This window comes from Paenibacillus sp. S-12 (genome assembly GCF_030363895.1).
In the GTDB taxonomy this organism is placed as follows: domain Bacteria; phylum Bacillota; class Bacilli; order Paenibacillales; family Paenibacillaceae; genus Paenibacillus_B; species Paenibacillus_B alvei.
In genome coordinates this window covers 230,687-288,357 of the sequence record NZ_JASIUF010000011.1, presented here as the reverse complement: position 1 = coordinate 288,357, position 57,671 = coordinate 230,687, and the positions used below count along the sequence as shown (strand labels likewise).

48 protein-coding genes and 1 pseudogene (2 of these 49 running past the window's edge) are annotated in these 57,671 nt (G+C 45.9%); 35 read left to right on the top strand and 14 right to left on the bottom strand.

Annotated elements, in window-relative coordinates; all coding sequences use genetic code 11:
* Both NO352_RS11265 and NO352_RS11260 read right to left on the bottom strand, forming a co-directional pair.
* Positions 1-1,476 carry the 5' portion of a non-ribosomal peptide synthetase gene (locus NO352_RS11265; RefSeq protein ID WP_289355684.1) on the bottom strand. Its footprint begins 3,969 nt before the window's first position, so the window shows 1,476 of its 5,445 coding nt (coding positions 1-1,476); its start codon is at positions 1,474-1,476; the stop codon falls past the left edge of the window.
* A complete protein-coding gene (locus NO352_RS11260) occupies positions 1,473-11,321 on the bottom strand; it encodes a non-ribosomal peptide synthetase/type I polyketide synthase (RefSeq protein WP_289355683.1) in 9,849 nt (3,282 codons plus the stop codon). Before NO352_RS11260 ends, NO352_RS11265 begins: the two co-directional genes overlap by 4 nt.
* Positions 11,322-11,642: 321 nt before the next feature.
* Here NO352_RS11260 and NO352_RS11255 point away from each other — a divergent pair, with 321 nt between their 5' ends.
* From NO352_RS11255 to NO352_RS11230, 6 genes are all read left to right on the top strand, one after another.
* Positions 11,643-12,326 carry a response regulator transcription factor gene (locus tag NO352_RS11255; protein WP_289355682.1) on the top strand — a complete coding sequence of 228 codons (684 nt, stop codon included), beginning with the start codon at positions 11,643-11,645 and terminating at the stop codon, positions 12,324-12,326.
* The gene (locus NO352_RS11250) at positions 12,327-13,328 is read left to right on the top strand and encodes a sensor histidine kinase (RefSeq protein WP_289355681.1); all 1,002 of its coding nucleotides are present in this window, start codon (positions 12,327-12,329) and stop codon (positions 13,326-13,328) included. It begins immediately after the preceding gene.
* A gap of 94 nt (positions 13,329-13,422) precedes the next feature.
* The gene (locus NO352_RS11245; RefSeq protein WP_005550785.1) at positions 13,423-14,106 is read left to right on the top strand and encodes an ABC transporter ATP-binding protein; all 684 of its coding nucleotides are present in this window, start codon (positions 13,423-13,425) and stop codon (positions 14,104-14,106) included.
* A complete protein-coding gene (locus tag NO352_RS11240; RefSeq protein WP_289355680.1) occupies positions 14,103-16,694 on the top strand; it encodes an ABC transporter permease in 2,592 nt (863 codons plus the stop codon). The genes NO352_RS11245 and NO352_RS11240 overlap by 4 nt, the downstream gene beginning before the upstream one ends.
* A 318-nt stretch (positions 16,695-17,012) precedes the next feature.
* On the top strand, positions 17,013-17,828 hold the full coding sequence (locus NO352_RS11235) for a lipase family protein (protein WP_289355679.1): 816 nt from the start codon (positions 17,013-17,015) through the stop codon (positions 17,826-17,828).
* A 37-nt stretch (positions 17,829-17,865) separates the two neighbouring features.
* The gene (locus NO352_RS11230; protein WP_005550781.1) at positions 17,866-18,717 is read left to right on the top strand and encodes a lipase family protein; all 852 of its coding nucleotides are present in this window, start codon (positions 17,866-17,868) and stop codon (positions 18,715-18,717) included.
* 116 nt (positions 18,718-18,833) lie between these two features.
* Here the strand turns inward: NO352_RS11230 and NO352_RS11225 are convergent, their stop codons facing one another.
* The 4 genes from NO352_RS11225 to NO352_RS11210 form a co-directional block, all read right to left on the bottom strand.
* A complete protein-coding gene (locus NO352_RS11225; RefSeq protein WP_289355678.1) occupies positions 18,834-19,451 on the bottom strand; it encodes a hypothetical protein in 618 nt (205 codons plus the stop codon).
* Between the two features lie 167 nt (positions 19,452-19,618).
* Positions 19,619-20,626 (bottom strand): alpha/beta hydrolase family protein, encoded by a 1,008-nt coding sequence (locus NO352_RS11220; protein WP_289355677.1) that lies wholly within the window; start codon positions 20,624-20,626, stop codon positions 19,619-19,621.
* 26 nt (positions 20,627-20,652) lie between these two features.
* Positions 20,653-21,285: a GNAT family N-acetyltransferase gene (locus tag NO352_RS11215; protein ID WP_289355676.1), complete on the bottom strand. Its 633-nt coding sequence runs from the start codon at positions 21,283-21,285 to the stop codon at positions 20,653-20,655.
* Complete coding sequence (locus tag NO352_RS11210) at positions 21,260-22,081, bottom strand: MerR family transcriptional regulator (RefSeq protein ID WP_353961251.1); 822 nt, start codon at positions 22,079-22,081, stop codon at positions 21,260-21,262. The genes NO352_RS11215 and NO352_RS11210 overlap by 26 nt, the downstream gene beginning before the upstream one ends.
* 474 nt (positions 22,082-22,555) lie before the next feature.
* On the opposite strand from NO352_RS11210, the gene NO352_RS11205 reads away from it, so the two are divergent.
* The 12 genes from NO352_RS11205 (at position 22,556) to NO352_RS11150 (ending at position 33,577) form a co-directional block, all read left to right on the top strand.
* On the top strand, positions 22,556-23,014 hold the full coding sequence (locus tag NO352_RS11205) for a hypothetical protein (RefSeq protein WP_289355675.1): 459 nt from the start codon (positions 22,556-22,558) through the stop codon (positions 23,012-23,014).
* Positions 23,015-23,067: 53 nt separating this feature from the next.
* Entirely contained in the window at positions 23,068-23,532 is a 465-nt protein-coding gene (locus NO352_RS11200) for a hypothetical protein (RefSeq protein WP_289355674.1), read from the top strand.
* Positions 23,533-23,581: 49 nt separating this feature from the next.
* Positions 23,582-25,174: a spore germination protein gene (locus NO352_RS11195; protein WP_353961250.1), complete on the top strand. Its 1,593-nt coding sequence runs from the start codon at positions 23,582-23,584 to the stop codon at positions 25,172-25,174.
* A gap of 49 nt (positions 25,175-25,223) precedes the next feature.
* Positions 25,224-26,330, top strand: a complete 1,107-nt coding sequence (locus NO352_RS11190) for a GerAB/ArcD/ProY family transporter (RefSeq protein WP_289355673.1) — start codon at positions 25,224-25,226, stop codon at positions 26,328-26,330.
* The gene (locus NO352_RS11185) at positions 26,327-27,514 is read left to right on the top strand and encodes a Ger(x)C family spore germination protein (RefSeq protein WP_289355672.1); all 1,188 of its coding nucleotides are present in this window, start codon (positions 26,327-26,329) and stop codon (positions 27,512-27,514) included. The genes NO352_RS11190 and NO352_RS11185 overlap by 4 nt, the downstream gene beginning before the upstream one ends.
* 127 nt (positions 27,515-27,641) lie before the next feature.
* Entirely contained in the window at positions 27,642-28,313 is a 672-nt protein-coding gene (locus NO352_RS11180) for a hypothetical protein (RefSeq protein ID WP_289355671.1), read from the top strand.
* A 62-nt stretch (positions 28,314-28,375) separates the two neighbouring features.
* Positions 28,376-28,735, top strand: coding sequence for a hypothetical protein (locus tag NO352_RS11175; protein WP_289355670.1), 360 nt, complete (start codon positions 28,376-28,378; stop codon positions 28,733-28,735).
* A 51-nt stretch (positions 28,736-28,786) separates the two neighbouring features.
* On the top strand, positions 28,787-30,082 hold the full coding sequence (locus tag NO352_RS11170; protein ID WP_289355669.1) for a DUF1963 domain-containing protein: 1,296 nt from the start codon (positions 28,787-28,789) through the stop codon (positions 30,080-30,082).
* An 84-nt stretch (positions 30,083-30,166) separates the two neighbouring features.
* Entirely contained in the window at positions 30,167-30,505 is a 339-nt protein-coding gene (locus tag NO352_RS11165; protein WP_289355668.1) for a DUF4274 domain-containing protein, read from the top strand.
* 76 nt (positions 30,506-30,581) lie between these two features.
* Positions 30,582-32,249 carry a DUF6138 family protein gene (locus NO352_RS11160; protein WP_289355667.1) on the top strand — a complete coding sequence of 556 codons (1,668 nt, stop codon included), beginning with the start codon at positions 30,582-30,584 and terminating at the stop codon, positions 32,247-32,249.
* Positions 32,250-32,352: 103 nt separating this feature from the next.
* Complete coding sequence (locus tag NO352_RS11155; protein WP_289355666.1) at positions 32,353-32,796, top strand: DMP19 family protein; 444 nt, start codon at positions 32,353-32,355, stop codon at positions 32,794-32,796.
* 220 nt (positions 32,797-33,016) lie between these two features.
* The gene (locus tag NO352_RS11150; RefSeq protein WP_289355665.1) at positions 33,017-33,577 is read left to right on the top strand and encodes an SMI1/KNR4 family protein; all 561 of its coding nucleotides are present in this window, start codon (positions 33,017-33,019) and stop codon (positions 33,575-33,577) included.
* 136 nt (positions 33,578-33,713) lie between these two features.
* On the opposite strand, the gene NO352_RS11145 is transcribed toward NO352_RS11150, so the two are convergent.
* Positions 33,714-35,105 (bottom strand): SMI1/KNR4 family protein, encoded by a 1,392-nt coding sequence (locus NO352_RS11145; protein ID WP_289355664.1) that lies wholly within the window; start codon positions 35,103-35,105, stop codon positions 33,714-33,716.
* 36 nt (positions 35,106-35,141) lie between these two features.
* A complete protein-coding gene (locus NO352_RS11140) occupies positions 35,142-35,600 on the bottom strand; it encodes a hypothetical protein (RefSeq protein ID WP_262866729.1) in 459 nt (152 codons plus the stop codon).
* A 357-nt stretch (positions 35,601-35,957) separates the two neighbouring features.
* Here NO352_RS11140 and NO352_RS11135 point away from each other — a divergent pair, with 357 nt between their 5' ends.
* Positions 35,958-36,842, top strand: coding sequence for a YwqG family protein (locus NO352_RS11135; protein WP_262866728.1), 885 nt, complete (start codon positions 35,958-35,960; stop codon positions 36,840-36,842).
* 258 nt (positions 36,843-37,100) lie between these two features.
* Here the strand turns inward: NO352_RS11135 and NO352_RS11130 are convergent, their stop codons facing one another.
* Entirely contained in the window at positions 37,101-37,658 is a 558-nt protein-coding gene (locus NO352_RS11130) for an SMI1/KNR4 family protein (protein WP_005550756.1), read from the bottom strand.
* A 90-nt stretch (positions 37,659-37,748) separates the two neighbouring features.
* Positions 37,749-38,186, bottom strand: a complete 438-nt coding sequence (locus tag NO352_RS11125; protein ID WP_289355663.1) for an Lrp/AsnC family transcriptional regulator — start codon at positions 38,184-38,186, stop codon at positions 37,749-37,751.
* A 142-nt stretch (positions 38,187-38,328) separates the two neighbouring features.
* On the opposite strand from NO352_RS11125, the gene NO352_RS11120 reads away from it, so the two are divergent.
* The 6 genes and pseudogenes from NO352_RS11120 to NO352_RS11095 all read left to right on the top strand — a co-directional run bounded on the left by NO352_RS11120 (position 38,329) and on the right by NO352_RS11095 (position 45,389).
* Positions 38,329-38,910: a DJ-1/PfpI family protein gene (locus tag NO352_RS11120; protein WP_005550754.1), complete on the top strand. Its 582-nt coding sequence runs from the start codon at positions 38,329-38,331 to the stop codon at positions 38,908-38,910.
* A gap of 547 nt (positions 38,911-39,457) precedes the next feature.
* Positions 39,458-41,086, top strand: coding sequence for an ATP-binding protein (locus NO352_RS11115; protein WP_289355662.1), 1,629 nt, complete (start codon positions 39,458-39,460; stop codon positions 41,084-41,086).
* A complete protein-coding gene (locus NO352_RS11110) occupies positions 41,083-41,802 on the top strand; it encodes a response regulator (RefSeq protein WP_289355661.1) in 720 nt (239 codons plus the stop codon). The genes NO352_RS11115 and NO352_RS11110 overlap by 4 nt, the downstream gene beginning before the upstream one ends.
* A 170-nt stretch (positions 41,803-41,972) precedes the next feature.
* The gene (locus NO352_RS11105) at positions 41,973-43,304 is read left to right on the top strand and encodes a CitMHS family transporter (RefSeq protein ID WP_268620212.1); all 1,332 of its coding nucleotides are present in this window, start codon (positions 41,973-41,975) and stop codon (positions 43,302-43,304) included.
* A gap of 83 nt (positions 43,305-43,387) precedes the next feature.
* Positions 43,388-43,474 (top strand): annotated as a pseudogene (locus NO352_RS11100) (RNA polymerase subunit sigma-24); the annotation flags it as partial.
* Between the two features lie 487 nt (positions 43,475-43,961).
* Positions 43,962-45,389, top strand: a complete 1,428-nt coding sequence (locus NO352_RS11095; RefSeq protein WP_289355660.1) for an MFS transporter — start codon at positions 43,962-43,964, stop codon at positions 45,387-45,389.
* A 434-nt stretch (positions 45,390-45,823) separates the two neighbouring features.
* Here NO352_RS11095 and NO352_RS11090 read toward each other — a convergent pair whose 3' ends face one another.
* Positions 45,824-46,072, bottom strand: coding sequence for a hypothetical protein (locus NO352_RS11090; protein WP_289355659.1), 249 nt, complete (start codon positions 46,070-46,072; stop codon positions 45,824-45,826).
* A 126-nt stretch (positions 46,073-46,198) separates the two neighbouring features.
* On the opposite strand from NO352_RS11090, the gene NO352_RS11085 reads away from it, so the two are divergent.
* The 3 genes from NO352_RS11085 to NO352_RS11075 all read left to right on the top strand — a co-directional run bounded on the left by NO352_RS11085 (position 46,199) and on the right by NO352_RS11075 (position 48,095).
* On the top strand, positions 46,199-46,381 hold the full coding sequence (locus NO352_RS11085; protein WP_268620209.1) for a hypothetical protein: 183 nt from the start codon (positions 46,199-46,201) through the stop codon (positions 46,379-46,381).
* Between the two features lie 42 nt (positions 46,382-46,423).
* Complete coding sequence (locus NO352_RS11080) at positions 46,424-47,080, top strand: MBL fold metallo-hydrolase (RefSeq protein WP_289355658.1); 657 nt, start codon at positions 46,424-46,426, stop codon at positions 47,078-47,080.
* Between the two features lie 121 nt (positions 47,081-47,201).
* Complete coding sequence (locus NO352_RS11075) at positions 47,202-48,095, top strand: alpha/beta hydrolase family protein (RefSeq protein WP_289355657.1); 894 nt, start codon at positions 47,202-47,204, stop codon at positions 48,093-48,095.
* 168 nt (positions 48,096-48,263) lie between these two features.
* On the opposite strand, the gene NO352_RS11070 is transcribed toward NO352_RS11075, so the two are convergent.
* Positions 48,264-48,779, bottom strand: coding sequence for a DinB family protein (locus NO352_RS11070; RefSeq protein WP_289355656.1), 516 nt, complete (start codon positions 48,777-48,779; stop codon positions 48,264-48,266).
* Positions 48,780-49,028: 249 nt separating this feature from the next.
* Here NO352_RS11070 and NO352_RS11065 point away from each other — a divergent pair, with 249 nt between their 5' ends.
* Together NO352_RS11065 and NO352_RS11060 are read left to right on the top strand one after the other, a co-directional pair.
* Positions 49,029-49,661, top strand: a complete 633-nt coding sequence (locus NO352_RS11065; RefSeq protein WP_289355655.1) for a class I SAM-dependent methyltransferase — start codon at positions 49,029-49,031, stop codon at positions 49,659-49,661.
* Between the two features lie 41 nt (positions 49,662-49,702).
* Entirely contained in the window at positions 49,703-50,218 is a 516-nt protein-coding gene (locus NO352_RS11060; RefSeq protein ID WP_289355654.1) for a DinB family protein, read from the top strand.
* A 153-nt stretch (positions 50,219-50,371) separates the two neighbouring features.
* On the opposite strand, the gene NO352_RS11055 is transcribed toward NO352_RS11060, so the two are convergent.
* Positions 50,372-50,767, bottom strand: a complete 396-nt coding sequence (locus tag NO352_RS11055; RefSeq protein ID WP_289355653.1) for a hypothetical protein — start codon at positions 50,765-50,767, stop codon at positions 50,372-50,374.
* Between the two features lie 289 nt (positions 50,768-51,056).
* The gene (locus NO352_RS11050; protein ID WP_268620202.1) at positions 51,057-51,308 is read right to left on the bottom strand and encodes a hypothetical protein; all 252 of its coding nucleotides are present in this window, start codon (positions 51,306-51,308) and stop codon (positions 51,057-51,059) included.
* A gap of 288 nt (positions 51,309-51,596) precedes the next feature.
* Between NO352_RS11050 and NO352_RS11045 the strand changes: the two genes are divergently transcribed.
* From NO352_RS11045 to NO352_RS11025, 5 genes are all read left to right on the top strand, one after another.
* Entirely contained in the window at positions 51,597-52,952 is a 1,356-nt protein-coding gene (locus NO352_RS11045) for an erythromycin esterase family protein (protein WP_289355652.1), read from the top strand.
* Positions 52,953-53,183: 231 nt separating this feature from the next.
* The gene (gene bla, locus NO352_RS11040) at positions 53,184-54,140 is read left to right on the top strand and encodes a class A beta-lactamase (RefSeq protein ID WP_289355651.1); all 957 of its coding nucleotides are present in this window, start codon (positions 53,184-53,186) and stop codon (positions 54,138-54,140) included.
* 310 nt (positions 54,141-54,450) lie between these two features.
* The gene (locus NO352_RS11035) at positions 54,451-55,464 is read left to right on the top strand and encodes a thiamine pyrophosphate-dependent dehydrogenase E1 component subunit alpha (RefSeq protein ID WP_289355650.1); all 1,014 of its coding nucleotides are present in this window, start codon (positions 54,451-54,453) and stop codon (positions 55,462-55,464) included.
* 15 nt (positions 55,465-55,479) lie between these two features.
* A complete protein-coding gene (locus tag NO352_RS11030; RefSeq protein WP_268622982.1) occupies positions 55,480-56,463 on the top strand; it encodes an alpha-ketoacid dehydrogenase subunit beta in 984 nt (327 codons plus the stop codon).
* Positions 56,464-56,480: 17 nt separating this feature from the next.
* Positions 56,481-57,671, top strand: partial view of a dihydrolipoamide acetyltransferase family protein gene (locus NO352_RS11025; RefSeq protein WP_289355649.1) — the 5' portion only. Its footprint extends 99 nt past the window's final position; the window shows 1,191 of its 1,290 coding nt (coding positions 1-1,191); it begins with the start codon at positions 56,481-56,483; the stop codon falls past the right edge of the window.

Below are 57,671 nucleotides of genomic sequence, written 5' to 3'. Positions count from 1 at the left end.
TAACAGAAGCTGCCGCTCGCATTCGCCCATAATCTCCAGGCTGCTTACGGACAAGTCGGGATTGAGCACGATGCTTTCCAATAGATGTTGAAAATGCTCCAGCATCCTCTCTATGGTCTGCGAATCAAAAAGATCCGTGTTGTACTCCAGTTCGGCAGTGAGTCCTTGATCCCTGATATGGCTTATCGTCATTGAGAGATCATATTTCGACGTCTTATCGACGATCGGAAATAGCTTTATCTGCAGCCCGTCCGATTGCACCATATGCTGAAACAAATCGTCATTCATCGCGAACATAACTTGGAATAACGGACTATGGCTCGTTTCGCGATCGGGTTGCAGCGCCTGCACCAGTTGATCGAAGGGAAGATCCTGATGCTCATATGCGCCCAGCACCTGTTTCTTAGTTTGCTGCATCAGTTCGCGGAATGTCGGGTTACTGGAAAGATCGCTTCTGATTACGAGCGTATTTACGAAAAAGCCAATCATTCCTTCTATTTCCGACATTCCGCGATTGGCTATTGGAGTGCCGATGCAAAAGTCGTGCTGTCCCGAATAGCGATAAAGCAAAGCTTGAAAAGCTGCCAACAATGTCATAAACAATGTTGAGCCCTCCCGACGGCTCAATTGCAGGAGCGGCTGCACTACGGCTTCCGATATGCACAATTTAGCGGCATCGCCCCGGAACGTTTGCATAGCGGATCGGGGACGATCCGTGGGCAGCTCTAATGCCGAAGGAGCATGATGCAGGGTCTTCAACCAATATTGCAATTGCTTATCCAATTCTTCTTCCGTCAACCAATTGCGCTGCCAAATCGCATAATCCGCATACTGGAAGGGAATCTCGGGCAGAGGAGACGTCTTTCCCTGCGAGTAGCAGGAATAAAGCGTTAGCAGTTCCCGTTGAAATACACCCAGTGACCAACCGTCGAACACGATGTGATGGAAGGCAAACAGGAGAAAATTCTCCCATTTGCCGGCTTTGATGAGCAAGCCCCGGCACGGAGGCCCGTGCTCCAAGTCGAACGGCCTGAAAGCCTCCTCATCGATCATGCGGCGAGCTTCCCGGTATTTGTCCACGGCTCGGTCATCTGCATACAGATCGCATTCTCTCATTGGTTGAACGGCGTCGATCGGTTCAATGATTTGTACCGGTGCATTTTCCATCGCTGCAAAGCGCGTTCTCAACGATTCGTGGCGGCGGATGACTTCGATCCATGCCCGCTGTAAGGCCGGTATGTCCAACTCTCCGATAAATTCGAACGCTAACGGAATATGATAATGATTCATGCCCGGTTCAAGCTGATAAAGCAGCCATAATCTTTGTTGAGCAAATGACATAACGGATCCCGCCAGGTTCCTTGACTGCGGTTTTATGGGCGGTTTACGAGGTGTTTTGTCCTTGGCGAGCCGGTCTGCCAACACTCTTTGCTGCTCGGGAGTCAACGAGGCTAAACGATCCCGCAAATCCGTCATACCCAAGCATCCTCCTTATGAGGCAGTTCACGCATAACAGCTTCCCGTTCTTCTTCGGGCAAGTTTTCCAGCTCAGTCAGCAGTTCGGACAGGAGAACCGGATTCAAATCCATCCCCGTTATTCCCATGTCTTCAAGCTTGGAGGTTAACCCAGCAACAGTAGGCAAATCGAACAGGGCATACAAAGGGAGCTCTGTCTGGAATACTTCCCGAATGCGGGAGAGAAGTCGGGTAGCGAGCAAAGAGTGGCCTCCAAGCTCGAAAAAGTTATCTTCCACTCCCACTTCTTTTATTCCAAGCACTTCTTCCCAGATCGCGGCCATTTTCATTTCAGCCGGATTGCGCGGCGCCACATAGGTCGGCTGCAGATCCGTTCTTTCGTAACCAGGCTGCGGAAGCGAATCGCGATCGATTTTACCGTTATGGGTAAGAGGCATTGATTGCAGCCTCATAAAGAGAGAAGGGATCATGAAAGCAGGCAGCCTGCTTTCAAGGTGCTCCCGCAGCGCTGGCACGATATCGCCCGATTGATCCGTTTCTACATAAGCAATCAGCCGCTTGTCTCCATGCGGATCATCGACCGCAATAACGACAGCTTCCCTTACGGAAGGGTGTACCTTCAGAGCTGCTTCGATTTCTCCAGATTCGATGCGAAATCCTCGTATTTTTACCTGATCATCCGCACGCCCCATATATTCGAGTTCACCATTATGGCGTATGCGTGCCAGATCGCCGCTTTTGTACATGCGCGCATCAGGATCATTGGAAAACGGATCGAGAACGAAGCGCTCCCTATTCAATTCTGCCCGGTTCAAATACCCTGTAGCGACTCCAGCTCCCCCTACGTACATTTCGCCAGGCACGCCCGGAGGTACAGGCTGCATATGGCGGTTAAGCACGTACACCTTCATGTCCGGAAGCGGAATTCCGATTAAGCTTCCCGTGTCTGGCCCGATATCATCGGCTGTAATTCGGCGGTAGGTAACATGTACCGTCGTTTCCGTGATGCCGTACATATTGATAAATTGGGGTGAACGATCGCCGTGACGAGCGAACCAAGGCTTTAATGATTGTAAATCCAGCGCTTCTCCGCCAAAAATAATATAACGCAGGCTTAATTTGGACGAGTCTTGCGAATCCTCGTATTGAGCGAATGGCCGAAATGCCGACGGTGTCTGGTTGAGGACGGTAACCTTGTGCTGTTCCAGCAAGTGATATAAGGCAGCCGGCGAGCGGCTCGTCAGATGCGGCACGACCACCAACCGTCCGCCGAAGAACCAGGCGCCCCACATTTCCCAAACCGAAAAGTCGAAAGCATAGGAGTGAAACAAGGTCCAAACATCCTCTTCATGAAAACCGAAATAGGGTTCGGTGGACGTAAACAATCGAACGACGTTCTCATGCGAAATCATTACGCCCTTTGGCTTCCCGGTGGAACCAGAGGTGTAAATCACGTAAGCAAGACTGGTGGAAGACAGTTCCGCTTTCAAATCTTCGCCGGATAATTTTTCTATCGTTTTCCGCTCTTCATCCAGGCACACCGTTGCGAGGCCATGCTGCGGCAAGGAGCGCAATAGATGAGACTGGGTAAGGAGAACGGCCGGCGCTGCGTCTTCCATCATAAAGTGGATGCGTTCCGCAGGGTATGCGGGGTCAATTGGCACATAAGCGGCGCCCGCTTTGAGCACGCCGAGGATGCCAACGAGCATGTCCAGAGAACGCTCGACTAATATTGCTGCCAGCACGCCAGGCCCTGCACCGAGCGTACGCAAATGACGCGCGAGCCGATTGGCCCTTTCATTTAATTCTCCGTAGGTTAGCTGCTGTTGATCATATACGGCGGCAACAGCATTGGGCCTATGCCGAGCCTGAGTCTCGAACACTTCATGCAGGCAGCGATGATCGCGCGGAAGCTCCGACGGTTCTCCGCCAAAAAGCAACTGTTCCCGATCTGCTTCGTTAAGGAGAGGAACCAGCGCGATTGGCGCATTTTCGGTGGACGGTTCAATAATGGCTTGCAATATATTTTCGTAATAGGTTAAAAAACGTTCGATCGTATCTTTTTGGAACAGATTCGGATCATACGTCAGATCCAAAAGAATATTTCGGTTGAATTCCATGACGTTGAGACTGAGTTCATATTTCGATGCCGTAATGGGAGTAGGGATGATATCGACGACAATATCGCCAGCCTCCGAGATATTGACTCTTCGTTCATAGTTAAAAACGACTTCAAGAGGTGCTAGCCGATGAGAGGCATCGGGATTCCGGAATACGCTGCTGAATGAAAATTCGCCGTGCTCCTGGGCCTCCAAAATTGAAGCCTTCACCTGACTTAGCAAACGCGCAAAATCAGAATGTTCATCCAATTCGATGGATATCGGCAATAATGTGATGGCATATCCAACATAGCTGGATCCGCCAGACAGAGCTCGCTGGGCATAAGGTACCCCAACGGTCAGATCCGTTTGATTTGTCAAACGATTGAGAAGCAAAGCAAAGGCGCTTAAAAACGTTACGAAAGGAGTGACCTTGTTGCGCTGCGAAAAGCGGTTCAGCCGATCGGCAAGCGCATGATCGACCATATGCCGGACAATGGCGCCACTATAGCTTTTTTTATGCGGCCGCCTTCTATCAAGCGGCAAATCCAAGGGCGCATTGCTGCCTATCTTGTTCAACCAATACAGGTTATTGGCTCGACGCTCCTCGCTGCATTCCAACTCTTTTTTCCATGCCAAGTAACTTCTTAATTGTAAAGGCTCAGACAAATGAACGAGCTTGCCTTTCAACAATGAGGAATAGGCGGCGAACATTTCTTCAAGAATAATGCCAATAGAGTATCCGTCCACGATGACGTGACTTGCGGTAAATACGAAATAATGCCATTCGGGCGTCAATTTTAGCAGCGTGCAGCGATACATGCTTTCCGATGCAAATGGGCGCTCCGTGTCATCGCGAATCCAATCTATTGCAGCAGATTCTGGGCTCGAATCCGTTTCGGAACTCAGATCCAGCACCGGCATATCGACCCGAATTCTCTCCCGAATTGGCAACATATTACCTTGATGATCGAATGTTACCCGCAAGGAATCATGTCGCGCCACGACCCTGTTCAGTGCCTCTATCAACAGAGAATGGCGGAGCGGGCCTTTAAGGGAAAGTACCACGGTTTCATTGCATGCGAGGGCTGCCTGATCGCCTAGCTGCGAAAGCACCCATAACTCCCTCTGATCCTCGGAAACGGGGATGAGTTCCTTACTGGAGGCATGCTGCCCAGTTGGAATACAGGCGCCAGGAAACATTTGGGCGTCAATAAGCTCCGTCATCGTATCCTTGATAATCCGGATTAACTTTCGGATGTCTTCGTCGGAATGCTCCGTCGACAGGAAGCAGTTGCGTCCTTCCCAGATATAAACGCCCTTATCCAGCAAGCCATAGAAAAACAAATCCATGTTCACTTGATAGACGAACCGGAAAAGGGAGCCGAAGTGAACCATTTTCATGGGAATATTCGCGGATTCGAAAAAATCGTTCAACTCGCGCACCAAGTAGGCTGTCTTATCATTGACGTTCTCTTGTAATTCCGGGCCGGATTCCAGCAGATGATGCAGAACGGCATACGTACAAGCCATCGTAATGGGATGCTTGCAGAACGTGCCCGCGATTAAGGTTGTTTCGGCTTGCGGGAAAGAGCGGTCACCAAAATTCCATTGCCCTCCGTCCACGGCATCCAAAAACTTCGCACTGCCGGCCACTACTCCAATATGCATGCCTCCGCCAAGGATTTTGCCGTACACGCACATATCCGGTCGAATCCCCGATATGCCCTGGAACCCAGCAAGATGAACTCTGAAGCCGGTAATCACTTCATCAAATATCAGCGCCGTATTACTGCTCCGCGTGATTTCGCGAAGCTCTTCCAAAAACGCTATGGGCACGACGTCAGGACGACGGCTTTGAACAGGCTCGACCAGTACTGCTGCCAACTCGCCGGACATGGATCGGATAATCTCCAGCGATTTCGGATTATTATATTCAAGAATCATGACGTCTTCCGCAATCCCGGCAGGAACGCCTGGCGCCATAGGCGAAGCTCCGTTAGATCCGGGACGATTGAACATGCTGGCCAGTACGCCGTCATACGTGCCGTGATACGATCCCGCGAACATGGCGATCTTATTTCTGCCAGTTACGGCGCGCGCAAGCCTGAGGGAAGCCATTACCGCTTCCGTCCCGGTATTGCAAAAGGTGCATCTGTTCATACCGGTAATCTGGTGAATGAGCTCGGCTACTTCTCCCGCGATCCCGGATTGCGGCCCTAGTGCATATCCGTTTTGGAGCTCGCCCTTAATAGCATCATCGATAAACTCGGGAGCGTGACCGAAAAAATTTACCCCGAAGCCCATTGTTAAATCGATATATTCATTTCCGTCCATATCCCAAAAACGCGAACCTTTCGCGTGATCGACAACCGGCAAATAATGAACTTCTTTTGTGGAAAACCTGAATCCCGATGCACCGCGATAATCAGCGAACACGGGGCGATGCTTGGCTATCCACGCTTTCGATTTTTTTGTTTTATCGGCCAATCGCGCCACAAGCTCTCTGGCATACTGTTCTTGCATGCCCGTTACGCTTTCTTCTTTCTGATCCTGCCATCTTTGAAAGGGAACCCAGGCTTTTTCAGAGATTGCCGGCAGTGAAGGTGCGGCTGGGGATTCCGGTCGGATCGCCGTTGAACTTGGCTGAACAGCTGATCCATTCAGCGAATGATTGTGGATGAAAGATAATTGATGCTGAATGACACGTTCCATGGAAGCCAGTTGTTCGCTCATTAAGCCGAGCAGCTCCGAATCGTTGGGCATCGGATTGGAGAGCGCCGGGGACGGCGAATCGCCGGTTGTCGGGCTTGGCAATTGTTCGGTCAGCGCTGGCGACGTTTCATGCGGCATAACCGATTCGATGGCGGTGCATAGCTTGGAAATACTCGTGATTTCGGTGAAAAAATCGCGCGCTGAAAAGGTTACTCCATATTTATTTTTTACCCTTTGAATCACTTCCATCAGAATGAGCGAGTCGGCGCCCATTTCCAACAAAGGCATATTCTCATCGATTCTTGCCACGTCTTGATTCAGCAGCTCAGCAAATATTCCCTTGATCTCCATAACAATAGCAGTTCCGATTTTGCTTTCTGGGGTTGTTTTCACCAACTCTTCCTCCTTTGGCGATTTCGGATTCATATGACCGCCTAGCCAGCAATTTGAATAATCAAATGGATAATTCGGCAATTGCGCACATTCATGAGCGTCCAACGGGTAGAGCGCCTCAAATTGGACTTGTCCACCAACGACATACAGATTGCCTACGGCTTCGAGCAGCGCATATTCGTCATCCCTTCCTTTTAGGAGAGAAGGAATCCATTTACAAGCGCCATCATTGAATTCTCGCTGCCCAATCCGGGACAGTACGGCATGAGCCCCGATTTCCAGAAAGATATTGCACCCGTCATTTACCAATGTATATAAAGCGTCTTTGAACCGAACAGCTTCCCGCGTATGCCTGATCCAATACTCGGGGGTGATTGACCCGATAAATTCGCCAGTTACGTTAGAGACAAATGGGATTTGGGGAGAATTACATTTCAATCCTTTTATGAGATCGTAATAGTCTTGCAGCATTGGCTCGACTAATCGTGAATGAAATCCATAGTTCACCTCAACAGGTACGGTATGGACGCATGCTCGTTGCAGGTGATCTGTTGCTTCGGCCACATGATTCGGCGCGCCTGCAATGACAAAGTTATTACTGCTATTAATGGCGGAGATTTCAACGTTCGGATGGGCGCGAAGCACGCTTTCCAACTCCTCCGTATCTCCCATGACTGCCGCCATTGCTCCAGGATCGCACTTCTGCGCCATGAGCTTTCCTCGCTCGGCAACTATAGCCAAAGCATCATCAAGAGAAAATACCCCTGCAATGCATGCCGCCACATATTCGCCCACGCTGTGTCCGACAACCGCGGCTGGTTCGATTCCAAGCGACAGCCATACTTGTGCTAAAGAGTACTCGATCGCGAAAAGAGCGCACTGCGTATAGTCTGTGCGATGTAGAAGGGCTGCCGCAGATTTATTTTCTATATCATAAATGACATCCAGTATAGAGTAATCCAAACGATCCTTTACTAAATCGGCGCATCGATTCATGTTCAAGCGAAACACATCTGAGCTTTCATACAAACCGCGGGCCATGTTTGCATATTGACTCCCTTGTCCCGTAAACATGAAGACGATTTTCGGAGAATGGACAAGGCTTCCTGCAATGCCGTCGACCTCGCGAACGGAGAAGCTCCGGACTTTCTCTTGTATCTCTTTTCGTGTGCCGCCAACAAATGAAGCTCTGTGCAGGAATGCTGTTCGGCGTGTATTGGCCGTTCCGCAGATAGTGTTTAATTGCTCCGAGGATGCATGCTGTAAATAGGAATCGTATGTGGAAGCAAGTCTACCCAGTCCTTTAAGAGTAGGGGATGATAATGTCAACAGATGCGCTCTCGATTTCATGGCATTGTCAGGTCGCTTATCGGCACGGGCAGGCGCCTCTTGCACAATAATGTGTGCATTCGTACCGCCAAATCCGAACGAGCTGACCCCGGCCGCTTTTACAGGCTTGATCCAGCTTTCCGTTTCAACAGGGATGCGGAGGCGGGAATGATCGAGACTAATGTATCGATTTAACTTGGTCATGTGTAAATGGGCAGGAATTTCGCCGTGCTGAATCGCCAGTACCGTTTTGATCAGTCCGGCAATGCCGGCAGCAGCTTCAAGATGTCCGATATTCGTTTTGACGGAACCGAGGTAGCAGACGTCGTCGCTGTACCCGGCAGACGGACAACCATAAATCTCTTTAATTGCTTCTGCTTCGATGGGATCGCCCAGAGGGGTACCGGTGCCATGAGCCTCTACATAGCCGATGTCCGCAGGTTTCATCTGTGCCTGCTCGATTGCTTTGCGTATCACTTGTCTTTGTGCAATTCCGTTAGGCGCGGTTAAGCCGTTGCTGCGTCCGTCTTGATTAACGGCCGTTCCTTTAATGACAGCGTCAATCCGGTCTCCGGCTGCACTCGCGTCCCTCAAACGCTTTAAGATAACGACCCCGCAGCCTTCTCCGCGGACATAACCATTGGCCCTGTCGTCGAACGTCTTGCATGTCCCGTCCTCTGACAGCATTTTAGCTTCCTGCAATCCTTCCGTGATGCTAGCGGAAAGCAATAGGTTTACCCCTCCGGCAACAGCCGCATCGCATTCCCCGTTCAGCAGGCTTTGGCATGCATAATGAATGGCTACTAATGAGGACGAGCAAGCAGAATCGATACACATGCTCGGACCCTGGAAATCATAAAAATACGAAATCCGATTGGCGATTATGCTCAACGCTCCGCCCGACACATGATACGGCTCTTTCGCATTCGTATCGCTTGGCTTTGGCAGATGGAGATAATCGGTGGAACTGGCCCCTATAAATACGCCTGTTGCCCCGCCCTTGAGATGAGCCGGATTGATGTTGGCATTTTCGAATGCTTTCCATGTCACCTCCAGCAACAGCCGTTGTTGGGGATCCATGCATGCCGCCTCTCTTGGGGAGATGGCGAAGAATTCACTGTCGAATAGTTCGATGCCCTCTAGAAATCCTCCGAACATGCGAAATTCGGGATTTATGCCGCACAACGTTTTCCTTTTGTCGCTCATGTCGGAAATCGCGCTTTTTCCGCCCTTCAAGAGCTCCCAATATGCCGCGATACCGTCCGCCCCAGGAAATTTCCCTTCCATGCCGACGATAGCGATTGAATCCTCGATCGATCCGCGATCCGCATCTGGCTCTTGGACGGAAGGCTCGCTTGCGATCGTGTCTAAGTATTGTGCAAGCTTATTCGGCGTCGGATAGTCCCAGATCAAGGCAGGGGACAGTGCCATGTTTAACCGATCGGCAACATGATCGATCATTCTGACGGCTTCTAACGAATCCAGGCCGAATCTGACAAAAGATTCATGTTCGCTCAGGTTGGTCTTGGCATTGCAATGATGATGCAAATAAGCCATGATCAGCTCCAGGCATGAAGATTTTCGCTCTGTCGAAGCAGGGGCAGGGCTCCTGTGGTTGTTTCCCTCCACCTGTGAAGCGGCATAATTCTGGGCCAATTTGTACCTCTGCACTTTACCGCTTGTCGTTTTCGGCATTTGCCGAATCGGTATTACCCGCGCGATTTTCCAGCCTCCACGCTGAAATAAATGGTCTTCCAGACTTTCGGACAACGAGTCGAAGTGCGTATCTTTTTTTTTGCTGACGACAAATACGACGATATCATCCTCGCCTCTATCTTTGTTGTATATGCCGCAGGCGGCGATTTTCCCTAATTCCACGCCCGCGACTTCTTCTGCTGTCCGTTCAATATCATGCGGATAAATATTCTGGCCGTTCACGATAATCATATCTTTGTAACGTCCGGTAATAACCAGCCTTCCATCTACGGAAAAGCCTAAATCTCCCGTTCTGACCCATTGATCCGCCGTGAACATGTCAGCAGTCGTTTCCCGGTTATTGTAATAACCGGCAGTTACATTTTTCCCTTGTATTTGAATATGGCCGATTACCTTATCTGGTAGAATGCGATCATGATCATCGCAAATTCGGATTGCACAGTCATCAACTGCATGTCCAACCTCGACAAAGGTAAGTGTTTGTTCAGAGGCTTTCTCCGATATGGCAATCTCTTGACCAATGTTCAACAAGCTGCGATCCAGGTGGATAGGCGCAAATTCAGTGTCGCCATCTGATATGGAGACGGCAACCGTTGCCTCGGCCAGACCGTAAGCCGGCCTCATGCTTGTCCGCTGCAATCCGTACGGCGCCATCTGATCCAAAAACTCATTGCACAGCTCTGACGAAATGGGTTCAGCGCCATTTAAAATAATTCTCAGTCTAGATAAATCCCACTCGGCGGCAATCTCGGGCTTGAACATTTTCAGAAAGTATTTGTATCCGAAATTAGGGGAAGAAGTGATGGTAATGTTGTGGTCATTGATTTTTTTGAACCAAAGCGTCGGTCTTCGTATAAACACGGATGTAGGCATAATACATTGATTTACGCCTTTGATGAGCGGGGTGATATGGAAGACGATTAGGCCCAGGTCGTGAGTTAACGGCATCCATGACAAAAATGAGTCGTCATCCCTTGTCCCGAACCGGTTATTGATCGCTCGCGTGTTGATGTATACATTTTCATGGGTCACAACGACTCCTTTTGGATTGCCCGTCGATCCGGAAGAGAACTGAATAAAGGCGATCGAACGGGACGAGCCTTGATGAATCGTTCCGTGAGCGGGGAGGGAGCCCCTCAACGTTTCCAGATACACGGTCTTATCGGCTATCATGTCCATGTCACGCAATCTTTGTCCGTTACCTGCGGCGTGCGTGCGCAATCTTTCCACAACAGGCGAAGAAGCCGCTAGATAGGGGTTTTGGAGTGTATCCCAGATTTTAAAAAACTTGTTTTTATGTTCCGCATTACTGCCGACCGAAACAGGTACGGCAATGATTCCGCCGAGTATGCAGGCCCAGAACAAAAAAATAAAGTGCTCCGATTCGTCGTCGTTCAATTGAAATACAAGCTCGTCGCCGGCACGGATACCGTGAGCTTGCAAGGTATGCAAATACATAAGGGCAATATCAAAGATTTGCTTGTAACTGTAAAACCGTTCTTGCCGATCTCCTGTAATGAGCGTGACTCCATGTACATGGTTCTCGCGGACGTCTCTTACTGCCTGAATTAGCGCAGATTTGGATTCGTTCATTGAATATCCTCCTTTGTGAAAGTAAAAGGGACTTTTGCGACGACGGAAATCTTTCTTTTTCAGTAAATTGAATGTAAACCATGAAATGGTTATCATCATTTACAACCCTTATTCTAGTTTATGATACAAAAAATGTATATCAATGATTATGTCGTAATTTGAATTTTTATGTCAAAATAAACATAAATTTTTCTTAAGCATAATATTAATCTTGCTAATTAAGCATGAAACCTCTTCCCATCAGAAAATAATAGAGTATATAATGTCGTCGACAACAAGATGAAAGAATGAATTTAATCATAGAGTAAGGATGATCGATTAATGAAAATATTAGTTGTGGAAGATGATAAAACGATCGCGACTGGACTGGAATACTCACTGCAGCAGGATCATTTTGATACCGCTTTGTGCCATGATGTCGCATCGGCTAAGAAAATGCTTCGTGAAGACATTGATCAATTTGCGTTATGCCTGTTTGATTTGTCGCTTCCAGATGGAAGCGGATATGAACTGTGTAAAATGGTGAAGGAGCGGCAAGATATTCCGGTTATCTTCTTAACTGCAATTGACGATGAAGTCAATGTCGTCATGGGGCTGGATATGGGAGCTGATGATTATATTACGAAGCCTTTTCGAGTTCGCGAGCTACTGTCACGGATCAAGTCTGTGTTGCGGAGATACCATAAACCATCCAATGCAAAAACAATCATTGATATCGGAAATGTACGCATCAATACGCTGGAAGGCAAAGTGTACAAAGAGCGGGCTGAAATCCTATTGACCGCATTAGAATACCGGTTGTTACTGATCTTTGCCAATCATATCGGGCAGGTTCTTACGAGAAATCAGCTTTTGGAGCAGATTTGGGATGTGGCAGGCGAATTCGTGAACGATAATACGCTTACCGTGTATATCAAGAGACTGCGGGAAAAGCTGGAGGATGAGCCGCAGCAACCGACGTTGATTAAAACGGTCCGCGGATTCGGCTACAAGGTTGGTGATTAGATGCTCCGCAATCGAGAAATACAACTCCTATTGGCAGTCATGGGCACAATCAGCGCAGCAGCGATCGCTGCCGCCGCTTTTTTATCGCCTGCTTCATTAGCACTTGTTGTCATCCATTCACTTCTGCTTATGGGAAGCTGCTTGGTATTTACAAGATGGAGATACCGCGAGCTTGAGAAGCTTTCTGTCTATTTGCGCGAAATCAGCAGGGGCAATGATTCGCTCGACGTACGCGATAACCAAGAAGGCGAGCTCAGCATTTTAAAAAACGACATATACAAAGTGACACTTATGCTATCCGAGCAGCGATCGCTGCTGCAGCGAGACAAAATGCAATTGACGGACGCCATTTCAGATATTTCGCATCAGCTCAAAACGCCGCTTACCTCTATGACGGTAATGGCGGATTTGTTAAGCAGCGCTGATCTGCCGCCAGTCAAAAGAATGGAATTCACCCACAATATTCGGATTCAGTTGGAACGGATTGATTGGCTTGTATCGTCACTTTTAAAGCTATCAAAAATTGATGCCAAAACAATTCTATTCAAAAAAGAGCCAATATTGGTCAAACAACTGATCCAGAAGGCGTTAGAACCCGTCCTGATTCCGATGGATATTAAGGAACAGACGGTTACGATCAACGGAGATGACAACGTCTCATTTATTGGTGATTTCAATTGGACATGTGAAGCGGTCATTAATATTTTGAAAAATGGAGTCGAGCATACGCAGGAAGGCGGAGCAATCGCCATTTCATTTACAGAAAATGCGCTATTCACGGAAATTATCATTGCCGATAACGGCAAGGGCATCCCGAAAGAAGATTTGCCGTACATTTTTAAACGGTTTTATAGAGGGAAGCATGCAGGAGAGGGGAGTATCGGCATCGGTCTAGCTATGGCTCATAGTATTATCGCAAGCCAGAGCGGAGTGATCGACGTGATGAGCGACGGTAAAAACGGTACTGCGTTTCGGATTAAAATTTATAAGCAGGTCATTTAACCGAAAGTGACTAAATCGTCACTTTCACAGTCACTGGATAGTCATGTTGGACAGATAAAATGATATCCATCAGCAACGCTATGGAGGTTATAACATGGAAATTTTACGAATCGACCATCTGTCTAAACAATATGGGAAAGGCGAATCGGCAGTCACAGCACTTGATGATGTATCTTTTTCCGTGCGAAAAGGGGAATTCGTCGCGATTATTGGACCCTCTGGGTCGGGGAAATCGACACTTCTGCATCTGCTGGGGGGTGTGGATCGGCCGACTAGCGGCAAAGTGTTCGTTGAGGATACAGACATGTATGCCTTGGACGAAACGCAGCTGGCCATCTTTCGGCGGAGACAAATCGGCCTGATTTATCAGTTTTTCAATCTCATTCCCGTCCTGACCGTGGAAGAGAATATGACGCTGCCGCTTTTGCTGGATAAACAAAAGGTAGACAAAAAGCAATTGGACGTGCTTGTTGGGACATTGAATTTAAAGCATCGGCTAAACCACCTGCCTAACCAGCTATCTGGCGGACAACAGCAAAGGGTCTCGATCGGCAGAGCACTCATTAGCAATCCTGCGATCATGCTTGCAGATGAGCCAACGGGGAATTTAGACAGCAAAAATAGCAGTGAGATCGTTGACTTGTTAAAGATGTTAAATAAGGCCTATCAGCAGACGTTGATCGTGATTACACACGACGAACGAATCGCCTTGCAGGCCGATAGGATCATTTCCATTGAAGACGGAAGGATTGCCAAGGACGAGGTGATCCGCCCATGAATATCGTCAATACACTCACGATCAGACATTTGATGCAAAATAAACGGCGTACACTGGTTACGATCATAGGCGTCATCATTTCGGTTGCTATGGTGACGGCTGTGGCAACGCTTGGCTTTTCTTTTTTGGATCTCATGAAAAGGCAAACCATCGCAGATGGTGGAGAATGGCATGTCCTTTATCAAAATGTAAGCAAAGAACAGCTTGAAGCCATTCAGAACGATGATGCAACCAAAGTCGTCACGATCACCCAAGATCTCGGCTATGCTCCGTTAGTAGGGAAACAAAACTCAAGTAAGCCCTATTTATTTATCCAGGCGTATAATGCACAGGGTTTCACGCATTTTCCCATTCAGTTGAGCAAGGGACGACTGCCTCAAACAGACAAGGAGGTCGTGATATCGGAAGCCATCGTGAAGAACGAAAAGGTCAACTATAAAATTGGCGACCACTTAACCTTGTCAGTCGGCGAACGATTCGAGAAGGGCAACGAGAAACCGCTGGATCAATCAGAGATGTTGCGATATGAAAATGGAAAATTGACTGAATCCTTACAGCTAATCACGAATAAGGAATACACGGTGGTAGGCTGCATCAAACGTCCCGTCATGGAACCGGCATGGGCGCCTGGACATACCATCATAAGCTATATCGATGAAACCAGTATAAAGGCAACAGATCGAGTCAATGCGGCAGTTGTCCTAAAAACCGTTGATCGTTCTTTGTTTGAGCATGCAGAACAGCTGGCGAATAGCAACAACATCGAGAACGTCCTATATAATCATGAGTTGCTTCACTATTATGGCTTGTCGAAAAACAAAGCCTCTAGCAGCATGTTGATTTCTTTATCAGTTATCATTATGGCGGTCATCATCATCGGCTCGATCTCGTTGATCTACAATGCATTTGCGATATCCGTCTCAGAGCGTTCCCGTCATCTAGGGATGCTTGCAAGCGTCGGGGCGACCAAGCGGCAGAAGCGGAATTCGGTGTTCTTTGAAGGTGTCATCATAGGAGCAATCAGCATTCCCATCGGGATCCTCTGCGGTCTTGCCGGGATAGGGATAACCTTCTTGTTCATCAATCCCATCATGCAAGGGGCACTTGTGACTACGGAAAAATTAACACTCATCATCACGCCAATGTCGCTCCTGATTGCCTGCGTTGTTTCGATGTTGACGATTTTCATTTCGACATTTGTCCCGGCAATAAAAGCTTCCAAGATCTCTGCTATTGACGCAATTCGCCAAACTGCCGATGTGAAACTTACAAGGAGAGCCGTAAAAACGTCGAAGCTCATGCGCAAGCTATTCGGCATCGAAGCCGAGATCGGATTGAAAAATATAAAACGAAATAAACGAAGATACCATGCCACCGTATTTTCAATCATAATCAGCATCGTCCTGTTTTTAACGGTGTCATTTTATACCGCCAATCTCAAGCAATCTCTAGCACTCTCACTTGAAGGTGTTAATTACGACATTCACATCTGGTACAACAATGGGAATCAAATGGACGATACGACGGTTCAATCGATTGTATCCCTTGACGGTGTGACCGAATACAATGTGACGGAAATGTACAGGGTTAACGCCTGGATCGGAGAAGCTGCAATCGCCAATGAGCTGCAAGAAGCGGTCAAGAAGGATAGGAGTGTACTGAAGGAAGGGAAATACCTTTATGACATAAATATTAATGCCATGAACGATTCGAGCTTGCAAGCCTATGCCAAAGCGGTTGGCGCAAATATCGAACAGCTGATGAATCCAGATCATCCCGCCGCGATCGTGGTGGATACGATTCAATATAAGGACGAGGCGACCAATAAATTTGTGCAAACGAAGAATATTCATGCAAAAATCGGTCAAAGTCTTCAGTTGAGCTATATAAGCGAAGAAACAAATAAAGAAACAGATTTAAAAGAGGTAACCATCGCTGCGAAGACGGATCAATTGCCTATGGGCATACGTTCATCAGCAGTAGGCGAGTTAGATATTGTCGTATCAAAACGTGTCTTGGAGCGACTCATTGATGAAAAGATTGGGGCATACGGTCAGTCTCAATTATTTTTAAAAAGCAAAGATCCTTTGAAGACACAGCAGGAGATTGAAGAATTCAGAGATTCTAATCTGTCCTTTTTGAATGAATACCAGTCCAGAGCCGTGGAAGAACAAAGAATTTTGATCATGTCTGTATTCTCGTACGGCTTTATCATATTGATTTCAGCTATTTCTATCGCCAACATCTTCAATACAATCTCGACGAGCATATCGCTTCGGAAGCGGGAATTCGCGATGCTGAAATCAGTTGGTATGACACCTAAGGGCTTTGCGAAAATGATGAACTACGAAAGCATTTTTTATGGAGTGAAATCGCTCTTGTTCGGCCTTCCTCTAAGCTTCGTCGTCATGTATCTCATTCATAGCGCATTGTCGCAACGCTTTCATTTTGAGTTGTCTTTTTCTTGGGTGAGTATTCTCTCGGTCATTGCTGCCGTATTTATCATCGTCGGTTCGGCCATGTTATATTCCAGTGCCAAGGTAAAGAAAGAGAACATTATCGATGCATTGAAGCAGGAGAATATATAAAAATGAAGCTATGCGGCTTATCGCTGAAACATTGGCTTCTCGCGAGTGAAATTCAACAACGCATGATGTAATGAAATAAAATCTTATATTATTTTTCAATTGCAAATAGCCAGTCGTCGATAATCAATCTGCGGCTGGCGTATTATTTCCCGTGAATGTAAATAGAGTGAGGTGGCGACAGGCATACGTAAGTAGAACACCATATCATGTCTCTAGGCATATACTTAGAACAGGGGAGAGCCGAAGTTGTTAACCCTGTTAAGAATACCATGCTCATAAGCAACTGATCGACTTGGACATAAGAGAGGAATTATTAATATGGGATCTTCTTTTCATAGCAAGACAGCAATCTTGCTTGCTGCTATGTGCTATCAGACGTATCCATTGTACTTAGAAGGAACACTTGTCTTGCCATCGGAATATAAGCTTGTCTATACGATTCATGCATTCGCAAATGTTGAGAATCCTACAGAAATCGTGTTTGGTTTTATTGCAGAGTCCTCAGATCAAATCATTATCGCTTTCAGAGGGTATGCTGCCTATCCGGCAGATTTGTTAGCAGCGTATGACATCCTTCAAGTACAGTATCCATTCGTTCCAAATGCGGGGAAGACCTCTCGTGGATTCACCTGTATTTATCAATCAACCCGAACAAAACTAATCGAAAAACTGAATCATCTGTCTGCGACAAAGAAACTATATATTACCGGCCACAACTATGGTGGAGCTTTGGCTACGTTAGCCGCTTTAGACATTGCCGTAAACACGAAGTTTAAGAACCCTATCGTATATACGTACGGCAGTCCTCGTATTGGAGACCCGCGCTTTGCCAGCCGGTTCAACAGCGTGGTTGCCAATAAGGTTCGGATTGTGAATATACACGATTCATTTCCCACGTTTCCTGCTCGGCATTATCCGCCTCCGTTTACGAAGCAGGGGATACGATATCAGCATGTCAAAACCAAGTACCCGCTCGCATTTCAACTGAATACGGTTACCCGAAATGACAACATTGCATGTTACTTTACATCCCTCAGCAAGAAGAGCCCTGTTTTCGCCGAGATGTTATGCAGCAACAATCCAGGTTTTTGCCCCAATGCCAACATGTGCGTTCCGTTTGAGGGAACATGCTAAGAGGATAGAGACTTGATTCGTAAAGGGAGCTGCCTAGATGAAAGTATCCAAATTAGAACATCGTTTTGACGCAGAAGACGCCATCTTGCTATCAACTATGATCCATCAAGCCTATCAACTTTTTGAAGAAGAACCATTTGTACTCCCCAAAGGATTTTCCGTTTCATGGATCATTCGAGCTCTTGCTGGCGTTGAAGAGCCGGAAGAGGAAGTGTTCGGTTATATTGCACAATCGAAGCGTCGAATTATCGTCGTCTTCAGAGGAACCCGAACATTCAAGGACAACGAGTCGGATCAAGATTTATATCAGATTCCTTATCCGTTTGTCCACGAATCTGGACGTACTCATCGCGGATTCACATGTATCTATCATTCCGCAAGGGAAGCGTTGATTAGAGAACTTAGCAAGCTTTCTACATCGAAAACACTGTTTGTGACAGGCCATAGTTTAGGAGGAGCCTTAGCCGTATTGGCTGCTTATGATATTGCAGTTAACACTCCTTTTACGAAACCTATTGTATATACGTACGGCAGCCCGCGTGTCGCAAGCCCTGTGTTTGCATCAAAATTCGATCAAACGGTTAAGAACAGCATTCGCATTTTCAATATTCATGACATTATTCCAACCTTGCCGGAACGATCGTATCCGTCTCCATTTACGAGAGACGGGTTATTCTATGAGCATGTTAAAACGAAATATCCGGTCTCATTTCAATTGAATAGTTTGGCCAATCGTAATCACGAGATTGTCTGTTATTTTAAAAATCTCAGCAAAAAAAATCCTTATTACGCTAGCTTACTTTGTGAAGAAAATCCAGGTTTATGTCCGGATACAAGTTGGTGCGTACCGTTTAAAGGAATATGCAGTCCAGTGGAGGAGGAAGGGTAAGCCGATATCCGCCGACTTGAAAGACGGGAAGTTTCCGTATTGCCCCTCCAGATTAATGAGCCGACTAACTGATGTAAGTGGGAAGAAAGCAGAGGGGCAAGCGCGATTAAGCATTTCTAAGAGTAATAAGTAATATTGGCGTAGAACATAAGACCAGCAGGATTGCCAGGCGTGACAGGCGGGTTAGGGCCCAAGTAGTTCGTGACAGTGAATGAAGCGAGAATCGCGTATAGTCCCCCTGCTGGCAGCGGGTTACTTCTTACATTATAAATGCGAATGTTCTGCCAATTATAAGGCAAAATTTCAACCAATCCTGTATTGGCATCCATACTGCCGTCAGTCAATACGGGAGGAGTAAGTGTTGTGATATAAACGGGACTTTCTCCTGCGAAATTGTAGACATCGAGACGTGCAACATGTGCATTATCTGCAAATACAGTAAGACTAACGTCAAGCATTACTGAGCTTTCGCCACTACCAACCCCTCCGCTAAAGGCAGCAAATGCCCTTACCTGGTTATCTGTGGTTGTTGAATCCCAAATATATTCGGGAGTTCCAAATCCACTAGTATCGTTATTATACTTAGTGATGTTTGGCCAGACTGGATATTGAGAAATGACGGTAGCTTTGTTGCCAGGGGCATTTGTTACAGCTAAACTAATTGCTGTGAGTTGATCATCTGCTATATAAGTGAATTCATTGCTTGCAACGATAGTTTGCCCTACAAAAGGCATACGTGACACCTCCATGAGCATGATATCTCTGTTCTCATGCAGGATATTCATATGACGGAAGCTTGGATTGGACAAATGTGCAGGAAAGAATGATTCGTTCGATCAGTCAATCAAATCCAATAGGGCGGGGATAACCACGCCCCATCTATGTATATTTGGGCATGATGTTATTTTGGAAGTTTCCTCAGAAACTGCTCGATCGCATCCATATAACCCGGGATCGTAATTTGTCTTGGAGCGAATAGACTAATCAATAATGCCCGCAAATTCGAATTCGCTGTTTGCTTGCTCAGCATAGAATGATCCGCGTCAGGGAAGACAGCAACGGTCAACAATCCAGGCTTCACAATGTCTCGATAGACCCGCTCCGTATCCTTCACATCGACCTGCAAATCTTCTTCACCTAGAATCAGCAGTACAGGCGAGTTGAAGTTGCGAAGATCATCCGTGGCATCCGACAAGAAATTTTTGCCGGCAAATATCCATCTGTCTCTCGACATCAAGCTATTTTCACGTGCGATTTTGGCATACTCTTCATAGGAAGCATGTTTCTCTAACAACTGTCGCACTTGTCGGTTATAGGCCAGTCTGTCTTGAATTTCTGCTTCCGATTTCCCTACAGCCAGCATTTCCCTGCGTGTATTGTATTGCCCTTGACTAATCCAGTTGATCGCAGGGGATAGAAGAAGGCTGAAAGCGAGCTGCTCCTGCTTGGCAAGCTTCGGAATGACCCAGCCCGCCTGACTCGCTCCCCACACCCCAATCTGCTTTTCATCAATCATTGGCTGCTGTTTTGCCCAGGCAATCGCCTGACGGGCTTCTTTCACTCGGTCATCTATGCTTTGATGCTCCCAATTGCCTTCCGAACCGTTAATGCCTCTTTTGTTAAGAGACAAAGAAGCATATCCAAGGGAAGCCAGCCGTTCCCATAGCGGCTTATAGCCGTCCTCGTGTGTAGCGTCAATAGGGCCGTCCCCATGAATGAATAATACAAGTCCAAGTTTGTTCGTGTAGTTCTTAGGCAGGACGAAGCTGCCTGTTAATTTGCCTTGAGGCGTCTGGATTTCAACAGCCTGTTCATCCATATCAAAATCGTACTGATTCAAAATATATAGTCCAGTACCGCCAAAAATCAAAACAATCAATAGTAAGGATATCGCTAGTTTCTTTTTCATCTTATTTTCTCCTTGTGAATAGCTCTCTATGATTTCAATCTTCGGGTCATATAATTCCATGTTCCTTCATTGAAAAAGAAGTGACGCAGAATACTATATTCTTGTTTATAGGTAGAGAAGGATAACTGCTCATACAACTGTTTTGCCCGCGGATTTGAACCTGCGACGTGCAAGCTTAGTAAGCTCAGGCCTAGTTCCGCTAGGGCAAACTGCTGCGCCCATTCCAACAGCAATCTTCCAACTCCTTTGCTTCTATGATGGGGGTGGACAGCCACGTCAGCAATATAACATTCCTTAGCTAACGGCTTATGTTCTAGTAGGGATAATCCAATTACCAGTATAAGGAGGTTCCATTTTCCAATGTAATTAACATCCTTCCACACGGGAAGCTTGCTCGTTGTTTCCTGAACTTCTGCACTTGCACCCCATTTGATCGATAACGTACCGATCATTTCTCCCGCTTGCAGGGCGACAATTCTACAGCTCGCCGGTTCAGAAGGGGATTGCTCCAACAGCTTCTCGAAAAAGAAAGCAAGATTCTCCTCACTCAACTTCGTTAGGTGTTGAAATTTCCCGCGGAACCCATGAACGAGCAATCGGCCAACCTGTGCATTGTACTTATCTTGCATCGGTTCAATCGTGATTTGTCGCGCAGTCATGATCATTGCCTCCTTTAGAATTGGCTATAGGCTCTACCAAGATTTGCAGCTCGTAGTGCAACTTGTTGTTGCTAAATAAAGATAAATATGATTTTTCAATCAGGATTAGAGGGCCTGAGAGAACATAAGATTGCGCAGCCGCATATTGATAAAACTGTTCAATGATTTCATCAAGTTCATCCTCTTCTTCAATGACGCACTGCTGTGTTAGGTAATTCCCCCCAGGTAGAGCAAAATCCCCAACGCCAGGGTTCTGCGCTTCCAAACATAAGCTGTGGCTAGCATCATCATGATAAATATAGTGAATATCCATTTCGAACAAGTTCGGAATGGGCTTTGATTGCTCAACCAATTGTTTGGCAGTAAGCTTTGTAAGGGAATCCGTCTCTATCCAACGTGTGAAATAGGTGATATCTCGTCGCTTGATAGGATAAGAATTGGACTTTTCCATTTCGTATCGCTGCTCCTGCAGCACTTTTTTGATAAACTGTTGCGTCTCCTTAAGCCGCCGTATTTCCGCTTCGATATCGCACAGGGAAGAATGAAGCAGCTGTCGATATTGATCCGCAGAGAAGGAAGTCATACACTCCTTAATGGATGAAACAGGCACTTCAAGCTTGCGAAGCAGCAGAATTTGCGCCAACTGGTACACTTGCTCCATGTCATACATGCGATACTGGTTGTTAGCTGTGTAGCTGGGTTGAAGAACGCCTTTCTCTTCAAAGTAACGTATTTGATGGACTGACACATTCATCAGCTTCGCTAATTCACTAATTGTAATTTCACTTTTCATCATGTTCACTCCTAAGGGAAAAGCTTGGAATATCTCAACGATATACCTTAGGTCTGACCTAAGGTCAAGTAACAATTTTAAAACGCTGATAAAAATGGAGCAGCTTGCTCTATAAATGGTGTGTTATGTTGTTCACAATAAAGGGCTTCGATTGTAAATGTGACATTTGATCTATTTACCATGCCAATATACATTGAAAAAAAGACGCAACAAATAGGATAGATGTATCTTTTCCTATATTATTGTGAGGGATAGGTTGATTGCTGACTTCCTTTACTCGCATACTAGCCATAATCAGGCATGGAACCCCTTGCTGCTTAACGATCACTGAATCACGGAGGTTCTTTAACTCCTGATTATTTTTTTTACATGGTAAAAAGGACATATCTCTAGAATTGACTTGATTGGAATTGGAAGGGAGAAGATATAGGGTGGAAAAACGCTGAAGGCACAATTTTCCCAGGCACAATCGCTAGAATGGAAGAGACAGGAACCTATATAAACAACCAGCCGCTAGTTCGCTTTACCGTCCGGTTCATGGATGAAGGACAGACAAAAGAGGTAGCGATCAAGAAAGTCCTATCATTCTTGAACGGAGTGAAGGTTGGGGATCCGGTCGTCATCAGCTACAATCGGAGGAAGAACAGCGCAGTATTTGTCACGGAGGATAACATTCCGGAGCAAGATGGACTGAAGATGATCAAGGATGCTGTCTTAAGTCGGATCGAAGAACGCGGGCAAATCAATCGCAGCCGGGTATTACAGCTCCACTTTACGGCTGACGGCCGGGATTATGCTGTGCCTGCATTGGAGCTCTCTGGGTTTGCATACCGCATTGGGGAGAGGGCTAACCTCGCATTGTCTCAAGATGCGGCTAGAATCTACAGCTATGGGAATGCAGTAAGCTTCGAAGACAACAAGCAAGTGACCATTTAGGGAGAAGTGATCCGCATCGAGGAATTTCCAATACGATTTCGGATCGTCAACTGATGATGCTGGAAACCATTCTGACCGATGAAGCAGAACGGCTGCGCAAGTCGAACAGTCTCTTCGTCCCGAAAGGCTTTCCTGTGAAAGCTGGCGTGGTCATTCCGGTTGTCATGCGAAAAGACGATTACGAGAAGGAGCTCCGTTTGCAAAAAGGGAAGCAGGGAGCTGCCATCGTGACCTCAGTGCGGTTCGTAGGCACGCTCGGAGAACGTCCATTGGCGCAGATTACGGTGGAAAGAGCCGGAGGCAGCTATCATATTCACCAATCTATTGAGCCGTTATATGGTGTAGAGATTGGAGACGAGTTGTGGATCGCCTTATCCGGCCCACTTGGCCAGATGGTTGGCGATCTTCTTGACGTTCCGGCAAATGGCGGTCATGCCTGTTGGTTAAAGGGGTTACATATCATATCGAAGTCTCGCCTGTTAGTTCAAGGGCTTCTGATTTTGTATGAATGTCCCTGAATTGGGGATTAATAATCGGTATAAATTATTAAATTCGGGAGCTTTCCTTATGACACGTATTACTCAGCGGTTTTTGAATTCATTCCTTAAAAGACGGGCCAAGAGGGAATTTGTGCTGCAAGAAGATGGGTGCCTTCTGAATCAGCAGTTCACTTTGGATTTACAACAAAATGAGAAAATGATGAACGAGCTGTTCCGAAACTGTTCGGATGTTGTATATCGTTCAGTTCAACTTCATGGGCAAATGCAAGCACTATTGATCTATGTTGATGGGATGATTGATAATGTAAGCTTGGAAGAAACCATTCTTAAGCCGCTAATCAACACGGGATTGCCGCATGAGTTGAGTAAACTGGAATGCTTGGGAGAATTGATAGCTAATCAAGCTGTCGCTACCCGGCAAATCAAGCTGACAGATCGTGTATCGGAAACAGTACAGGACATTTTAAGTGGCCACGTCGCCGTGTTTGCAGCAGGGGAGCACCAGGTTTTGCTCGCCGATCTTACTAATTTTGAAAAGCGTCAGGTTTCTGAACCGGAAATCGAATCCGTAGTACGCGGTCCCCGTGAAGGATTTACCGAATCCTTACGAACGAATACGAGTTTGCTGCGTCGAAGGTTAAGAAGCCCAAGGCTGAAAACCGAAGCGGTAACCATCGGTGCATTGTCTCAGACGGATGTGGCCTTAGTGTACATTGAAGGCATTGTAGAAGATTCCATCTTGGACGAGGTCCGAAAGAGAGTTAGCCGTATTGAGATTGATGCAGTACTGGATTCCGGATTCATTGAAGAATTTATCGAAGATGCTCCCTTCTCCCCATTTCCAACCGTGCAGAACACGGAACGGCCTGACGTTGTACTTTCAAGTTTGTTGGAAGGCAAAATCGGGATTATTGTTAACGGTTCCCCGTTCGTACTTATCGTTCCCATGACCTTTTGGTCGGCCCTTCAGGCGGCAGAAGACTATTACGAGCATTTTATCTATTCCACAGCCATTCGATGGCTGCGGTTCACGTTGCTTTTCATTTCGATACTCCTTCCTTCCCTTTATGTTGCAGCTACGACGTTCCATCCGGAGTTAGTTCCAGCAGAATTATTGCTAAGTATCGCCGCCGCTCGCGAAGGCGTTCCTTTTCCGGCCGTTGTAGAGGCGCTCTTGATGGAATTTATGTTCGAGGCATTAAGGGAAGCCGGGATTCGTTTGCCCAAACCGATCGGTTCAGCGGTTAGCATGGTTGGAGCATTGGTGATTGGGGAATCTGCAGTCAATGCAGGGATCGTTGCTGCTCCTCTGGTCATTGTTGTCGCATTTACTGGCATCGCATCATTTTCTATTCCACGATATAATTTTGGACTCGCTTTTCGACTCGTTCGGTTTCCTCTTCTGATCTTGGCGGGGGCACTGGGTTTATATGGAATTGGCCTTGGATTGATTGTACTGCTTATTCATTTAGTAAATCTGCGTTCTTTTGGAGTGCCTTATCTCACTCCGATTTCCCCCGAGATTCCCGGAAACTCAAAGGATATTTTTATACGAGCGCCGCGATGGGCAATGCGAGATCGCCCATTTTTTGTAGGAAGGGATAAAGAGCGCATTCCGGAAGGTCAAAAGCCTGATCCGCAACGTGGGAAGCGTACATAAATAGATATTTACACACCAACATGAATTGCATTGGATAGGAGCAAGTCTTATGAAAATCTCCGGACTACAGCTCTTTTGGCTGATAGTGAGTACTGAAACCGCATCAGGTATACTGTTTACGTTGACTCCAGCTATCGCAGAGGCCAAGCAAGATGCTTGGATATCCGTTTTACTGTCGGGAATCATCGGTCTTGGTGTAGTATACCTAGCTGCTAAGATAAGTCTATTATATCCGGATCAAACCTTTATCCAATTTAGCCAAACGATACTGGGAAAATGGTTAGGAAAAATCATTGTCCTCCCTTACTTTGTGATGTGGTATTCGATAGATGGAGTGATCTTGCGCGATTCCTCGGATTTTTTACACCTTGCATTATTTGAGAAAACACCGTTAACGGTGCTATTGTTCACACAATTGATCTTAGCGGTTTATGTTATTTATACAAGCGGTATTGAGGGCATCGCCCGTTGCAGTGAAATTGTGGGTCCTATTATAGTCCTAATGGTTTTGGGTACCTGCGTTCTTAGCTTGAATCATTTGGATTGGCAGCAATTAACTCCAGTTTACGCCGATTCCGGGTTAGGGCCGATTTTGAAAGGGGCACTTCCAAGCGCTGCTTTTTATAGTGAAACGGTCATATTGATGATGGTGTTTTGCTTTCTATCCGATTCCCGCCAAGCGCTCCCACGGGCATTGTGGGGAATGGCTGTCCCGTCTTTATTGGTTTTTGTGGCGGCAGCGGTGGCTATTATGACGTTTGGGCCGATACTTTCTTCGCGGATGTGGTATCCTTTCTATGATATGTCACGTTTTATTTCCGTTTTGGGTTTTATTCAAAATGTTGATATCCTGGTTGTGGTCGTCTGGATGTTCTCTGTTTTTACCAAGCTTTCTTTATTCCTGTTTGCCACTACTTACGGAACCGCACAATGGTTGAACATGAAGGATTGGCGAAAGTTAATTTGGGTCGTTGTTCCGATCATATTCGGTTTTTCACTATTGCCAAAAAACATCGCGCAGGTCATGATCGATTACCCACAAAAATTTTGGCTGCCCTATGTCATGCCGATTAACGTATTCGGAATTCCTCTTTTATTATGGATTGTCGGGACGATCCGTAAAAAGAGATCCAACAAGAAGGTGAGGCAACAATGAAACAAAACAGGGTGATTTTTCTTATTTTCATTTTGCTCATGCTGTTGACGACAGGTTGCTGGGATCGCAAAGAATTGAATGATCGAGCCATTATTATCGCATGGGGATTTGATCTGAACAAAGATGGAACGTATCGGGGGACGACACAGTTTGCGCTCCCATCGAAAATGGGCAGCGGTAAATCGGCAAGTCAGGGCAACAAGGCTTTTGTTACTGTCTCGGGAACTGGTAAAAATCTGTACGAAGCCGCTAGGGATATGCAACTTAAAGTTTCCCGTACATGGTTTTCCGGGCATCGCAGGGTAATTCTGATTGGAGAAGAGTTAGCGCGACATGGTCTTGCAACAATTTTGGATCAATTAAGCCGGGATCCCATTGTACGGCTGCGAGCAGATATGTTCGTTTTGAAAGGCGGATCGGTGCAGGATTTTCTTGAATTACCCTATCCGTTGGAACGCCTTTCGGCGAATGCTCTTGTCAAAATGCATGAGGCTGCTGGGTTAAATCCAGATCTCACCTTGCGAAACTTTTTGATGTCCGCTTCGAGCGAGGAAAGTTGCCCCATTTTGCCTGCCGTTGAAAAAACGGACAGCCCTTCTAAAGAAGGTTCGGAACAAACAGCTCCTGAGATGAAGCTAAGGGGCTTCGCTATTTTCGATAAGGAAAACCGTCTCGTTACCTATTTGCCGATGAAGGAGAGTTTCATCCGGCAATGGATCGTAGGGAAATTAAATTCCAATGTCTTCACCGTCAATATTCCTGGGGAGAAGGGAAACATTTTAGTTGAGTTAGACCATTTGAAGAGAAACATCAAAACATCCCAGCGCGGCAATAAGGTTAGTATTACCGTTACACTTGGCGGAAAAGGTACAATTCGGGAAAATAACACGCGACTAGACTTAAGAGAGTCTAAAAACGTGATATTGGTACAGCAAGAGCTAAATAGACAAACCGGCAAATTTGTTCAAAAGGTAATCCAAGAAGCACAAGCCCTCGGTACAGATATTTTTGGATTCGGGGAAGCCTTTCACCGGCAACATCCTTATGCATGGAAAGGGATAAAAAAGGAATGGGCTAACAAATTTGCCGAGGCGGAGGTTATCGCTTCATTACATCTGCAAGTTTGGGAAGAAGGGAAACTGGGTCCGTCGGGAATTCTGAAGGAAAATGAAATGAAAAGATGAAAGTTCGTAAATCTGCCAATAATCGCACAAAAAAGGCCTTATTTTAGCCATAAGGTCTTTTTTTGTACTAAAATATACGAATGAGAACTTATAACTCCGCTTATTTGCGATAAAGGAGAGGATTACTTTGGATAAGCAGTCATACGCAAGATACCTGCTCCATCTCATGGATGAAGAAGTAGAAGCCGATGAAATGATTGATGAGGACTCGCTCTATGGATATTTTCAAATGTATATGCCGAGCGGTAAAGGGGTGGAGCCTACCTTTGCGCCGCTGCAAGATGGAGACGCCTATTTACAGCGAATTGTACAAATGTATGACATCCTCGATCCCGCGGATTTTGGCGGTGACACGGTGCCAGGCTATTTTACTAGTAAGGTTGCAGATGTGCCTCAAGATATGCTGAGGAGACATGGCGAGCAGCTTATTAAAGGGCTAAAGGAACTGCTAGATGAGTTTAAACAAATTGAAGGTGCGGCAGATACAGCGGCATACCTGTCTGGAATAAAAGAAATTCAGCTTCTGCCGCATGGGAAAATAGGCACTATCCGCCAATCTCACGATCCTGATGTTTATGATGCGCTGTTTGAGGTTGTGAGTGAGCACAAGGATTATGATGCACCGATTGAAATTCTAGACGAGGCCTATTACTCGATTGCCTGCGATTATTGGATTTCTTATTATTTGCAGTGGCATCGCTACGGACTTAAGGGCGACCCGTTCGCACCGTATTTCAACTTATATAGACTGGGATATTCCGCAACCTTCTCAGAGCACACGCTGTATATCGGATCGTGAACGGAAGGTGAATGTTGAGGTTAGGTTGATTGACGAATAAATTTGATAGAGGCGGGATTCCGTTGAAAACAGCAAATGAAATCTTTACGATCATCCGAACTGACGGCTTCTTTGAAAAAGTCTTCCTAGTAGAAGGGGATTGGGATGCAGAATTAGATGCTAGAGAATCATCTGCATTCGATGCGGCATGGAACGCTAGCTACGAAACCCTACATAAGAAAGATCCCACTGAAAGTGCGACAATTCGAAATATTAGAGAATATGCATTCAAGCAAACGTTTCGACTCACGCAAAATTCCGAGCTGGCCAGTTATGTGTCTGATGACCTTGGTCTCATTGCCAAGGCCTTCGACAGCAAGCTCGCCAATGCATTTGTCAGTAGACTCTGGAGTTCCTATCTTAAAGGACAGTTTCCAAAATGAACCAAATCGTGATTGTTAGATGAAAGAACAACATATGGAGGGTACTCAACTATGGCAGAACGCATTCCATGCAAAACGGAAGGCTGCAGCTCGACGATCCTGCCGACTACGGCGGCTAAAACAGGCGGTATCTGCATGCCCTGCCAACAGGAACAAGAACGGAAGAAACGGCAAGCGTATATTAATCAGCATCGCAAAACGGTGAATTTGTATGAAGGCTTGACGAACCCGATAGACATTTTGAAGGTTATGCATACGCAAAGAACATATAATCCGCTGATTCAATATGTTGCTTACCCGTATAGTAGAGAACAAATCTATGTATCTTTAACAGTTGCAGAGGCGGGGCAAATGCTAAAGTATGCGGTGGAGCAATTGGATGCAGGCCATGAGGATGAAGCAGAACAAATCCTATTATCGCTCGTGTGTTACCGGAATGATGATATTTCAGAAGTTCTGCCCAAGCTTATAGAGCGTGACCTATATCATTCCTCGATCTTATTTAAAGATGCACCTTCCGAAATACGGGATCGCCTGCTCCAGCAAGTGGAATGGGACGACGACAACCGCAATCATATCCTACTCATACTGAGCTGGATTGGTGACTCAGAGGTTGTGAGACAATTTGAGGAATGGCGGCTGCATCCGCCGAAGTGGGCGGGACAGTTGTTCGTCAATCCTGACGTGTATGCCTTAGAGGGGGGCTGGGAGCTCTCATCGAATGGGGAAAGACGTGATTTGATCAGTAATTTATGCTACGCGATTCGTGCAACGGATGAACAGCAGGTAGATTCAGGAGCGGAGACGTCTGCTGCGCACTTCCTAATGACCAGAAATTCCCATTGTCCATGGTGCGAGAGAAAGCTCACTGTCTTGATGGACGCGGATACCACTCATTCATCCTTGTCGTATCTCGGCCTGTCTACAGAACGCCTGCAAGTAGCAACATGCGAGCACTGCGGTAGCTTCAGCACCATTTACATAGAGCTCGATCAACAGGGGGAACCGGTCTGGAGTCAATTCAATCAGAAGCCCGATTATTTGCCTAGTCTGGATAATGAGGACATCAGCGTTGCAGTTGAAGATATGAAGCTTAGCCTAGCATCTGAGCCTCACTCTCCGTACTATGCTGCATCTTGGACATTGACTCAGCAAGACTCGCAAATCGGAGGCCACCCAAGCTGGGTGCAGGATGCCGACTATCCGCATTGCCCTTGCTGCGCCCAAAGAATGCGGTTTATCGGCCAGATGAACTGGGCTGATTTTGACCAATATGGTGAAGGAATTTTCTATATGTTTATTTGTGTTGAAGATAGGTTGACGGCTACATTATACCAGCAGAGCTGATCCACGCTCGCAACAAACGCGGCTCGTAGTGATCAGAACATTGCAGATCTGCTTCTCGCTACGGAAGGAGCGGTTCGTCTATCGTTGACGGCGCAAGAAGAGGGAGCTGTTGATGAAATTTTATATGAAGAGTCACTGAGCAGTATGAGTGAGAAGATTCGTCTCTTAGATTCACCAGTTCTGCTGCATGCAGTCGTGAACGGCTATAACTGGGATGATGGTCCAGAGCCTATGCTGTCCGCCTTCGAGAATCCAGACACCCCCGAGATAACGCTGATGGATATGTACGAACTGATGGAAGGGGAGTACTGGCTGGAGAAGGACGAGTCTGAGCTCCGTAGAACGGCGGAGGGAATGCGCTGGAAAGAGCTTACCACAAGGTTGAAGGAAAGATTGGAGCAGGGCCCTTTGAACAGGGGTTAGCTTTCATTAGCAGGGCATGTGAACATCAAAACAGTAGGCAGGAGCATATTTATTTCTTGGTTGGGAGGAAAGAACGTTGAATCAGGCTGTACAAGCTTTTCTGAATGATGTGTGGGAAGAAGTCACTTCGATTTACGCAAAAGAGAGCAAAAGGCTGAGCGAATTTAAGGATAAAAGAAGTTTACAGGCTGGAGTGAAGGATTATCTTCGAGTCGCATGGAGAAAAGGCAAGTTTACATGGGCAAATGGAAATATTCATATCGATGTATACAAGCCATTATCCTGGAGTGACAGTTCGTATAAAATAAATGCGGATGCATACATAACAGAGTTAACCGATGAACTTCTCATTGAGGAATTCTTTCCTGCCTTGTGCGAACAGGTAGAGCGACTGTTCCGCTCTGAGGAGCTGGGGATCCGTTTCTTTGATTATAAGTTTGAAGTAGTATTGGAGTTTGAATGGGAACAGTCTACATTATCACTTAACCAACCGTTCATCAATGAGCCAAAGTTAAGTCAACTGAAACAGACCCTGGAGCAATTTATTCAATCAAAGGTATTATCTGATCCACCGGTCCTACCAGCAAAAGATGACTATTTCTTTTTTGCCAGTCATTTGGTCAATCCTGATTTAATGAAGCAGGAAGTAGAAGAAATCGAGCCGTTGATCCGACGACTCAATGATAAGCTGAAGCAGAACCAAGAACGCAAAAAAGAATGGACCAGCCGATATACTTATACCTTCAAACGCTGGGCGGAGGATTACTTTTTACCGCAGCATTTTAACCAAACCGGTTATTATCGAAACGAATGGGTGTTGAAGGAGGAAGCGATTCCTTCTTCCGCAGATGCTGGAGAATTGGAGTTCTTTATTTATGCAGCCGTACAAATTGGCTTCACCGAGCCGGATAATCGGCTGAAGTACCTGGGACTTGCGGCGCAATTGGGTTCAAAGCGGGCAGCAGATTATTTGAAAATAGGCAGCGGTAAATTTGTGAGCACCTATCGAGGAGAGAAAGTAGAGGCCCACAACAATGATGTGACGAAGACAATCGACATCCGGATTCTCTCTGAAGAGGAGGCAGCATACGCTGAAGCGCTCGATTATATCATCGATCTGTTGCGGCAGGGTTTCCCCAAAGAATACAACCTAAAGCTGAAAAGCAGCCAAAAGCATATCCTTCCGTATAAAAAGCTGGCGAAGTCCAAGCTGCATCGTTTTTTTGCCAATGCACTCAGCTATCCGGCGCTGTTCCCCAAAGTGGCAGAATATGCGGAGACGGCAATGGAAGAGTTCGCATGGTACAGCGATGTGGAGCCCAGCAAGAAATCGGCTATGCCGGGCACTTATGCTGTACTAGGCCTCGGCTTATATAGCGAGGATTATTTCCCATTGGTATGCCGTTATATGGGCATGGTGGATACAGAGCACCAAATGGTGCAGGATGGATATCCGCAGGCATTTATCGAGGCGCATGGCGTCAAGCCAGAGCATATGCCAGTGATCGTATCTATGTTGCTGGGAGGCATTGACGAGGGGACGAAGGTAAAAAATCTGACTATCGACCGCCCTGAACTTGCAGAGGCGCTTATCGAGGCATTGCAAGACAAAGAGAATTATCAATGTGAGATGGTTGTGTGCCGAATCTTTGGAAGCGTAAAGAAGCTGGAGGGAACAGCACGAAAAGCAGAGTCGCCGCTTAAAGAAAGACTGGAGCAGCTATTGGCTCTTTCGCAATGTTAACTCTATTGAAAATTAGCCTAATAAATAGACAGGAAAGCAGCGACATTGTGTGTATAAATGATGTTCTGATCCATAAGGTCTACACATTAAAGGGGGAAACAAAATGGAGAAGACGGATATCTGCGACATTTGGTTCGATTTTGCATCGTCCTTTGTGGATAAGAAGAATGATTCTGGCTGGGATGCCTTACCCCCAGAGGAACAAGAGATCACTGCCTTGTGGCTGCTGGAAGCTGACCTCTATAACGGCGGGTTTATTCAATTTTTCTGCAATTGGGGAGCAGCGGCATATCTCCATGCGGTTCGAGCGCTACAAGCGATTGGGGCGGTTCATGCACTCGAAATTATACAATCTGGATATGCCTGTATCGAACGGTTGTCAGGAGACAAGCGCCTTACACAGCTATGGGATATTCCGCAGTTCCTTACTGAGGAAGAGATAGAGAGACTGGATAAGTTGGACGAGCAATTTTGGGAAGACCCGGATAAAATCGCGGAAAAAGCACATCGATACTACGTGGAGCAGTTGGGAATACATACTCCGTAGAAGGGTGTTTTGTGACGAGATCGACTGTAATTACCTTACTGTTCAGTGGAAATAACGGATTAGACCAGAACCCTTTATCATATAAGGAGGCTCGGCCTTCTAAATCATTTGATATTTGAAAATTAGTTTTAGACTCAACATCCGAATAAAGGAATTCATGGATATAAACTGGATAATAAATAATTACATGCGATTACTATAATTGAGAGGAGGCGATGTATTGGATAAACGGGACTATATCAAAAAAGGATTTGAAGCTTATTATCGCCGATATGACCAAGTAACAGAGGATGGATTTTGTAGATGGATGGTACCAGACGTTCCGGGTGAAATGAAGGCTACCGACTCTAATGAGGAGTGGTCGATATGGAGATTAGTTCCTTCTACCGTAACTGATGGCGACATTTGTGCGCTGGAAAAAGAATTCGGGCTGGACTTTCCGGAATGGTATCAAGCATTCATTTCAACCTATCATCACTATTTCGGCATCGTACCAGAACAACCGATCAATAAGCCGTTACGCAACATTCAAGATATGTATAATCCAATCCTGTGCAAGTGTGGTTACCTTCCATTCGCCTGGGACTCCGAGTATGGTCACATATTATGCATGGATCTTACTGGCCCGGATGAGGAGCACTATGCAATCTATGAGATTGACCATGAAATATTATTTGATTTTGATGAAGAAAAGACCGGGCGCGATCAACTGAAAGCGTCAATGAAATTTTTGTATCCCAATTTTAAATCGTTTTTTGACTATGCTTTTGAATTGAAATAGTCTTTATTTTCTTCTGACAGAAGGAAATATTCTTGTCCCTGCTGTATAGCGAATCTCCCATTACTAAAAAGAAGAAGAGCCCTCGTCCGAACGTGGGCTCTTCTGATATTGGTTGCATGATGCTTGCTCGGTCTTGTTAGGCCTCTTGCAGTTGTCGAACCAACTCCTCCGCATACTGCTCTGTAAACCGAAGGTGGCCATTCACCTGTACGATCCGTCCTTCATGAATGCGGCGATCCAACCAGTCTGAAATAAAGGATGGGGCATAGCCGCCTTGACCGAACTCGCCGCCGAAGGCGATCATTTTCTCATAGATACCCAGGTACTGCTCACGGCCGGTCTCTGGATATGACTTTGTATATAACCAAAACTGCACATCATACATCAAATACGAGCCTTCATCTGCATGAAAGGAAAAATGGCCTTTCGCTTCGACAATCTGTGTACAGAACCGGCGGATTTTCTGCTCAATCTGATCCACTTCGATTACGTTAGCGCATAACTCCTCCAGCAACGGAGAAAATTTGCCGTGAGTTACCCTGTAAAGGTCTGCTAGCTTATCCTCCTCAGAGGTATCATAGTCCTCTTCGCTCACCAAACCTTTAATAAACGCTTCGAAATTATCGGCTAGGAACGTAATTTCATAATCACCCTCCTGATCGACATGAATCACTTCCGGTTCGCCATCTCTACCGCAGGCTCGGTAGTCCAGCATGACCACGTCATGGCCTGCCGAAGGACAGTCACAGATCACAACGCCAATGTCAGGATATCCCCAGTCCTCAATCATAAACGGACTTCCAAATTCCCCGCAAAGCGAATAGTTCTTCTCTCGGCCGATTCCCAGAATTCCTGAGATTGCGATATGATCCTCCGCCCAAGAAGTAGCATCCTCGGTCGGAAAGCAGGTGTTCTTTGGAACTCCGCCATTGCGGTGCTTCATCAGTGCGATATAGGAGGACGGGAGCTTATATCCCAATTCTTCCTCGATTGAAGCGATCAGCTCATCTGTAGGCGGCTCGGATAGATATGCCTCTCTTGCATACTCGCTGTCGTCCCAAAAATCGTCAAGCGACATATCTGAAAATGGCGCATCTACTGATAATCCTGCTGATCCATTCTCTTTCAAGGCTGCTTCTTTCTTCGCTGCAATACGGCGTTCTTGTTTTTGCTGTTTTTCCGCTTTTTGCACACTTAACCGCATTAAGTATTCGACATCTTGATCACCAGGATGTAATTGATTAGCGGTACGCAATGCCTGAACTGCTTCCTTATAGCGCTTTACATAATAAAGAGCAAAACCTACCCGATAGTGCCACAGCGGATCGTTCTGTCCCGCTTCAGCGATGCTTTCAAAATGATGGAGCGCTTCTTCATAGAGTTCCAAGTTATTATAAGCTCGGGCCAGTCTACTTATTATGTCGTAATCCCGTTCGTTCTCGGGTATGGCTAACAGTGCATCCACAATTCGCTGGTGTTCATCATCTTCATGCCATTGATTCAATTGATCGATATGTACTTGGTTCATCGCTGCCTCCATGAATTCTATAAATTGTACATCACTTTATACCGTCAGCCATGCGGCACCACCGCCCGCGATCGCCAATAGAGCACCCGCTGATATGATCCATATATGCTTTTTATCTAATTTCACTTCTCCAATGACCCGGGGCAGTAGCCATACAAAAGCAATGGGCGCGTAGGCACCCTGTACCGTGCCCCAAAGAACCATTTGCTTGGCTTGCGCCAGATAAGCACCGGTCGAATCTGGTCGGTCGAAAGCTAAGGTTCCTGCGGTTCGTACGTTCCAATAGGCAATAATCGCGTACAAAATTAAAATGGACAAGGTAAAAGAGACCGTTAGTGTAAACTTAATTTTGTCATGCGAGAACCTTTTTTGCGAGGAATTGGTTGGAGCCAACCCAACTAGGTAAAAAACAAAGCCTACAAAAACAACGCCTCCTATAAACACACATTGAATCGTATTTACAGCGGCCCCCGCCATCAACAGTAAAAACGTCATTTCACCCTCCAACTGTTTGGATTAACAAACATCACCCTATCTGACGATTAGAAGTTTCACAAGTAACGATATCGGAGTATTGACTCCAATTGTTGAACGCCTTATATGCGAACAAGTATAAATCATGGTATCTTCTACCTTTCTAAATAGTAACATCAATACATAGTTGTGTACATTTATAAGAGCACGATCAGGGGGAGTGAATGGGGAGCATGCTCAGTTCATCGTATGAAGAGTTCATTAATCTTGCATGCAAAGAATTCCTCTCCCTTTCTATATGTTACAATTGAATTTATGTATGGCAATTTTGGATTCCGAATTAGTAGATATCCCCGATATATAAGGAAGGTGTAGATCATGTTAAGCGAGAACAACAAGAAGAAGCTGGAACGAATTGTTCGGGAACATCACTTCGAACACGCGTTGGATTATTTACAGCATTCTGTGCGCCAAGGGATTCGTCTGTCCAAAAAGGGGCCAGAGAATGACAAGGAGATGTGCTCTTCCCGCATTGGGGGCGATCCGGATCTGCCAACTGACGTAGAGTGGCCGCTTGATTCTAGCGGAACCGCCATGACGTTCCTGGCTCAACTGCGTCTAAGTGATTTGGCGGCTGTTGATGAGACGTCCTTACTTCCGGTGAGCGGCATGCTTTCCTTTTTCGTTGGCGTAGATGAACCTGCCTATCATATTGAACACAAGGTATTCTATCTACCGGAGGAGAAGATGCAGGATGCCAAGCGGCGTCCTTCGCCAGAGGTAACTACGCTTGAGGAGAAGTTTACCGGTTACAAGGTAACTGCCAGATCCACGATTGAGCCTCCCAATTTCGGCTATGTGGATTACGAGCAAGTAGAGGATGATGAGCATGATTTCGAGCAATACGAAGAACTTTGCTTCGAATTGAATGAAGAGAGCTCCAACGATCTCGCCCTTATGTTCGGTTATCCCGCAACCCAGCATGGCGATTGTGAATATGAAGCGGCGCTTCGACTGTTGACCGGCAAAGCGTACAACTATTCCGTAAAGACGGCCCTGAAGGAGATAACGGCTCATTTGAACGGGGATGCTGACAAAGCGGAGCGTGAAGTCCGCGATACGCTGTTGCTGCTGGCACTAGATTCAGATCAGGATGTTGGATTTTGCTGGTGGGATGCAGGCGAGCTGCAATTTTTTATTCGAAAGGAAGATCTGCTGGCAGGGAACTTTGCACATACGTATTGCTCCCTGTATTCGAGTTAGACAATCATTGAGTATTTCCAATACATCCTTAAAAATGAAAGTTAAGGCACATTCATCGTTATGATATATGCAAAAAACCTCTTCCTGCAATGAATCAACCTTGTCTATGAGCCAAAGGCGTTTGTGAAGGAAGAGGTTATATTGAAATAGGATTCAAGACATTTTCCATGCGGAACGGATCGATGGGGAAGGGCAGTGGACTGGCGGTTGGCCCATCGCATATGGACACCATGGTTTTCCCGCAAACTGCATGTACCCCTATTCCCCGTACAGTATGGCTTCTGCCGAGATCGTTCCCATACATAGCTCTAAGAACGTTGAAGCAACTTGCGCGCTGTCCGCATAGCCTAAATTTCCCGAGTGAGACACAAGAATGGGATATTCATTTTCTTCCGAGCTGCTGCGCATATCCCAAGCATAATGAATACCGCAGCCATCCATGGCAAAGGGGATCGACTCTGGCATATACTCGGGAAATTCATAGGCTAGCATCATTGCCCTGAACTCATCAGCGCTGAAAAACTGAAAATGACGTGTACCATTCCCGAATTCACCGCCATTGGAATAACGAAGGAAATCAAGATAAGCGGCGGGGAGACGCTTGTTCGGAATGAACCATTTTGCCGGATCGAACGGCTGGTATAGCTGATGTAAAGGATCGGTTACAGGAAAGGGATTGCGCTGCCTTCCCCGTATTTCCGTAATCTCCTCCTCAGATAAAGGTTTGTTCCAATGGCTAATGAAATGTTGCGCTTCTAGCTCCGTTAAACCGGGATGCTTCTGGTAGCACACTTCGAATACAGACGCCCAATTCATCCGAGCATTCCTCCTTTTGACCTGTCGATTGATAACATATGAATATTTCAGGGGAAAGTATCACTAATAATGAATTGATTACTAGGATTTTTATTCTTTACTAGGAAAAGGGTCGATTACTTTTTGTTCATAAGAAGATAACACGATATTTGTTGAGGGCGTACCATATTGCATGGAATCATCAATAAATTGTTCTAAACTCTCTACAGAATAGGTTGCTAATTTGACAATATAGCTAATTTCCCCTGCTACCCTGTGACACTCAAGTACATCTGGATGATTACGGCAAAAGTTTGCTAATGATTTACAATCCTTTGACGCAAACAATATAAGTGCAGAAATTGGACGGTTCATTTTTTTTAAAGAAACACGTGCATGGTAACCCTCAATAATTTGTTGCTCCTCTAACTTTCTTACTCGCTCAGTGACGGATGGAGAAGATAAGTGAACAGCCTCTGCTAGATCCTTCATGGAGATTTTCGCATTCGACTGTAATATTCTCACGATGTTTTTATCAATTTGATCCATAACGTATCCAACCTTTTTTTATAATATAGAATAACTAAAATAATTAAAAAATTAAAGCCAAACAATAAAATATCCTTTTCTAGCTTGTTTATGAGCCTTCTATATTTTTATAAAATAAGGATATCAGGAGGTAATTTGGGATATGAAAAAGATATTATTATTATTAGCTAACGGATTTGAAGCAGTAGAAGCTAGTGTGTTTACAGATGTACTAGGTTGGAATAAATGGGAGGGAGATGGATCAACTGAGGTCGTAACAGTTGGTCTTCGGAATCAATTAACCTGTACATGGAATTTTACTGTTATACCTGAAAAAACGGTCAATGAAATTCAACTGGATGAGTTTGATGCACTAGCTATTCCAGGAGGATTTGAAGAAGCTGGATTTTACGAGGATGCCTTCAGTACGCCATTTTTACGTGTAATTCAACATTTTTATTCCAATCAGAAACCGATTGCTAGTATCTGTGTTGCATCATTAGCACTTGGCAAAAGCGGAATTCTTAAAGGAAAAAAAGCTACCACATACAATCATTCAACGAGTAAACGAAAAGAGCAGTTACAGAAATTCGGTGCAGTTGTGCAAAATGATTTCATTGTTCAGGATGGAAATATTATTACATCTTCAAATCCAGGCACAGCTTTTGATGTTGCATTTTTATTACTCGAAAAACTAACATCTAAAAAAAATACGGAACATGTAAAGGAACTTATGGGATTTTAGGCATTGAACTGGATTCGCAGCGGATACCGGTGTGCTCACACTGAATGACTATCGAGGGAAAGACCATGCATGTAGAGTAATGCGCTCCATTAGCAAGTACGCCTACTCGCAAGGGTACGAACCCCAAATAGCTGCCAGCTTGACAACTATGCGTCTACGTCCTTGGCAAAAGCCACAGTAACACTATTTGGAAGATGGGAAGTCATTTCGCCTGACTCCACGAACTGAGGGTTCGATCGAAACGGGTATTCTTTTATGCTTATCAACTCATAAACATGCTTCATATCCGAAACCGCATGATAATGCGGTTTTTTGTTTTTATCAAACCTATTATTTCCGTTCGAAGCACTTTATGACCACAGGAGGAAATTCCAAGATGAGAATCAGGGGTCATCTGCTGCAATATAGCATTGCCAAACCATATATTCCTCTACAACGTACCATTGCTTGTTATAGCAAAAACGTTAAGAAACGGATCATGCTATAATGGAATTATTTGACGATAGGATACTCAAAACTAATCATTTCGATTTTTAGGAGTTGGCGAATGATCCGGTTGTTACATCTGAAATGTAATTTACGGTTGAAGATGATTTTGCTCATCAGCCTACTGATTATTGGAATCTGTTCGATTTTCGGGGTGTTTTTGGAACACTTCATAGGGAAGATAGTAGAAGATCAGACGGGAAAAAGAGCATTGAGTCTGGCGCAAAGCGTCGCGAATATCCCCGAAATACAAAGCGCTTTTCGCCTGAATAATCCTTCCGTCGTGATACAACCGATCGTAAAGCCGATACAGCGGGAATCTGGCGCGGAATTCATAGTTGTCGGAGATACGCGGGAAATCCGGCAATCGCATCCCAATGAAAGCATTATCGGGGCGAAAATGGTCGGAAGCGATAATGACAGGGCCCTGCATCATGGTGAGTCGTACGTGTCCAAAATGGAGGGAACGCTAGGTTTGTCGATTCGAGGGAAGGTTCCCATTTTCGATGAAGGGAAGATCGTGGGGCTCGTGTCGGTCGGTTTTCTTACTAACAATGTGCACCGCATCGTAGCGGAAAATAGCAAATCCCTCTGGCTCACCTTGAGTCTCATTGTTCTGTTTGGCATCGCGGGAGCGGTCTTTATTGCTTCTCATATTAAAAAATTATTGCATAATATGGAGCCCGAGGAGATTTCCCATCTGTATCTGCATAAGGAAGCGATACTGCAGTCCACGCATGAAGGAATTATCGCGGTGACTAATGATGGGGCAATATCAGCAATGAATAAAGCGGCCAAGGATATTCTTTTCACAGACACGGAGCAGAAACAATTGAATTATGCAGGAGCATCCATTCATGAGATTGTCCCTTCCTTACACAGTGACGCACAGGACAAGGAGAGAAGCCGCTTGGTGAACCGAGAGATGGTGCTGGGCGAAGACATCGTACTCGTCAATCAGACCCCCATTGTAAGGGAAGATGCCGTCACGGGGAGCGTCTACACGTTTCGCAAGAAAACGGAACTGGAGACAGTGACAGAGGAGCTGTCCCGTATTAAGCAATATGCGAATGCGCAGCGGGCGCAGACGCATGAGTACTCCAATAAGCTGCATATCATCCTGGGGCTGGTGCAGAACCGGCGACTACAGGAAGCGATTGATTTTATAAAAAAAGAAAGCAATATGCAGCAGGCCAGGTTAACATTCTTAGCGGAAAAAGTAGCCGATCCTCTGCTTCAAGCCTTATTTCAAGGAAAATTCAATCAAGCGAATGAACTGAATATCTCCATGGTCATCCATCCCGACAGCCGTTTGGAAGGCTCATTTGCAGATGAGAAGCAAGATGCGCTGTTAACCGCCCTGGGCAATATCATTGAGAATGCATTGGAGGCGGTAAGGCAACAGGAAGAGGGTCAACGTAAGGTTGCCATCTTTTTTACGGATATCGGAGAGGATTGTATTTTTGAGATTGAAGATTCAGGAATAGGGGTGGCCGAGGCGGATATCCCCCGTATATTTCAGCAAGGATTTTCAACGAAGCAGGGCAGCCATCGGGGAATGGGTCTGGCACTATCGAAGCTGATGCTCAATGTAGTCGGCGGGGAGATATTGCTGGAGGCAGGGGAAGGTGAGCTCGGAGGAGCTTGTTTTATGATTATGATACCGAAGGACGAGAGGAGATCGCTATGAAGGACTTGTTTTCAGTGTTGATCATCGAGGATGACTTTCGAGTAGCGGATATTCATCGGCATTATGTCGAAAAAACAACCGGCTTTGCCGCTCCATACATGGCCAAGAACCGTAAAGAAGCGTTGGATTATTTAGAAAGCGGTGACGCGGTTCCGGATCTGATTCTATTGGATATATATATTCCTGACGTGGAAAGGATGAATCTGTTATGGGAGCTTCGTCAGTCCTGTCATGATGCTGATATCATTATCGTCTCGGCGGAGAAGGATGCCAAGGCGGTTCAGGAAGCGCTTCGCGCCGGGGTGTTCGATTATATTGTCAAGCCGGTAGACGAGGAGCGCTTCAGCCTTACCTTGGAAGAATATAAGGAATATCGGAGCATGATGCGCTCCACCAAAGAAATGAAGCAGAGTGATATCGACGCTTTGTTCGGCTTGCATCGCGTGTTGAGTTCCGTCCGGGCGGATGCGGCTCTCCCGAAGGGGATTGATTCTATCACACTAGAAAAGATTTACTGCGTTTTCACGCAGCAAGTGATCGGGGGAATTACGGCTGTTGAATTAAGCGCCGAGCTTGGCATTAGCCGATCAACGGCGCGGCGTTATTTAGAATATTTAGTATCCTTGAAGAGAGTACGGACGATCCTTATCTATGGCACGGTGGGAAGACCAGAACGCAGATACATCCTTTGTGAAACTTATGAACAAAATCGATAAAATGAATTCTATCGTTCTTATGGCTGCAATATTTATCGCCCGATTTATCCGTGATAAATTTCATAGTAAGCAAAGCGGGTGTTTCGTTCATAGCGAATTGTAAACGCATTCATCCATTGCGGAATACGGAATGGTGAGCAAAGCCGCGATCACGGAAAGGGGATATCCTATTGAGTCTGAGCTTGATTGGTCTAATTACAATTTTAATTATCGTCGCCTTGCTTATTAGCGGCAAAGTGACCCCGATTGTTGCCATGGTGATACCGCCGATCCTTGGCGCATTACTCGCAGGGTATAGTTTTTCGGAAATTGGCGTTTTTTTTGGAAATGGCGTCAGCTCGGTTATCCAAGTCGCGATCATGTTTATTTTCGCGATCATCTTTTTCGGCATTATGCAGGATGTCGGACTCTTTGATCCATTAATCAATAAAATGGTCGCTTTTTCACGCGGAAGCGTCATCACGGTATGTGTCGGAACGGTTTTGGTGGCCGCGATTGCCCATTTAGACGGTTCGGGCGCCTCGACTTTCTTAATTACGATACCCGCGCTGCTGCCCGTGTATAAACGCTTGCAGATGAATCCGTATCTGCTGCTCCTCTTGGTCGGAGGGAGCGCAAGCGTCATGAACATGATTCCGTGGGCGGGTCCGTTGGGCCGAACGGCTACCGTACTGAAAGCGGATGTCACCGAATTATGGCAGCCACTCATCCCTGTCCAGATTATCGGCATGGTGCTCATGCTTGGATTGGCCACACTTCTCGGCATTCGGGAGAAGCGGAGAATCATCCGCAAATATGGATCACGGGAGGAGGCGGCCACGCTGGAGGCGACGGCGGCAGGAGCGGCTGCTTCGATTTTAGTCCAGTCCGAACAAGTGAAAGGTCTCGCTCGCCCCAGACTTCTGTGGGTCAATGCCTGTCTCGCCTTATCGGTGATTGGCGTGCTTGTAGCTGGAATTATCCCGGCGGGCCTAGCTTTTATGATCGGGGTAAGCATCGCCTTGCCGCTTAACTTCTTCAAGGTGAATGAGCAGATGGAACGATTGCGTGCCCATGCGCCTAATGCGCTCACGATGGCCTCAATCATTCTTGCGGCCGGCTTATTTTTGGGCATTCTGAACGGAACCGGCATGCTTACGGCCATTGCCAACGACGCCGTGAAGATACTCCCGAGCAGCATTGCGCCTTATCTGCATATTATCGTCGGCTTACTGGGCGTTCCGTTCGATTTAATATTGAGCACGGATGCGTATTACTTTGCCCTGCTTCCCGTCGTCGATCAGATTGCATCCGGCTTCGGCGTCGCTTCGTTGTCCACTGCGTACGCGATGGTCATTGGTAATATCGTCGGTACATTCGTGAGCCCGCTGTCCCCGGCCTTGTGGCTGGCGCTCGGATTAGCGGGTCTGGAGATGGGCCGCCATATCCGCTACTCACTGTTCTGGATATGGGGCATAAGTATTGTTCTCGTCGTCACTGCTCTATTGATAGGAATTATATAGAAATAAATAGCCAGAAATAATTCTTCTACATCAACCTTGATTGGATTATCCCCAATCTCTTATCTATGAAAAGGGGAGTGAACATGAGAGTAAGCCATCTTGTCAAACAAGCCAAAAAAGGCAACAAAGAAGCATTATTACAGCTCATTATGGCCGATAAGGACGCTTATTCGTTCATCACCTTTTATTGCCCAAAACAAAATGGAGAAGTAGTCAGATTTTAGGTAGAATATATGAAAGCCCGGAGACACTTGCGCTAAGGTGTGGATATTCGCCGGGCTTTTATTTTTTGCACACAACAAATATCGCGTGCATTGTATAACGAAATACCTAAAGTCGATATAGGGATTATATTTCTTATCTGTTCGGAGTTGGCACTAAACAAGTTAAGGACTTCATACTGTATACAGTTTAATAAATAACTCATGCTGCAACCCCTGAAATATGGGATGGTAAAAATAATTTGACCCTGTATAATCAAGAATGTTTATTAATTCAAATTTTACAGGATATGGTGATAAAGATGCATGCAAAAGATGAGTTACTGGTCATCAGCGGCAACGGCCATGTAGGGAGTACCATTTGCGTAAAACGGGGGCAGGTTATCATGTTCGACAGCCGACAAGCCGCTCTTCCGCTGAAAGGGAGGGAAGTTTGTTGAGCGTTTCCGCACTTGAAAGCCCCGGAACAGCTGACAACCAGCGGGCATGGATGATGACAGCAATTTGCCTCAGCGCGTTCTTGTCTCACTTTACCGCCGGGGTAGTGAATGTGTCGCTCCCCCGATTCGTCACCGTGTTTCAGTCCGATATTGGGACAGTGCACTGGATGACGACGGGGTATCTTCTCGCCATTACGTCGCTACTTCCCTTAATGGGCAAGTTAGGCGATCGCTGGGGGCATCGCCGCATCCATAACTGCGGCATAGCCCTATTTACAATTAGCTCTGTTCTGGTAGCGATCTCGCCGAATCTTACTGTGCTCCTCCTTATGCGTATTGTGCAAGCAACTGGCGCGGCAATGTTTCAAGCAACGAATATGGCAATCATCACGTTTCATATGCCGGGCGCGATTCGAGGGCGGGCTCTCGGGTTCGTGAGTACCGCTGTTGCTTTGGGGGGCATGGCGGGACCGGTTGCAGGCAGCTTTACCGCGGCCTGGTTGAGCTGGCAATGGGCGTTCCTGATTCATGTGCCAGTGGCAGTCGCGGCAACCGGGTTAGCGCTGCGCTTCATCCCTGCTGATCAGAAGAAAGAAACGAGGAAAAGCTCATTGGACATAGTTGGAGCCATTTTGTTCATGGGCAGCATCGGCATTGGAATCTACGCCATTGTGAACGGAGGCGCCATAGGGTGGGGATCTTCAAATATGCTTCTACTGTACGTAGTCCTGCTAATTCTTTGGCCTTTGGGCTGGTTGTGGCAGTCCCGACAGAAAGAGCCTTTTCTGCCACTCACGGCATTCCGTATTCCAGCCGTAGCCTGCGGTCTCATCATTAGCTGCGCATCTTTCCTGATGGCCAATATTGCATTAGTTCTCATGCCATTTTATATTTCGGGTATCACTTCGGTATCCACGGCGGATACAGGCTATGTTATGCTGGCGTATCCGCTTCTCCTGGCTGTAATCGGTCCCGTCGCAGGGCACTTATCTGATCGGATAGGATCACGCTGCTTAATGGGACTTGGACTATGCGCCATGGCAGGCGGGTTCATGCTGTTCTCCGGGGTATTCGGCGTATTGCCGTTGTGGGCAGTTATTTGTACGCTGGCCTTGATCGGTTCGGGGATGGGGCTGATCGCCTCGCCGAATAACAGTTTCATTATGAGCCACGCAGTGAAGGAAGACGCAGGGGCGCTCGGAAGCATGATTGCATTGACCCGTAACATTGGCTTGGTGCTTGGTGCCGCGCTGGGACTGGGATTGATAGACGACGGCGATCCTGCCAAACCTTTGGACGCATATCTGAATATCTTTGGTTTCGGCGCTTGGATCGGCGCTGCCAGCCTGCTTCCGCTCGGTTACAGTTGGTACGTGCGGAGAAGGATGGTAAAGAGGCGGCATCGTATCAGTGTGGAAAAATGACGGTAAACTGCCAGCGGACACCGGGGGATGTCATTATGTAGTATAATTGGGGAAGGTCCAATTGGGCTAGCATATGTTAATGAAGGATTGTATCTCAACGCATTCATCCCTTTGGGAGCGGATGCGTTTTTTGTGCAACAGCCCCATCAACAAAACAGTGAGTCACCAGGATTTAGTTGAAATCATTGCAGTATGCTTTTTCGGGCTTTACGGGATATATATGCAGGGGCTTGTAACCGTAAAACATCGATTTCGTTGGAATGAGATTGAACAATGCAGAGAAGACCACACAAACAGGGGAGAAGTGGCGAGAGTATGAAAAAAGAGAGGATATAGCGGCTCTTCGATTCCTCCACTGAACCATCACCATGGTAGGGGACGAATTATAAGAGCCGCTTATGTATAACGATGTAAGAAATTGTTAGCGAACCGTATTAGTTCGGGTCTCTGCAATAGTCAAGGAATTCTGTCTCCACCCATTCTTTTCGATCCGTTTTGCCATTATCATACAAGCAGGTTTGACTGTAGTGTCTTTTAATAATGGTTTTTCCATTGAAGCAATTTCTTTCGGTGTAGTCTAAAATTTTTTTGCCGCACGAGGCTGCTTGGGACGGGCTTGGCACCGCAACGAGGAATACAGATGCACACACAACAACTGCCATCACTTTTGTTATTTTGCTCATATAATCACCTCCTAATATAAACTTATTTCACTTATTATTGGATTATTCTCCTTTATTATGGAAATGTAATAATCTAATTTCCATCTCGCGACAATTATCAATTAAAACGATATGCAAACTAGGGTCATGAAAAGAAGGTTTATTCTAAACTATCAAGAATTATTGATGAAGCGCGATCAACAGTTCAGGCAGTTCGTCCCGCAAGTAACAATGGCTGCGGAACAGGGGAGCAGTGTAGCAAGGCGTGTATGCCACCGCGCTGCGGAGCAGATGCGACTGGGAATTGAGCTTGTCGGGTCTGACGACTAGCAAGAATGCTTACATCACTTTGCTGATAAGGAGCTGAAAAACGTGGAAATTTCGAATGGCCTATACATGCTTGAGCTGAACTTTCACGGGAATACCATCCATCCAACTCTTTTGTGGGATCAGGAAATGGCGGTATTAATAGATACCGGGTTTCCAGGACAAATCGAAGATCTAAAAGCGGCTATGAAGAAAGTAGGAGTCTCACTTGATCAGATTAACGTTGTAATTTTGACACATCAGGATATTGATCATATTGGATGTTTACCTGACATTTTGCGAGAGTGCAGCGATCATGTTCAAGTATACGCACACGAATTGGATCAGCCTTATATTCAAGGGGAACTCCCTCTCCTCAAAGATGGACAAATTAAAAATCCCCCCAAAGGTAGGGTAGACAACACGGTAATCGACGGTCAGGAACTTCCCTTTTGCGGGGGAATTCAAATCGTTCACACTCCTGGACATTCTCCCGGTCATATCAGCTTGTATGTAAAAAGAAGTAAAACATTAATTGCTGGCGATTCGATGTATAGTGTAAACGGAATACTCACAGGCATTCATGAGCCAACCACTCTCAATATCGAGGAAGCTCGATTATCGGTGAACAAGTACTTGGAGTTTCACATTGAATCTGTTATATGTTATCACGGAGGACTGAGCAGGGGAAAAATAAATGATCAAATTCGAATGTTAAAATAGAATGACATCCCATTTCGCAAAATAGTTCAAAAACGATATCATGAATTACAGCATAGAATATGTATGTTAGCTCCATGGAGGCAATCGAGCCTATATCCTTAATATCTCAGGGGGAACACCTATGAATACAGATGAAATCAAACAGCCCGGATATGCTGGGCTCCGTAAAGTAGAAATATCCGATAATGCTCTGAGCATATCGTTTCCAATGTGGATCATGTATCCTACAGGCACTGCAGAACAAACTATTCAATTAGGGCCTTATCCGACCGAGCTAGCAAGTGATGCGGAGGTCTTGGAAGGAACGTTCCCGTTAGTGCTGATCTCTCACGGTACTGGCAGCACTCCTTTCGCATATCGCATGTTAGCCCAGCATTTAGCGCGTAATGGTTTTATCATAGGAATGCCGGAACACCCCTTCAATAACAGAAATGATAATAGCTTGGAAGGTACGATGCAAAATCTTGCGAACAGACCAAGACATATTCGGATGGCCATCGATTGGTTTTTTGAAAATGAGAGCTTTGCAGAAAAAATTATACCAAATGATGTTTCGGTTATCGGTCATTCGCTCGGGGGATACACTGCTTTGGCAGCGGCAGGCGGCGAGCCAACCTCATTTCCACATGAGTCACCGGATGGTCAACCGCAGCGCATTGAGGTTATGCCGGATCCCCGTATTCAGTCGCTTGTACTGCTTGCGCCAGCATCGGTATGGTTTCAATCCGAAGAAGCGTTACGCATGATCAACATTCCGATCTTAATGCTTGATGCCGAAAAAGATCCGTTCACGCCTGCTTTTCACGCGCAAATTATTATGAATGGAGTTGCTGACCGAGATAAGGTTCAATATAGAACCGTGCAAAATGCCGGACATTTTTCCTTTTTGAGCCCATTTCCAGCTTCGATGGTTTCGCCATCATTTCCCCCTTCACAAGATCCTCCTGGCTTTGATCGAATACAGTTTCAAGAGGAGCTTTATGCTGAAATTACGAGATTCTTGGAGAGTAAGTAATCAGTTTGCAATTCTGTAAGAATGATTTCGCTAATACGCTAAGGGATAACTGAGTTAGACATCTTATTTGATGTATGGGAACATTTTTGAGCAGACTGTTCGGGCTAACGCATTTCGCGTCGGCCCGTTGGTTTCTCTTCGATTTACCGCATCCTGCAGAGAAAGCGATTATACGGATTCCGCTGGTTTCTGGTACCAGAAAAGAGCATAGTCGTTCATGGCCGATGCGTGGCCCAACTGACGCAGCATTGTTGACAAGTTGCCCCTATGATAGGTTCCGTGGTTGACCACATGCAGTACAATTTCCGATAAGCGTATTTGGCGAATTCCAGCAAATGGATTGTCTAGCAATATCGTTTGTTCCAAATCAGCTTGGCTTCGGAAGGTTTCTCTATATTGTTCCGATAACTTGGCATAGATTTCAGCGTATTCCTCCACAGAATTCAGGATTTTCTCATTTAGCGGTATGCACGCTGGCAGCGCCTCCCGCATATCCGTACCTGTTAAAATCATGTACCACATCTTATCAACCGTATAAATATGACTAAGGGCATGGGCGATGGTGGGAAAGGAGCTATTCACTTCCTGACTTAGTACAGAAGACGGAAGTTCATTGATCCTATTTAGGATCGTTTGATTCGCCCATGTGTGGTAGTTATACATTTCTACTGGAAGATTCCTCATTCAAATCGTCTCCTTCAAAGATAGTGAGATTGACTAGAATCATTAGCATCTGTACAATAATGGACAAATAAGATCTATAATATCTTTTTAATAGCTTTATACGCTCAAAAGTAATGGCTAAAGCAAAAACTTAACGGTGAATTGGCTGCACTTAGTCCTAATGTGGATTTCCATGTTGTAATTACAGATATTGAATGTCTGTAATATATATTAATCATTTCGCATAAATAAAATACAGAGGAGATAAATATGACAGAATTTTGGGAAGCAAGCTTTATAGAGAAACAAATGATGTGGGGATTAGAACCTTCTAACTCCGCTATTTTGGCAAAGAATTTTTTCCTTGAAAAGAAAGTTAAGGACATATTGATACCTGGTTTTGGTTATGGGAGAAATGCAAAGATTTTTTCAGACAACGGAATTCAAGTAACAGGTATTGAGATATCAAAAACTGCGATTGATCTAGCTAGGAATAACGGGGTTACTGCTAATATTTATCATGGTTCAGTGACGAATATGCCATTTGATAACAAACGATATGACGGCATATTCTGTTATGCTCTGATTCATTTACTGAACAGTTGTGAGCGGAAAAAATTAATTCAAAATTGCTATAATCAGTTAAATCCCAATGGATATATGATGTTTACTGCTGTTACAAAAAAGGCTCCCATGTATGGCAAGGGCAGAGAACTGAGTCAAGATCGATTTGAGATTATGGATGGCGTCAAAATGTTCTTCTATGATTCGAATTCAGTAAAACGAGAATTTGGGAAGTATGGACTAATCGAGTTTTCAGAGATTGATGAGCCGAATAAAGTGATGGAAAATAAGCCTGCTATGAATTTTGTAATGATAAAATGTAAAAAGGGAGCTAGATAAAGTTCGTAAAAAATGATTTTTGGAAAAGGAGCGGAGGGAACATGGTAACACAGCCACTTGCGACAGAGTATGGGGAAGCATTTGCAAATTACATTGGCCAGGTGCCGGCAGGGGATCTGCGGGAGATGCTAGGTAAGCAGCTAGAGCAAACGACGAAACTCATCTCGAACCTCTCGAAGGAGCAGGGGGAGTATCGCTATGCGCCGGGCAAATGGTCTATTAAGGAAGTGCTCGGTCATATCGCTGACACGGAACGCGTCATGGCATACCGGTTGTTGCGCATTGCAAGAGGGGATCAGACTCCTCTGCCGGAATTCGATGAGAATCAGTTCATGAACGGCTCCGCATTCGATTCAATGCCAATGTCCGAGCTGCTGGAGGACTATCAAGCCGTCCGCCATGCGACGTTGACGCTGCTGCGTAGTCTTACCGATGAAGCTGCGCTTCGCACAGGCACCACGAACAACATGACGATATCCGCTCGTGCGCTTGCTTATACGATCGCAGGGCATGAGCTGCATCATTTGCGTGTGCTGAAGGAACGGTATTTGGAATAGGCACGTGATAATTTTATCTTGAAAAAAAGGAGACGATAGCTCTATTTAAAACATTACGAGGCTGCCGCGGGAACAATCGGGTGGCCTCATTAAGCTGCGGAAGGGATAATCACTAGCACTAATTCCTTCCGTGCAATTACGGGGGTCAGTCCTTTAACCCTCTTGAACTTTTATGTTCGATTCCAGATTCAAACAACCGCATTCCTTTGCAATCTGCATAGCCCTATCGCCATTATTTTTGTCAACAATTGCAGTGAGTATAATATCAAAGCCAGATACCATCGTCCCACCAGAACTCATACCGCTTGCACTTGTACTTGTGGCAGCTAAAATACCGGAATCGCGTCCAAAGTTGCCGTTGAGTGTAATCGAACCCAAACTTGGAATATCTCCAGTAATAGGGTTATTGGGGTCATACCCACTTCCAGGGTACCCGTCAAAACGATCAATTTCGGACTCGATTACTTCAAATTCACTCTTCATTTGATCCAAAGCTTTCTTCGCTTGTTCCGGTGATTTAAAGTAAACAATTATCGGTTTTTCAGTCATAAGGATTCTCCTTACCTTCATTTTCAAATAGCTTTACCAGTACTCAGTAAATTACTCTTAGAGAGTACGATCATGTTCTAAAAAGAAAGGCCATCTGGCAAAGGATGGCCTTTTCACATGTCGTTACAGACAGCACGGGAACCGTGCCGCAAGTAATGACCTTAAGGGCGTGGAAAGACGCCCCAAGGAGGGTATATACTAATGGGAGGATTATTCTTAATAAAGGTGTGTAAATATATTCCTTTTAAAAAAGAGACGGTTACCATATGTATGGCAAACCGTCTCTTTTTTAATGGCGTTCTATACGATTAATATTACGAATTGCCTTGGCAATGTCTGGGAGGCTATTAGCTAGAGCAGTTTCAGCCCGTTCAAATCTCCCAAGGGAAAGAAATCGCTTTGCCGCTCGTAAATCCTTGATCGCGCCGTTGATTGCAGTCAGGGCATACTGTGAACAGCCTATACATAACGGCGGTCTTCGCTGTGAAATAATTGCAATGCCTTTGCGTGTTTTACCTATTTTCCTTTTATTAGAAGTCATAGTTATTCCCCCCTTTGTCAAGCAATATATGCTAATCTAACTTCATTTGCCTAGGTTCGTATCATAGTAAGTGAAAAACGCTTCTGATATCGAGTATAAGCTGAATGGAAATGGAGGATGGCAAAAGAAACAAGGGCTACTGACTGCTAAGTCGTCGGGTTACAAGGACATTATTTGATAATGAATGAAGCAACTCCAACTTTATACTTTCCTTAGAAATTCCTGTTACGATGACTTTGCATATAAAAGAGTAACGAGAATGGATTTCTAAGGAGGAGTATTTTCATCATGCAAGCAGTACAACGATTAAAAGGATTAATAGCTCTAGGTATGGCGTTTACGCTCATTCTATCCCCGTTCAATGCCTCAGCGGCAGCGCAAAAGAATGACGGAGTGAAGGGAAATATAAGGGAGATTACATCGACCACGTCATCGAATTATAAAGATTTAGAGTTTCTGAAGCCGATCTTGAAGGACAAGACGGTCGTCAGTCTCGGTGAGAATTTCCACCGTGTTGCAGAATACAGCAGCATGAAGACAAGATTGATCAAGTATTTACACGAAGAGATGGGGTTTGACGTGATCGCATTTGAATCCGGACTTGGGGATGCTTTCATGACGAGCGAGAATGCCCGCAACTTGACCCCGAAAGAGATGATGCAGCGTTCTATTTTTCCAATTTGGCATTCCAAGGAAACGCTGAATCTGTTCGAATACATAAAGAAGTCGCAGGGAACCAAAAACCCGCTCCATCTCGCAGGTTATGACATGCAATTCACCTCAGGTTATCTTACACAGTTTATTGCCGGCTGGATTTCCAAGGTGGACAAGGAGCAAGGCCAGCAGTATTTCAACTTCGAGATGCAAGCCATGACGGATTTGTATAAGGTACTTAATGAATATGGCATGGAAGATGGCCATCCAGAGGCAAAGGCAGCCGTTAAGAAGGTCAAGGAAACGTACGAGCCAAAATATAACGCTTTGATCCAATTTATCCAAGAGCACAAGAAGGAGCTCGCAGCGGCTTATCCAGCCAACCCGAATATGGTGGATATTGCGATCAAGACGCTCGGAGATCGAGTAAAGTTCATCGAGATGGGGATGTGCAATACGAAGGAAAGCTATGAATTCCGCGACCGAATTATGGCTGACAATGTCGAATGGCTAATGAAGGTGATGTATCCCGGCAAAAAAGTGATATTATGGGCACATAACGATCATTTAGCGAAGAATACATCTAAGATTCAGACCAAAGAGCAAGGAAAATGGATCGGCAGCTTCACCAGCATGGGCGAACTGCTCCATAAGAAGCTGAAGGATAAAGCTTATGTCATTGGGCTCTATATGAACAGCGGCAAGGCAAGCACCATTACGACGCAGAAGCTCTTCGATATTAAGCCAATGCCGAAGGGAAGTCTGGAAGAGTTGATGATGCGAAGCGGGTATAAAATTGCATATGCCGATCTTTCCAAGCATAAGTCCCCGAAGCAGAGCAACTTATGGATGTTCAAGCCGATCTATGCAGCGGAGGATGGAATGGCGTCGGAGATTATTGAGCCGATGTCAATGCGATTCGTTCCAAAAGAACAGTTCGACGGTATCATCGTCTTCGATAAAGTGAAGGAACCTACAACCAAGTTCTAATCCGTCTCTATATAGAGGCGATAAATTTAAATATTATAAATAGAAAGTGCCTAGAGCTCATATAGGCACTTTTTTCTATTTTAAAAATAAGGATATTTTCAGCCTCATGTCATCCATAAACTCGTTTACAATCCATATCTAGGCAGATAGATTTGTAATTCTAGGGAACGCTTGTTAAGCTGGTAATAACTACACATCTTATAATCAACACGATCAATGTGGTGAAAACACATGAATGGAAACAAACTAGGGAAGGTAGGGATCTTTTTGAAACATACCAGAATACGAAAAATAGCGCTTTTCGTCGGAATATTATCTTTGTCTCTTACAAATGTCAACTTGTTTACTGGGGTATCCTTACAGGCAGAAGCAAAAGAAAAAAACGACCAAATACCCAAGCCTGCCAATCAAGCTCATCAGCAATTCGTTCAACTTGAGAAAAAGTATGATGCTCGACTGGGCGTTTATGCGATCGATACAGGCACGAACCAGACAATCACTTATCGTTCAAATGAACGGTTTGCTTATACGTCTACTTTCAAGGCTTTGGCAGCAGGAGTTCTACTACAGAAAAACGAAATTGAGCAGCTTGACAAAGTTATTACGTATACAAAAGATGATCTTGTTGAATATTCACCGATCACGGAGAAGCATGTGGATACGGGAATGACACTTGGGGAACTTGCAGAGGCTGCCGTTCGTTTCAGTGATAATACGGCAGTCAACCTTTTTCTTAAAGAACTAGATGGACCAAAAGGAATCGAAAAAGCGCTAAGACAAATTGGTGATCAGGTTACTCACGCGGATCGTTATGAAACAGAATTAAACGAGGCTACTCCTGGAGACATTCGTGATACAAGCACACCTCAAGCGCTTGCTGATGATCTGAAGGCTTTCACAGTCGGAAATGCGCTCCCGGCCGATAAACAAAATCTCCTAATGAATTGGATGCGCGGAAATGCTACCGGAGACAAGCTTATTCGCGCTGGCGTTCCAATAGATTGGGAAGTTGCCGATAAATCAGGAGCAGGAGGCTACGGAACACGAAACGATATCGCCATCGTATGGCCACCAAATCGAGCACCTATTATCATTGCAGTTCTATCCAGCCGCGATAAGAAAGATGCTGCCTATCATAACGAACTGATTGCAGAGGCTGCTAAGGTTACAATGAAAGCTCTCCAGTGACCCCTTTGCTGCTCCATTCCTTATAAAATGCTATCTATTATGGTCGTACCTCATCGTATCAGACTAAAAAAACACAGCGCCGACAAAGGCGCTGTGTTTTTATTTTCACATGGTTCCTGTTGAACATCCCCCGTTACTGTAACCGTTTGAATATGATTCTTTTGCAATGATTAAGATCTGAAGCATTTCAAATGACTATATTTTTTTTGCATCGTTACTATGCACTATTTGTATTTCACGATTGGAATGGCAGTATGTAACATAAAGGAAACCGCAGTATGCAGCGGCACAATTGTCGGAGGGATACGATATGAATAACATCGGAAATGGTCAAGTCCAGAACCGGCACCAAGCACTGGGGTTGTCAGATCAACAGGTTCTTGAAATGTATCAGCATATGGTCTTGGCGCGGAAAGTAGATGAACGGATGTGGCTGCTGAATCGTGCGGGTAAGATCCCTTTTCTCGTTTCTTGCCAAGGTCATGAAGCAGCACAGATAGGGGCGACATACGCGTTGGATCAAATGAAAGATTATCTGTGTCCCTATTATCGGGACATGGGTATGGTTATTGCTTTCGGCCTGACAGCACAGGAATTAATGCTTTCCGCTTTCGCAAAGGCAGGAGATCCAACGAGCGGCGGACGCCAAATGCCGGGTCATTACGGCAGCAAAAGCCGGAATATTCTCTCGGGCTCTAGTGTCGTGTCGAGCCAAATTCCGCACGCAGTTGGAATCGCTTTATCTGGAAAAATGCAAGAAAAAAAGCTAGTCGCATTAACAGCCTTTGGGGACGGCGGCAGCAACCAAGGGGAATTTCATGAAGCGGCGAACTTTGCGGGGGTGCACAAGCTGCCTGTCATTTTCTTGTGCGAGAACAACAAGTACGCCATATCGGTTCCGTTTTCCAAGCAGGCGGCTTGCGAAAGCATCGCGGATCGGGCAAAGGGCTATGGGTTTCCCGGCATCAGTGTGGATGGAAATGATCCATTAGAAGTATACAAGGTCACGAAAGAAGCGGTCGATCGGGCAAGAAGAGGAGAAGGGCCTACGCTTATCGAGGCGGTGCTCTATCGTTTAGTCCCGCATTCAAGCGATGACGATGATCGATCCTACCGTTCCCGCGAAGAAGTGGAAGAGGCCAGGAAGCAGGATCCGCTCGTATCCTTCAGCAATTATCTGAAACATTCGGGACTGTTGGATGAACATACAGACAGGGAGATCCATGATCGAATACTCATGGAAGTCGATGAGGCTACGGAATATGCGGAGTATGCCCCGGATTCAGCTCCGGAAGATGCCCTTAAGCACGTTTATGCAAAATAAGGGGAGTGAGGAGAAATGGCCGTAATTTCTTATCTTGAAGCAGTGTCCCAAGCTCTTCGAGAGGAAATGCAGCAAGATAGCAGGGTATTTGTATTAGGAGAAGACGTCGGAGTGCGTGGGGGCGTATTTCGGGTTACACAGGGATTCCATGAGGAATTCGGGGAACAGCGGGTTATCGACACGCCGCTATCGGAAGCGGCCATTGCAGGCGTATCGATTGGAGCGGCTGCTCATGGAATGAGGCCAGTTGCAGAAATTCAGTTTGCCGAGTATATCATGCCTGCCGTCAACCAAATTGTGAATGAAGCAGCCAAAATGAGATACCGCTCCAACGGAGATTGGAACTGTCCCTTGGTTATTCGTGCCCCTTATGGCGGAGGGGTTCGCGGAGCCCTCTATCATTCACAAAGCGTAGAAGCGATGTTTTGCTGCATTCCTGGCTTAAAAGTGGTCACGCCCTCCACTCCGTATGATGCCAAAGGCTTGCTTAAGGCGGCCATCCGCGATGAAGATCCTGTTATTTTCTTCGAGCATAAGCGATGTTATCGTTCGATCAAAGGAGAAGTGCCGGCCTCGGATTACACGGTGCCGATCGGGAAGGCGGATATTAAGCAGCAAGGGGAAGACATCACCGTTATTTCTTACGGTCTAACCTTGCATTTTGCGCTAAAAGCGGCAGAGCAGCTATCCAAAGATGGATACAGCGCTCACATTCTGGATCTGCGCACCCTATATCCTCTGGACAAGGAAGCTATTGTAGAGGCTGCTCGCAAAACCGGAAAAGTGCTCATTATTCATGAAGACAACAAGGAAGGCGGCGTTGGTGCTGAAGTCGCGGCGATCATCGCAGAGGAATGCCTCTATGAACTGGATGCTCCGATCAAACGCCTTTGCGCTCCGGACGTCCCCGCTATGCCTTACAGCTTGCCAATGGAAAAGTTCTTCATGCTCAACCCGGATAAAGTATATCAGGCCATGAAAGAATTGGCTGAATTGTGATCCGACGGGAGGAGAATATGGCTGAGAAAATCGTTATGCCCCAGTTAGGTGAAAGTGTAACGGAAGGAACCATTTCCAAGTGGCTCGTCAACGTCGGGGATAAAGTCAATAAATACGATCCTGTATGCGAAGTGCTGACAGATAAAGTGACTGCGGAGGTTCCTTCTACTTTTAGCGGCACGATAACCGAAATTGTCGTTCAAGAAGACGAAACGGTAGCAGTAGGAACTTTGCTCTGCTGTATTGAGGAGGAAAAACAAGCGGTCATACCGGGTGAATCCAAGCCAACTGCCGCCGACCCATATGAAAAAACCGTTGATACTACCGTACAATCAGCCAGGCAGCAGCGCTATTCGCCAGCCGTGCTCAAACTGGCGCAAGACAACAACCTCGATCTTTCCCGTATAGAAGGATCAGGCATTGCGGGACGCATCACCCGGAGAGACATCATGCAAATCGTACAAGGAAAGAAACAACCCAAAGACTCCCCAGTTTCGCAAAAAGAATCTCCATCTCAGTCGTTATCACAAGGGGCACCATCAATTCCCGCTATTTCACTGCCGTCCGAATCCATTGATGCATGTTCTGTCTTACATGCTACCATTCATCAAACCGACGAGATGATCCCGGTTACCGGCGTCCGCAAGACGATAGCCAAACGAATGGTACAAAGCAAGCAGGAAATCCCGCACGCATGGCTTATGGTGGAATGCGATGTCACGAATCTGGTTAGTTATCGCAGCCGGATCAAAGACGAGTTTAAGAAAAAAGAAGGACTCCATCTCACTTATTTGCCATTCTTTATTAAGTCAGTAGCGGAAGCTCTGAAGGAATTCCCTATTTTAAATTCGCAGTGGACAGACAATCACATCATCGCCAAAAAAACGGTTCATATCTCGATTGCCGTAGCCACCGAGAATGCCTTATTCGTTCCGGTCATTAAGGACGCCGACCAGAAAAGCATTTTCGGTCTAGCCAAAGCGATAGACGAATTGATCACGAAAACGAGAGAAGGCAAGTTAACGCAGGCGGATCTAACTGGCGGAACGTTTACCGTGAATAACACAGGCTCCTTCGGCTCCGTGCTTTCAGCCCCGATCATCAATCCACCGCAGGTAGCCATTTTAAGTATGGAAGCCATCGTCAAACGTCCGATCGTCATCAATAACATGATTGCCGTTCGCGATATGATGAACATTTGTCTTTCC

What these genes read in the sequence shown, in the direction of transcription:
- NO352_RS11260 (WP_289355683.1), bottom strand. Translation starts at nt 11,321, where the DNA reads ATGAACGAATCCAAATCTGCGCTAATTCAGGCAGTAAGAGACGTCCGC.
- NO352_RS11255 (WP_289355682.1), top strand. Translation starts at nt 11,643, where the DNA reads ATGAAAATATTAGTTGTGGAAGATGATAAAACGATCGCGACTGGACTG.
- NO352_RS11250 (WP_289355681.1), top strand. Translation starts at nt 12,327, where the DNA reads ATGCTCCGCAATCGAGAAATACAACTCCTATTGGCAGTCATGGGCACA.
- NO352_RS11245 (WP_005550785.1), top strand. Translation starts at nt 13,423, where the DNA reads ATGGAAATTTTACGAATCGACCATCTGTCTAAACAATATGGGAAAGGC.
- NO352_RS11240 (WP_289355680.1), top strand. Translation starts at nt 14,103, where the DNA reads ATGAATATCGTCAATACACTCACGATCAGACATTTGATGCAAAATAAA.
- NO352_RS11235 (WP_289355679.1), top strand. Translation starts at nt 17,013, where the DNA reads ATGGGATCTTCTTTTCATAGCAAGACAGCAATCTTGCTTGCTGCTATG.
- NO352_RS11230 (WP_005550781.1), top strand. Translation starts at nt 17,866, where the DNA reads ATGAAAGTATCCAAATTAGAACATCGTTTTGACGCAGAAGACGCCATC.
- NO352_RS11225 (WP_289355678.1), bottom strand. Translation starts at nt 19,451, where the DNA reads ATGCCTTTTGTAGGGCAAACTATCGTTGCAAGCAATGAATTCACTTAT.
- NO352_RS11220 (WP_289355677.1), bottom strand. Translation starts at nt 20,626, where the DNA reads ATGAAAAAGAAACTAGCGATATCCTTACTATTGATTGTTTTGATTTTT.
- NO352_RS11215 (WP_289355676.1), bottom strand. Translation starts at nt 21,285, where the DNA reads ATGACTGCGCGACAAATCACGATTGAACCGATGCAAGATAAGTACAAT.
- NO352_RS11210 (WP_353961251.1), bottom strand. Translation starts at nt 22,081, where the DNA reads ATGATGAAAAGTGAAATTACAATTAGTGAATTAGCGAAGCTGATGAAT.
- NO352_RS11205 (WP_289355675.1), top strand. Translation starts at nt 22,556, where the DNA reads ATGGAAGAGACAGGAACCTATATAAACAACCAGCCGCTAGTTCGCTTT.
- NO352_RS11200 (WP_289355674.1), top strand. Translation starts at nt 23,068, where the DNA reads ATGATGCTGGAAACCATTCTGACCGATGAAGCAGAACGGCTGCGCAAG.
- NO352_RS11195 (WP_353961250.1), top strand. Translation starts at nt 23,582, where the DNA reads ATGACACGTATTACTCAGCGGTTTTTGAATTCATTCCTTAAAAGACGG.
- NO352_RS11190 (WP_289355673.1), top strand. Translation starts at nt 25,224, where the DNA reads ATGAAAATCTCCGGACTACAGCTCTTTTGGCTGATAGTGAGTACTGAA.
- NO352_RS11185 (WP_289355672.1), top strand. Translation starts at nt 26,327, where the DNA reads ATGAAACAAAACAGGGTGATTTTTCTTATTTTCATTTTGCTCATGCTG.
- NO352_RS11170 (WP_289355669.1), top strand. Translation starts at nt 28,787, where the DNA reads ATGGCAGAACGCATTCCATGCAAAACGGAAGGCTGCAGCTCGACGATC.
- NO352_RS11155 (WP_289355666.1), top strand. Translation starts at nt 32,353, where the DNA reads ATGGAGAAGACGGATATCTGCGACATTTGGTTCGATTTTGCATCGTCC.
- NO352_RS11145 (WP_289355664.1), bottom strand. Translation starts at nt 35,105, where the DNA reads ATGAACCAAGTACATATCGATCAATTGAATCAATGGCATGAAGATGAT.
- NO352_RS11140 (WP_262866729.1), bottom strand. Translation starts at nt 35,600, where the DNA reads ATGACGTTTTTACTGTTGATGGCGGGGGCCGCTGTAAATACGATTCAA.
- NO352_RS11135 (WP_262866728.1), top strand. Translation starts at nt 35,958, where the DNA reads ATGTTAAGCGAGAACAACAAGAAGAAGCTGGAACGAATTGTTCGGGAA.
- NO352_RS11130 (WP_005550756.1), bottom strand. Translation starts at nt 37,658, where the DNA reads ATGAATTGGGCGTCTGTATTCGAAGTGTGCTACCAGAAGCATCCCGGT.
- NO352_RS11125 (WP_289355663.1), bottom strand. Translation starts at nt 38,186, where the DNA reads ATGGATCAAATTGATAAAAACATCGTGAGAATATTACAGTCGAATGCG.
- NO352_RS11120 (WP_005550754.1), top strand. Translation starts at nt 38,329, where the DNA reads ATGAAAAAGATATTATTATTATTAGCTAACGGATTTGAAGCAGTAGAA.
- NO352_RS11115 (WP_289355662.1), top strand. Translation starts at nt 39,458, where the DNA reads ATGATCCGGTTGTTACATCTGAAATGTAATTTACGGTTGAAGATGATT.
- NO352_RS11110 (WP_289355661.1), top strand. Translation starts at nt 41,083, where the DNA reads ATGAAGGACTTGTTTTCAGTGTTGATCATCGAGGATGACTTTCGAGTA.
- NO352_RS11090 (WP_289355659.1), bottom strand. Translation starts at nt 46,072, where the DNA reads ATGAGCAAAATAACAAAAGTGATGGCAGTTGTTGTGTGTGCATCTGTA.
- NO352_RS11085 (WP_268620209.1), top strand. Translation starts at nt 46,199, where the DNA reads ATGAAAAGAAGGTTTATTCTAAACTATCAAGAATTATTGATGAAGCGC.
- NO352_RS11075 (WP_289355657.1), top strand. Translation starts at nt 47,202, where the DNA reads ATGAATACAGATGAAATCAAACAGCCCGGATATGCTGGGCTCCGTAAA.
- NO352_RS11070 (WP_289355656.1), bottom strand. Translation starts at nt 48,779, where the DNA reads ATGAGGAATCTTCCAGTAGAAATGTATAACTACCACACATGGGCGAAT.
- NO352_RS11065 (WP_289355655.1), top strand. Translation starts at nt 49,029, where the DNA reads ATGACAGAATTTTGGGAAGCAAGCTTTATAGAGAAACAAATGATGTGG.
- NO352_RS11060 (WP_289355654.1), top strand. Translation starts at nt 49,703, where the DNA reads ATGGTAACACAGCCACTTGCGACAGAGTATGGGGAAGCATTTGCAAAT.
- NO352_RS11055 (WP_289355653.1), bottom strand. Translation starts at nt 50,767, where the DNA reads ATGACTGAAAAACCGATAATTGTTTACTTTAAATCACCGGAACAAGCG.
- NO352_RS11050 (WP_268620202.1), bottom strand. Translation starts at nt 51,308, where the DNA reads ATGACTTCTAATAAAAGGAAAATAGGTAAAACACGCAAAGGCATTGCA.
- NO352_RS11045 (WP_289355652.1), top strand. Translation starts at nt 51,597, where the DNA reads ATGCAAGCAGTACAACGATTAAAAGGATTAATAGCTCTAGGTATGGCG.
- bla (WP_289355651.1), top strand. Translation starts at nt 53,184, where the DNA reads ATGAATGGAAACAAACTAGGGAAGGTAGGGATCTTTTTGAAACATACC.
- NO352_RS11035 (WP_289355650.1), top strand. Translation starts at nt 54,451, where the DNA reads ATGAATAACATCGGAAATGGTCAAGTCCAGAACCGGCACCAAGCACTG.
- NO352_RS11030 (WP_268622982.1), top strand. Translation starts at nt 55,480, where the DNA reads ATGGCCGTAATTTCTTATCTTGAAGCAGTGTCCCAAGCTCTTCGAGAG.